This window comes from Nostoc sp., from assembly GCF_036917815.1.
Taxonomy (GTDB): Bacteria; Cyanobacteriota; Cyanobacteriia; order Cyanobacteriales; family Nostocaceae; genus Nostoc.
The window spans coordinates 1-57,671 of record NZ_JBALEK010000098.1; the positions used below are offsets into that span (position 1 = coordinate 1).

Below are 57,671 nucleotides of genomic sequence, written 5' to 3' on the forward strand. Positions count from 1 at the left end.
CAACTCACTAAATTTTCTGGTTGATACTCTTGACAAAATTCTGATCTGAACGAATGAAACAGCCCTGCTTTTTAAGGGGGGTTAGGGGGGATCAACAAGTGTCCAAAATCACAAGAAATTACTTTTCAAACAACCTCTGAGGCTGCGCCAAATTTTCTTTCTTTGTGTCCAACTCTTACGAGACGCTGCGCGAATGCGCCCTTCTCCCTTGGCGCTAGCCTCTCCCAATGTGAGAAGGGGAGACGCTAACGCGAATGCGGTTCGTTCCTCATCTAGTTTGGCGCATCCTCATACAGAATTAGTAATTAGTCTCACTCAATAGCTCAATTATCAGAAAAAATACAAACCTTATGCAAGCACAGCGATTCGCCATCATCAATGGTGATGACTTTGGTTTCTCTCAAGGAGTTAATCAAGCAATTATCAAAGCACACAAAGAAGGAGTGCTAACTAGCACCAGCCTGATGGTGAGCGCTGATGCTGCAAAAGAGGCTGTCACCTTGGCAAATTCCCACCCCAACCTGGCTGTTGGACTACATCTCGTGTTGATATGTGGACGTTCCTTGCTACCGCCAGAGCAAATTCCCCATTTAGTTGACAAAGAAGGTAACTTTTCCAACAGTCCATTTTTGGCTGGGTTGCGCTATCAATTTGTCAAAGAAACCCATCAAGAACTGCGGCAAGAAATTCGCGCCCAGTTAGAAAAATACCGTTCGACTGGTTTACCTCTCTCTCATGTAGATGGACATTTGCATTTGCATATCCATCCAGTGGTGTTGCGTATTTTAGTTGAACTGGCACCAGAATTTGATATTAAAGTAATTCGGCTGCCAAGTGAAGAATTGGGGTTAACCCTGAGAGTTAATCGCAGTAATTTACTGACAAAGCTAGTTTGGTGGGGAGTATTTGGCAGACTACGCCGCTATGGTGAGAAGATGCTAAAGTCTGAAGGTATTAGCTTTACTCAAAGAGTTTACGGTTTATTGCAAACTGGTGGCATTACTGAGGAATACTTACTTGGGTTGATACCCCAAATCCAGGCAGACTTGGTAGAGATTTACTCTCATCCAGCGTTCGCTATTCATGGCGATTCTTTGAATGAAGATGTCGAGGCAGGTGAAGCAGAACTTGCTGCCTTATTAAGCGATGAGGTGCGCGAAGCCCTCCTTAGTAACGGCTTTGAAATTACCAACCACCATTTCCTATCCCAACATACTAGTACAAGAAGGCAAAAGTAAAAAGGCAAAAGTAAAAAGAAAGAATGCTTATTTTGTAGGCTTTCTGGCTATTTAAAATGGTTGCTTTATTTCCGCCGTGTCGTACTAGTAGTCTGTCAAGCTAGTTTTGAGGGGTTCGTAGTTGCGCTTTAGCGCTAAAGCGCAACTACGAACTAAATTAATACCCCTCAATTTAAACTTGACGGACTACTAGTACAACAAGGCAAAAGTAAAAAGGCAAAAGTAAAAAGAAAGAATGCTTATTTTGTAGGCTTTCTGGCTATTTAAAATGGTTGCTTTATTTCCGCCGTGTCGTACTAGCTAAAGAAGAATTCAAAAGTCATAACTTTGTCATCACAATTTCATCTGACGTACATAAAAAAAACCTAAACTCCTCGGCAACGAATCTAGAAAATGCTAATATTATTTGCCGGCTAATCAATATCCATGTTTGTATCTACTTTCTTAACAAATCTTCACCTGATTATCATTGATTTATTACTATTTTTGTGCATATCATCTGTATGGTTTTATTGTTATGCAATTTATGCAGCAATAACTTTTTTTGCTGAACCTCAGCCAATTGATCTAGAGTTTCATCCACCTGTTAGTATTCTCAAACCGATTTGTGGGCTTGATAGCGATGCTTATGAAAATCTCGCGTCATTTTGTCAGCAGAACTATCGAAAATATCAAATCATCTTTGCGGTACGAAACTCTAAAGATCCTTGCATAGAGGTTGTAGAGAAAATCATCCATAATTTTTCAGACTTGGATATTGTGTTGATCGTAAGCGATCGCATCATCGGTACTAATCTGAAAGTTAGCAACTTGGCCAATGCCGCAATCAAAGCTAAATATGACATTCTCCTCCTTGCTGATAGTGATATCCGAGTTGGAACAGACTATTTGCAAAGAGTTATCCAACCCTTGCAAGACAAAAGCGTGGGTGTAGTTACCTGTATGTATCGCTCCTTAACTCAAGGATGGATATCGACATTAGAGGCTATTGGCACTACTACCGAGTTTCATGCTGGGGTTTTAGTCAGCAACATCCAGGAAAATGGGATAAAATACGCCTTTGGTTCCACCATTGTCATCCCGAAAAAAGTCCTAGAAGCGATCGGTGGGTTTGAAGCGATCGCTGATTACTTAGCAGATGATTTCCAACTTGGCTATTTACCTGTCCAAGCAGGTTACAAAGTTGTGCTTTCCGACTATGTAGTTGAACACGTACAAACAAGCAACAACTTATTTGATACCATCAAGCGCCAGATTCGTTGGGCGCGTTGTAAACGAGTTTCTCGTCCTTGGGGTTATCTAGGACTAATTTTTACCTATGGTATCGTCACCAGCTTGCTGCTGCTGATTGCCACCGATGGTTCAATACTGGCATGGTTAGGACTATGTATCTGTTGGGTAACAAGATTGGTGATGGCTTGGATTGTTGGTAATATCAGTCTGAAAGATCCAATTGTCAAAAAGTTTCTGTGGCTCGTTCCTGGGTGGGACTTGTTAAGCTTTGCTATTTGGTGTTTTGGCTTTATTGGCAACACTATAGAGTGGCGGGGACAACAAATGAAGCTAACTAAAGATGGAAAGTTACTAGTACAAGAAGATAAAAGTTATCAATTATCAATTAAGGTTTTGACTAGGACATTGTGGCAGAAGTTTACCTATCTTTAAGTAAGTCCACACGATAAAACCAAGGTATGTTGAGTTTTGTAAAAACCCTGGAACGATTCATTTATAGGCTCTTTACTGATTTTATATTTCTAGGACTTACGCATTGACAGAGAGAGCCAACTGTGAATGACCTCTCGTTCCTGGGCTGCTGCCTTGTAATGCTCTTGTGGTGGGCTGCTGCCTCCCGTCAAACAAGTAGGCAGCAGCCCAGAAACAAGGCAGGGCAAGACTTTTAGTTTAAAAAGCTGAATATGCATATCATGGTCAAACTGAGTGTAGCCGTTGGCGCAGCCTCTCGTAGAGAAGTATTACTAATTACGAATTATTTTATCAAGACATCAAAGCATCGAATCTCCCCAATACTGCCATATCTTCTGCATCTAACTCCGTCGGAATGCCACTGCGAATCAATTCTGAAAAGTCTTCATTGGGAACCATAACAGTCAACGTGTACAAGCGATTAGAACCAGTGTTTTTAATCAAATGAGTCCCAGTGGGAGGCACTAATAAACTATCTCCCGTTTTGATCGTGACACTCTTGCCGTCACATATAGCGATCGCTTCCCCTTTGAGGACGAAAAACATCTCCACCGCCCACTGATGGCGATTTGGCGGTGTTTGTCCACCAACATCAAAAATTTCTATGCAGCAAGTCAAGGAAGTATTAGCATTTATCGAATCGAAGATAATTGCTAATCGATTAGAATCATTAGGACTGATGCGATATACCTGGTAATCTTTGGGAGATTTGATCACCGGAATTACACAACGAGTAGCGTACATTTATTTATCCCCTCTGAAGTTATCGATGGGTATGAAAATTTCTAAAATCCAAGTTATGAATATTGAGTTGTTAGTTGTATCTCTAAATCAAAATCAGAGAATAACTAATTACTAAATATTTCTAACTCCTGTAGAGACGCGATTAATCGCGTCTCTACTCCTAACTCTTTTTCAGCGCTGTTAAAATTCCTTGGGAGTCAGTAACAAAACCAAAGCATTGTTTGACGTTGTACAATGTCGCCAGCCAACAATATTCCGGAGAAGTGGTAGCGGTACAGTCTTTAACTAACACACAATCATATCCTAAGAAGTTGGCATCACATAACGTACTTAGGACACATTGATCGGCATTAACACCAGCAAAAAATAATGTTGTCCTTCCCAGATTCCGCAAGATGCTATCTAAAGGCGTATCCCAAAACCCACTCATGCGGTATTTGTCCACACGAATATCTTCGGGAAGCTGTTCTAGTTCGTCTACTACTGCTGCGGCCCAACTACCTGCCATCAGTACTCTAGCACCATTACTTGGCAGTGGATCGCCCAATCCCACACCCTCCCCTGTGGGATTATAGACGTGACGCAAACTAGCACTAATATTGAGCAAGTCGGGACGATTTCCCCAATTTATCCAAATTACCGGAACACCAGCCTCACGCAGTTCTGGAAGTAAGTTGTTCAAAGGTTCAATAGGCTGACGCGCCGGAGTTACGTCTACGCCGATATGCGCTAACCAGCCATCAGGGTGACAGAAGTCGTTTTGCATATCAATGACGACGATAGCAGTTTTTGCCAAGTCTAGGCGCAGGGTTTTAGTTTCTGTTGATAAAATAACGGGTTGTGGGATCTTTTGAAGACGAGTGATGTCTGCGATCGCATCATTCACTGTCCATGTATTTGGTGATACTCCCAATGTCCGAAAAGGCAGATTCATAAAATTGCAATACCCAACGCCATTTTCTATTTTGTAACTTGAAATTCAGTTAAAAATACAATTACTTAATCAAGGTTAAATATGGTAAATTTCACCATTCAGAATGTTTTGATTGCCGTCAGTGATGATTATGCAACGGTAGATGTACAGATTGTAGATGGTGCTATCGCAGCGATTGCCCCTAATCTACAGGTAATCGGTACTCCCATAGATGGCAAAAACAAGCTACTGCTACCTGGTTTTTTCAACGCCCACACCCACTCATCGGAGATGTGGCAGCGAGGAATCATGTCAGCTTTTCCTTTAGAATTATGGTTGGCGGAACTGTATGATTTTGCGCCTCTCGATCCCCAACAGGTTTATCTTAGCGCCTTGGGTACTGCGGTGGAAACCTTACTTTCCGGCGGTACGAGTGTAGTAGATCACCTGGTGTTAATTCCCGGACTTGAGTTAGAAACCATCGCTATTGCAACTCGCGCCTACAGAGAAGTGGGAATTCGCGCCTTTATCGCCCCTCTAATTCAAGATGAATCCCTCACCGCAGGTATGCCATCTGGGGAATCAACCCAGAATCATCAACCTTATTTTCGCACAAGAGCGGCAACATTGGAAATCATCGAAGAGGCGGTGAGACAATTTCATCGTCCAGATGAGGGTGTGAGTATTTTAGTTGCACCAACAGGGATACAATTATGTACTGATGCTTTATTTGAGGGATGTATCGAGTTAAGCGATCGCTATGATCTTTGTCGTCACTCCCATTTGCTAGAAACCAGGGCACAGGAAAAACTCGCCCAAGAAAAGTACGGTTGTACTGCTGTGGAACATTTGAAAAGAATCGGATTTTTGAGCGATCGCACAACTCTAGCTCATTGCGTCTGGTTAAATGATACTGATATCGCCATCCTCGCCGAAACTCAATCTACAGTTGTTCATAATCCCTTAAGTAATTTACGTTTAGGTAGTGGCATTGCTCCGATTTTAAAATATCGCCAAGGGGGAGTCAATGTAACTTTTGGTTGTGATGGCGCCTCTAGTAATGACTCCCAAGATTTGTTAGAAGCGATCAAAATTGGTTCTATATTGCACAACGTTACAGACTTCGATTATCAGCATTGGATTACACCCCGACAAGCAGTAGAAATGGCATCTTTGGGAGGTGCAAAAGGATTTAATTGTGCAGATAAACTTGGTTCTTTAACCGTGGGCAAACAAGCCGATTTGGTACTTTATGACCTCACCAATTTATCATTACTACCGCGTACAGATCCCATTGGTTTGTTAGTATTAGGTCGTCCTAGTAATGTTGTTGATAGTGCTTGGGTGAATGGCAAGCAAATTGTTGCTGATGGGAAAGTGACAACAATTAATGTTGATGAATTGCGGCAAGAATTATTTAATCGGAGTCAGTGGGAGACAAAGCGTAAGTCGGAAACCGTCGCCCAAATTGAAGCACATTATCGCACAGTCATGGGGTTGGGAAACGAATAATTACCCTGAAAGTGGTTGACTGTGATTTTAAGTACTTGGAGATCCCCCTAAATCCCCCGATAAATTGGGGGACTTTGAATCTGGTTCCCCCCTTTTTAAGGCAGGGCTGATTCATTCCCTAAAAGACCTTAATTTACAAGCGTATCAGTCAAAAAAATCAGGTTTTTAAACACTCTAATTGGGTCAAAAACCAGGCGATCGCACTTAAATTTACCGATTGAAACAGTAATTTTTCGATTACCAACTCACTAAATTTTCTGGTTGATACTCTTGACAAAATTCTGATCTGAACGAATGAAACAGCCCTGCTTTTTAAGGGGGGTTAGGGGGGATCTAAAGCTGTAGGGAAACTTTAAAAGACTTGTGTGTACACCGTAGCCTTTATAAGGGGAGGGTTAGGGTGGGGTAAAACCCAATACGGTTGGGTTAAGGCTAGTACTATGAGTCAAAGTCATTTTTTTAACGTAGATGCTTCTCTACGAGACGCTACGCGAACGGCTTCCCGCAGGGTACCGCAGAGGCAATAGAGTTGCCAGTGCGCCCTTGCGGTTAAGAGACTTGTACCCCTCCGGGGATCTTGCTACGCATAGCGTCTCCCCCTGGGAGAAGCAACTGGCGCGACACGGAGAGAGAAGAAGGAGGAGGAAAAAATTGCTTAACTGAACTGTATTGGGGTAAAACCTTAGTTACAGCGAATTGCAATCAAGCGTGCCACAGATAAAAGTACTAAAACCAATGCTGGTCTTTGTTTTCGGATTCACTTTTGTGGCGGGTTTGATTGAAAACTGCTGTAATATCAGTATTCTCAGTTGAGCTTGGGCTTTTTGAAGAAAAAGCGGTAAAACTTAGGCTGACCAAGCTTTTTACGGAATGCTTCCATGTAAATGTAAAATACTGGAGTCAGATATAGAGTCAATACCTGAGAAAACAGCAATCCCCCAACGATCGCAATTCCCAAAGGACGACGCGCTTCTGAACCAACTCCCGTCCCCAAAGCAATGGGAAGTGTCCCAATTAAAGCTGCCATCGTCGTCATCATAATCGGGCGGAAGCGAGTCAAGCAAGCGGCATAGATGGCATCATAGGAATTTTTACCTTCCTTTCGCTGGGCTTCAATAGCAAAGTCCACCAGCATAATGCCGTTTTTCTTGACGATACCCACTAGCAGAATGATGCCAATAAAAGAGTAAAGATTTAAATCAACCTGGAAAATCAGCAGCGTCAATAATGCGCCAAAACCCGCCGAAGGTAGACCAGAAAGAATGGTGATTGGGTGAATAAAATCCTCATAAAGGATACCGAGAATCAGATAGATGACTACAATAGACACCAACAACAGCGCCCCTAAATCGTTGAAGGACTGTTGGAAAGTTTGGGCTGAACCCTGAAAGCTGGGGGTAATTGTTGATGGTAACAACTCACTGGCTGCTTGCTTGATAGCATCAGTAGCTTGACTGAGAGAGGTTCCTGCGAGGGTGTCAAAAGAGATAGTCGATGAGGGGAGTTGACCAACGTGAGCAACGGTGAGGGGACCGACATTCTGGGTGATATTAGCGATCGCACTCAGAGGTACTTGTTTTCCAGCACTCGATTGCACATATAGTAATGATAGGGCACTGGGATCTCGCTGAAACTCCGGTTTCACTTCTAAGATTACATAAAATTGGTCATTTGGGGTATAGATAGTAGAAACCTGGCTGGAACCATAGGCAGCACTGAGGGTTTGTTCAACTTGTTGGGCAGTAATCCCAAGAGTGGCAGCTTTGTTATGGTCAATTTGGACTTGAATTTGGGGAGTGCTGAGTTGTAAATCGCTGTCAACGTCCCGGAGTCCTGGTAGGGTTTTGACTTTATCTAGAAGTTTAGGAACGTATTGGCGCAAGTCTTGTAAATTCAAGCTCTGCAACGTGAACTGATAAGTAGAATTAGTTTGTTGACCACCGATGGGAATAGCTGGCGGAGAGCGGAGGAATGTCTTAATCCCAATTGTACGTCTCAATTTGGGGGTTAGCTCTTGAATGATTTCGTCAGCACTGAGTTGACGTTGATCACGTGGCTTGAGCCGAATGGTAATTCGCCCACCGTTGACTGAACCGTTCGGGCCGCTTGCACCCACAATGGAGTCAACTGCTTCAATATTGGGGTCTTTGCGAATAATCTCAACAACCTTTTGCTGGTGACGCAGCATATCATCAAAAGAAATATCTTGCGCGGCTTTCGTGTTCCCCATCAATTGTCCGGTGTCTTCCGTGGGGATAAATCCTTTGGGAACGATGACAAACAAATAGGCGGTCATTATTAGCAGAATACCAGAACCAATGAGTGTCATCAAGCGGTATTTTAAGATGGGCTTGAGCGTCCAATCATATCCCCGCAGTAGTAAATCAAATCCCCCTTCTAAAAATTGATAGAGCCGATTTGGTCTTTGCTGATGGGGTGAACTTAAGAAACGACTGCACAACATGGGAGTGAGACTGAGGGAAACAAAACCCGAAACCAAAATTGCCACAGCGATGGTAACAGCAAATTCATGAAATAATTTACCGATTATGCCACTCATAAACATGATGGGGATGAACACCGCCACCAGGGAGAGGGTCATTGACAAAATGGTGAAACTGATTTCCTTTGATCCCTTCAATGCTGCCTCTAGGGGAGAATCGCCCATTTCCCGATAACGGACGACATTTTCCAACACCACGATCGCATCATCCACGACAAAACCCACGGAAAGGGTCAACGCCATAAGTGAGATGTTGTCTAGGGAGAAGCCCGATAGATACATCACCGCAAAAGTACCAATGATGGCTACAGGTAGCGCCAAACTGGGAATCAGCGTCGCCGTGATGTCACGCAAGAATAGGAAAATCACCAAAACAACTAGACAAATCGAGAGAACTAAGGTAAACTTTACATCGTTGACAGAGGCTCGGATGGTTTGGGAGCGATCGTACATAATCCCCATCTCAATGGATTTGGGAACTTGTTCGCGGAGCGTAGGTAAAAGTTTCTGAATAGCATCAACAATATTTACAGTGTTGGCACCCGGCTGTGGCTGCACGGCCAGAACAACGGAATGGCGGTCTGTCACCTGGTCATCGTTATACAAATTCGAGACTTTGTTATTTTGTTCACTGTCAATTACCTGCCCCAAATCTTGAAGGCGCACGGGCGCACCATTAGCGTAAGTTACAATAAGTTGGCGATAGCCGGCAGCATCGGTAAGTTGACCATTCGCCTGAATCGTATAATTTTTGAAAGTATCAGAGAGACTGCCCGTTGCTAAATCAACATTTCCCTGTTGAATAGCAGTTTTTACCTGATTTAGACCAATTCCCCTTGATGCCAACTCTCGCGGGTCAAGCTGGACGCGGACTGCATATTGCTGTTGGCCATAGACCTGTACCTGAGCAACACCATCAATCATCGAGATCGGCTGACCAACTGTTACCTCTGCGTATTCGTCTACTGTCGAGATTGGCTGTGTCTCAGAATACATGTAGAGGTAGAGAACCGGTGAGACAGATGGGTTGACTTTGCGATAGGTGGGCGGGTGAGGCATTCCGGCGGGCAGTTGTCCGGCGGCGGCTGAGATGGCTGCCTGGACATCTTTGGCGGCATCTTCCACTCTCCGGCTAAAGTCAAATTGTAAGGAGATGCTGGTGCTGCCTGTGGAACTGGTGGAATTAAATGAATTGAGTCCGGCAATTTCGGTAAACTGTCTTTCTAGGGGTGCGGCGACGGAAGATGCCATTGTTTCCGGGGTGGCACCAGGGAGACTAGCGGAGACAGATATAAAAGGATATTCAACGTTGGGTAGGGCACTGATGGGTAATAGGAGATAGCTCATCAGACCGAAGATGAGGATACCCATCATTACCAAGGTGGTCATGACTGGACGACGGATGAAGAGTTCTGAAAGGTTCATGGGTTTTGTTATTGAGTTAAGGCTTAACTCTTTGTCAAAGTCAATTTTTTTTAAACGAACCACAGAGGCGCAGAGGGCACTGAGAGAAGAAAGAAATGCTTAACTGAATGTTGGGTTTTAACACAGGAGAGAGGAAAAAAACTGCTTTAATATCTGGTTTCAACACATTTTGTCAAAAACCCTCTTGATTCTCCTCTCTGTGTCCTCCGCGTCTCTGCGGTTCGTTTAAATATCACGATCGCCCGCCTGAAAATGAAAATACCCGCCGGAACTTAACTTGACTGAGCTTTTTCCGCCACGATTCCATATATATATAGAACACGGGTGTTAAATAGAGGGTCAATATCTGAGAAAACACTAGCCCACCCACAACTGCAATACCTAGAGGACGGCGGGATTCGGAACCAGCCCCAAACCCGATCGCAATAGGTAAGGTTCCCATTAATGCTGCCATTGTCGTCATCATAATTGGGCGGAAGCGCACCAAACAGGCTTGATAAATCGCCTCAGACGGTTTTTTCCCTTCTTCTCGCTGGGCTTCAATTGCAAAATCCACCATCATAATCCCGTTTTTCTTGACGATGCCCACCAAGAGAATTATGCCGATAAAGGAGTAAACATTCAGTTCGACATGGAATATTATCAGCGTTAACAATGCCCCAAAACCTGCTGAGGGCAAACCGGAAAGAATCGTAATTGGGTGAATGAAATCCTCATAGAGAACACCCAAAATCAGATAAATTACGAGGATAGCGATCGCTAACAATAAACCCAAACTCGGCAGTGAACTTTGAAATACCTGACTTGCACCCTGAAAGCTGGTGCTTATACTGGCAGGAATCACCTGATTAATCACTTTCTCAATCTCTTCGTTGGCATTTCCCAAGGCCACACCGGGAGCGAGGTTAAAGGAAATGGTGGCGGCGTTCATCCGACCGTTATGATTAACCATTAACGGGCTGACTCCCTGAGATAGTTTGGCGAATGTCTTCAGAGGTACTGCAACTCCTGTGCTGGAGTTAATGTATAATGCCAACAAAGCATTGATATCTTGCTGAAACTGGGGTGCTAATTCCAAAATCACCTGATACTCATTGGTGGCTGCATAGATGGTTGATACTTGGTAAGAACCGTAGGCACTTCTCAGGGTATTTTCGATTTGTTGGGCGGTTATACCATAAGTTGACGCTTTATCGCGGTCAATGTCAATTTTAATTTGGGAAGCAAACTGTAAATCGCTGTTCACATCCTGGAGTTCCGTCATCTCCTTCATCTTGATCACAAGTTGGGGAACATACTCCTGTAAGGGTTTGACATCAGAACTCTGGAGTGCAACTTGATAAAGGCCTGTACTTTGTTGGGCGCCAATGGGAATCGCTGGGGGATTTTGTAAGAATACTTGGATACCTGGAACAGTGGCAAGTTTGGTTCGCAAATTTTGCACGATTTCGTCAGCCCCAAGTTGGCGTTGCGATCGCGGTTTTAACCGAATAAACAAACTACCCGAATTGGCTGCAACTGCTGCCCCACCGCCACTAGCACTGGCTCCCGCCCCAATATTAGAGTTGACTGCATCTACATTTGGATCTTGGCGGATCAGGTTAGCAACTGTCTGCTGATGCTTGACAAGATTATCAAAGGATGCATCCTGGGCTGCTTGGGTAACGCCTGTAATTTGTCCGGTATCTTGGCTAGGAATAAAGCCTTTGGGAACTACCATCAACAGCCCAACTGTCACCGCAAATAGAAAGACTGATAATATCATCGTGGTACGATGATATTTTAAAACTTTTTTGAGACTCCAATCGTACAAACCGAGGAAGCGATCGAAGACATATTCGGAAGCTTGATATAACCGACTTTGACGGGTATGATCCACAGGACGCAGAAAACGGCTGCACAACATGGGAGTCAGAGTCAAAGACACAAAACCAGAGACGAGAATTGCCACTGCGATCGTCACAGCAAATTCATGAAATAATCGTCCCAGCACTTCACTCATGAACAACATGGGGATGAAGACTGCAACTAAGGAAAGGGTCATCGATAGAATTGTAAAACCAATTTCTCTCGACCCATTCAACGCCGCTTCTACTGGACGTTCCCCCATTTCGATATGACGGACGATATTTTCTAGCATAACGATCGCATCATCCACTACGAAGCCCACCGAAAGGGTCAACGCCATCAGCGATAGGTTATCTAGTGAGTATTGCAGCAAATACATCACCGCAAAGGTGCCAATCAGCGAAACAGGTAACGCCAAACTGGGAATCACCGTGGCTGAGAGGTTCCGCAAAAAGATGAAAATTACGAAGATAACTAGAGCGATCGTCAAAATCAAGGTAAATCTGACATCATCTACTGAATCTCTAATTGACTGAGACGCATCATAAAGAATCCCAATTTCCACGGATGCCGGAATCTGGTCTCGCAATTTCGGGAGCAATTTCGTAATCGTGTCAACAACTTGTACCGTATTGGTTCCGGGTTGTCTTTGAATGGTGAGAATAATGGCGCGGGTATTGTTGTACCAACTTGCTACCTTGTCATTTTCTACACTGTCAATAACCCGACCGAGTTGATAAAGATAGATGGGCGCACCATCTTTATAAGACACAATCAGCTGACGATAAGCAGCCGCATCTTGGAGTTGCCCGTTAGTTTGGACTGTAAAATTCTTGTGATTTCCCGAAAGACTACCAGTAGGTAAATCGACGTTACCCTCTTGAATCGCCGTCGCCACCTGATCTAGCCCAATTTGCCGCGTTGCCAATTCCTGCGGATCAAGTTGAATTCGAGCCGCATACTTTTGGGAACCGTAGACAGCTACCTGTGCTACCCCATTGATTGTAGATAGCTTTTGTGCCAGATAAGTCTCGGCATAATTGTCTACTTGGGAAAGCGGCAGAGTGGGAGAGTCTAAGTAAAGGTAGAGAATGGGTTGATCGGCGGGGTTAACCTTACTGTAGGTAGGAGGATTTGGTAAATCCGTCGCAATTTGCCCCGATGCTCCTGAGATCGCGGCTTGTACATCCTGTGCCGCGTCATCAATGTTCCGACTCAGGTTAAATTGCAGGGTAATTTGAGTCTGACCCAAGGTGCTAGTTGAGTTGAGCGAATCGAGTCCAGCAATACTAGAAAATTGCTTCTCTAGGGGACGAGCAACCGATGCTGCCATTGTTTCGGGGCTAGCTCCCGGTCGGGAAGCGCTTACCTGAATTGTCGGATAATCTACACTTGGTAAATCGCTGATTGGCAGCAAACGATAACTCATGAAACCGAAAATCAAAATCGCCGCCATCACCAGAGTCGTCATGATCGGGCGGCGGATAAATGGTTCTGAGAGGTTCATGAATCACCTCCACTAGATTTGGGGGATTCTCCCCCTGCCCCCTTTCCTCTTTTTGACTTCGAGGAATTTCCATCGGCATTTGAGTTATTGCCGGCTGTTTTGACGCGGATTTTGCTACCCGAAACGAGATTCGCTTGCCCATCGGTGACAATTTTATCACCGGGTTGTGGTCCTTTCTCAATCACATCTAGCCCATCAATGGTGCTGCTAACTGTAACTGGAACATTTTCCACCGTCATGTCTGGCTTGACTACAAAAACAAACTGTCCATCGGGTCCATTCTGCACGGCTTGGGAGGGAACAACTGTTGCATTCGGTTCTTCAGTCAGCGTTAGGGTTGCGTTGACAAATTGACCAGGAAACAAGTTTTCTTGAGCGTTGTCAAATTGGCCAATCAATTGAATTGTTCCCGTGGTGTTATCGACCGTATTATTGACAGATGTCAAAACACCTGGTGTCGAATGACCTTGACTATTGGGGAATGTCACATCTACCTTCAACTTGCCATTTCGCATATACTTTTGTACCTGGGGTAGATTTGTTTCAGGAATGGAAAAAGCAACTTCAATTGGGCGAATTTGGGTGATGGTAACAAGTGGAGTCGTGCTGCTAGTGCTACCGGCTGTACTGTTGGTTTGCAGTGCATTCCCCTGAGTCAGCGAAGCACTGCTGTTAGCTTGCACCACATTCCCCTGAGTCACCGAAACATTGCCAGCGCGACCATCAATTGGCGCATAAATTTTGGCGTAAGATAATTGCACCTTGGCGTTGTCTAATGCTCCTTGGTCGGAACGAACAACAGCTTGAGCATTAGCGATCGCTGCTTCATCGCCCTTGACAACTGCACCAGCATTAGTCAGTGCCACTTGATCGCTTTTCAAAACAGCCTGAACATTAGCGATCGCTTCTCGATCTGCTTGTAGGGTTGCTTGAGCGGTGCGGATGTTTTCAACGTATTGCTGTACTGTATCCAAGCTGATCGCGCCCTTCTTGTACAATGCACCATAGCGATCGCTCTGTCCCTGAGCAAAATTTACTTGTGCTTCATCCTTAATCACAGTCGCCTGGGCTTGTCGCACAGAGGCTTGGTCTTTGATTAAGGTGGCCCTAGCTTGGTCTACCTGACCCAAATCTCTAGCTAATGCAGATCTAGCTTGTTCTACCGAGGCTTGGTCTTTGGCGACAGTGCCTTCAGCTTGCTGGATTGCAGCAGTTTGCGATCGGTCATCTATAGTAAACAAAAGTTGTCCCTTTTTCACATCTTGACCTTTCTTGAAATAAACTCCAATAATCCGTCCAGTGGCTTCGGGCGTAATCGATACCGTAGATCCTGATTGCACATTACCGATGGCCTGCAATTGTACCGGAACCGTTTTTTGTGTCACCATTGCCACGGATACAGGTGTCACTTGCTGCTTATTACGATCGGCTTTTCCCGTTTTCTCTGTCTTAGCTGCACCCGCATGGATACCCAAAAAAACCAACCCACCCAGCACCATCACGCCCAAAATTACCCAAATAATCTTTTTTGGCGATCGCTTTTTTGGCGATCGTGGTAGCTCCGATTCTATAATATTCTCAGTCAAACTCTCGTTACTCTCGTTAGGAATTTCATGGTTCATCAGAACCTCCAGTGGATTTTAGTGTAAGTAATTAGGCGTAAATAAATTAAAGTTTGTAGTCAGGACTTTAATCCTGACAATCCTTATTATGAATGACCTCTCGTTCCTGGGCTGCTGCCTGGTAATGCTCTTGTGGTGGGCTGCTGCCTCCCGTCAAACAAGCAGGCACCAGCCTACCTTGATCGCATTCCCAGGCAGAGCCGGGGAACGAGATACCTACTTATTATAAACAGCCAAATTCTTTTCCCATTTCAACTCGTGTTTATCCAAATTTGATTTGAAGCAGTACAAAAATATTACACCTCAAACTTTGACAAAACAATGATCTTTAGACAAAAAATCCCATAAATTAAAGAGGAGATCAGAGTATAATTACAACAACAACTACCAGAAGTAATCCGATATGAATAATTAGTTTTTTCTGGTTTGCTCGATGCGCCTTGTAATTTAAATCAAACCCATAATATTGCTCAATATCACTTAGGGAATCATAGTCTAAAGGTTTCATCATTTTAAATCCTTTGATATTGACTGGGATTTTTGCTGATTTATGACTTACTTAGCTGCCGATGTAGAATTTTTAGAGCTTGTTTTTCTATTTGCCGGACTCGTTCACGACTAATACCCATACGCTGACCAATCTGTTCTAAAGAAAGTTCATTCCCGTCTGTCAAACCAAAGTGCAAATTTAATATTTCTTGTTGTTGGCGAGACAGATTTGACAATAAAATTTCCACATCTTCATTGAGAGATTCGTCGGTGTTATAGGCATTACCAGAACTGCAATCTTCGATTAAATCTTGTAATTGTATATCTTTGTCCGCTCCAATCCGAATATCTAGAGAGATAGTTTGACGAGCCAAAAGTAGAAATTCTCGAATCTGACTAGGCTTTAAAGAAAGTGCATCAGCAATTTCGTTACTGGTGGGAATGCGACCCAGTTTTTGAGACAATTCTCGCTGAACACGCTTAATTTTGTTTAACTTCTCATTGATGTGAATGGGTAATCTAATCGCGCGTCCTTGCTGGGCGATCGCCCTAGTAATTGCTTGACGAATCCACCAGTAAGCGTAAGTTGAAAATCTGTATCCTAAAGCCGGATTGAATTTTTCAACCCCTCTCTCCAAACCCAAGTTACCTTCTTGAATTAAGTCCATAAGCTCTAAGTTCCGTCTCTGATATTGCTTGGCGATTGACACCACCAGCCGGAGATTAGATGCCATCATTTTCTGCTTGGCTTTTTTCCCTTGATTTAGCTGCTCAAGTAGTTCCTGTTCACTTAACTGCATCTGGTTAGCCCATTCTGACACTGTGGGTGTACGATTTAATTCAACAGCCAGTTTTTCTGATTCAGCAAGTATTGTCATCATCTGCTGAATTTGTTGGGCAAAAAGAATTTCTTCCTCCTGGGTTAACAGAGGTATCCGGCCAATTTCTTGAAGATAAGCACGGACTGTATCAGTTGGAGATTGAGATGCTTTGCTTGTGTTACTAGCTTTGGTATCTGGGAATGTTAAGTTACTCATACTGACTTAGCCTCCGCCTATTAATTAGGGTATTTTGTATTCAAGAAGAACCGCAGATAGTGACTAGATGAACCATAAAAGTTTTTATAAAAAAACCAGGTATCAAGCACTAATTCTAAAAGAGCAATCAACACCCAAATTGCTAGAGAAACAATTACAGGTAGGCTGAGATCGGGAAATTCCCTTTGCAAATCGATAATGCCAAATAACAGTAAAAACAGGAGTGAAACTCCCAGAAGAAAGGACAACTTGACGATGGCAAGAATGAAACGGCTAATCTCCAAGATGCGATTGTAAAGCCGGGAAAATCTCTCCAATATTTCTTCCATGTTATTGATCACAAGTGCAATTTGCTGTCGGTGCAGATGGGTAGCTAAGGAGGGCTGTTGCTGTATTTGCATCCATTCATGTTCATTCTTGAAATTATCTAAAAGCTTGTCCAAATGTAGCCCCTGGGAGCTAGTTGTCCAGATGGGGAAATCCTTTAAATGCAAGGGGACTAAATAGTTAATCAGCGCTATCAGAGTTTCATTAAAATCACTGAGTTCGGGGGGAAGAGACTGAGTTAGACGAATGAGTTGGTCAATCTGAATCTGAAGTGTATGGTAGTCCTCATGCCGCCTTTGAGCGATCAACTGACTAGTAAAGGTGAGGAAAACAATTAACACCCCCAATAAAGCAGCTAGAGACTGGGATACAGCAGAAAAGAATTCAATGGCCACCTGTTTAGGTACTGTCAGCCAGGGGGCATTTTCCCGCATTGAAAAAACCAGGGTGACAACAAATACAATCCCGATGATCGCTAGCTGATGGCGGGTAATAGTAATGATGATTATCCGCACCAAAGGAGTGTTACTGAGTTGAACCAGGATTTGCAAACCTGGGACTGGTTCACAATTTTGAAGTCGTTGGGCTTTGCGGGTTGACATGATTCCAAGTGACGATGGTAGATATTGTCAAAAGTATCCCTATACTTATTTGCCACCCTGCAAACTCAGATGATTGTCCCCAGACTGAATCAATTTGCTCAAGTCAGCAACGGCGCTAGCATACTGAGGATCAGCTAATGTCGCCACAGTTCGGTTTTGCAATAATGCTTTCTGTTGTGCCTCGCTTAACTCCACGGTAATATCTGGGGCAATGCCGACATGATTGATATCTCGACCTTTGGGTGTGTAGTATTTTGCGATCGTTAGTTTCAGCGCCGAACCATCATCGAGTGGCTCTACAGCTTGAACTAAACCCTTACCGAAGGTGCGAGTCCCGACTAATGTGGCGCGACGATCATCTTGCAGCGCTCCCGAAAGAATTTCGCTGGCGCTGGCAGATCCCTTATCGACTAGTATCACTAAGGGTTTGTTGGTGAGAGGATGTCCCGACGCATTGTAGTTTTCCTTAACTTTGTCTCGATTTACCAAAGACACGATCGCACCTTGCTTCAACCACATACTGGCAATTTGCAAACTCGCATCTAGCAGTCCACCTGGATCGGAACGCAGATCCAGAACGTAGCCTTGTACTTGCTGTTTTTCTAATGCTTGAATTGCCTGACGCATCTCTGCGGGGGCTGTTTCAGTAAACTCTGGCAAACGAATGTAACCAATCTTCCCTGCTTCCGTTGTTTGCGTGTTATAAGTTACAGGATGGATAGCAATATTGGCGCGGGTCAGGTTGAAATTTTGGGATTGCTTACCCCGTTGAATCGTCAGTACTACCTTGGTTCCCACCGGGCCAAGAATCCGCTTCACGGCATCCTCAATTTTCATTCCCCGAGTTATTTTACCGTTAATTTGGACAATTACATCGTCCGGCAAAATACCTGCTTTAAAAGCGGGTGTTCCTTCAATGGGGGCGATAACGGTTAAAGCTTTAGTTTTTTCATTTTCTGCTAGTTCCAGCCCTACACCACTGAGGTTGCCAGAAAGATCGCTATTGAGGGCTTGGTATTCCTGGGGGTCGAAAAACTCAGTGTAGCGATCGCCTAATTTCCCCACCATTTCTTGAATCGCCCCATAAGCCTCTTTCTTGGAACTATAGGAACGGCTAAGATATTGCTGTCGAATCGCTTTCCAATCTTGATGGTTAAAGCTGACATCAACATAATTTTTATCTAAAATTTGCCACACCTCATCCACCAGCTTTTGGGGGCTAGGTTGGGTTATACCTAGAGCTTTGGAAGCGTAGATACCAGTTACTGCAAGGATTGCTGCCATAGCAGCGATTTCTATCTTGACGATGAATTTTTGCTTGAACATACTTTAACCATTAAAGAAAAATACAGAATCCAGAATCCACAATGCAATCAGTGGGGGAATAAATACCCGCAGTCAGATATAATTTATGGCTTTATTCTGACGAATGACTCGTGGATTCTGTTTTGATAAAACTACTAGTACCGCTTCTCTACAAGACGCTACGCAAAGTTTTAATTCGTAATTCTTAATTACCATTGCGTCAGGGTTTTAGACATTTTAAATGGGTGGCTTATTTACGCTGAACTGGACTAGGAATTATCTGGAGATTGCCCTTTACGGTGGGGATAGGCAGTCTTAAAAATCTCCTGAATTTTAGTCTTTTGTTCAGGAGTCAGATTCAGGCTCAACACTGCTTTACGCATTTTTTCACCTTGTTGCAATTTCGCTGACAATTCTTTTACCTGATCTGGGGTCAAAACTGCCTCAATTTGCTTGCGAACTGCTTCGCGTTTTTGAGCGCGTTCCGGCGTATTCGATGGAGAAGGATTTGTCGTAGAAGTGTCAGATACCTTTGTCCCAGAGTCGCCTCCTTGAGACACATCTGGAGACTTAGAACTGCTGCAACCTGTCATTCCTACGATGAAGATAGTTGCAAATAGAAGCGTTGGTAAAATTATCTGTTTTTTAATCATTTACTTCTCTTGTTTTTGTTGTTCCGACTATCAAGACTTACACAAACAATAGCCTAAATTCTGATTTTCAGTAGGGGAAATTCATGAATTAACCCTACTATCCAGTTACATCAGCTAATCTTAGAAGTTGGAATAGGTTTGTGCATGAGCTAGAATTCCTAACCTGGCTAGTAAAAAAGTACTAAAGTTATTGTGACTTTTTTCCTAACTTAGAAATCGTTAATCAGTCGGAAAGACTCTATCAATAGTAGAGACAGATTCGCTATATAGGAAGAAGAGTTTCAGGGAGCATCTCAATGAGTGCAAATATACCTGCCGATTAGAAATCGCGGCTATACAAACTTTCCTCCGCGCAGACGGACTCAAGGAATTGGCAACCGACCTTCGTGGGTTTTGTCTGTATAGCCAAGCCACTCTGACTTTTCACGGGATCTGGAAAACCTCTCTCCTGCAAGGCTACGGTGTACACACAAGTTGAATTACCCCCCTTAATCCCCCCGATATATTGGCTACGGTGTACACACAAGTCGAAAAAAGCTCGATTTCTCATTCCCATTGTTCTCTCGTTCTCTCGTTACCATGAAGAGCATGGGAATGGCTGATTGGGGGCTACCGCTTCCAGTCAAGACATTGAGCCAGAGACTCAATGAATGCATTCCCAGGCGGCAGCCCAGGAAGGAGTAAAGCCTTATCAAGTTAGGTTTTTAGGACTTGTGCGTACACCGTAGCTTAGAAAGGGGGAAAAAAGAAATCTAGTTCCCTCCCCAATATATCGGGGAGGGTTAGGGTGGGGTGTTCGCATAGCTTCTCCCCCTGGGAGAAGCAACTGGCGCGCGAATTTTATTCGCCCAGTTCTGCGACTTCTTCAAAAAGCCGAGAATTTCAAACCCCCACTAGCACTTTATATTTTCAAAAGGACTGATGTGTTGTTTAACTATTTCCCTCTAAAATTGTGAAAATACCTATGGTTCTGTTAGAAAGGCCATTGAGTTGGAACAGTTCTATGGTTCGCTTGACCTACCCATCCTTTCGTCTGTTGCTTTACCTAGAGTGGCTGTTATTAGCCACGGCAATGTTCATGGAAGTTCTGCTGCCCTTTGAGCTGTCCTGGTCGTTGCTGCTACGAGTTGTCGTGATTGCAACCTTCAGCTTGATGGGCTTGAGACTACCAATGGTTAAGCTGGAAACCAAATTATTTTATACAGCCCTGGAATTCATTTTAATTTTGCTGCCAGCGACTCAACATGGCTTATCTAGTCGCTCGGTTTTTCTGCTGTGCCTAGTACTGGTGATGCGGAGTTGTCTGGTCTTTAAGCAATCGGGACAGTTGGTTGTCTTGGGTTTATCTCTGCTTACTTATGGAACACTGCTTTTGTCAAGACCCATTGTACCTGAGAATTTTATGCCAGATAAGCTGATCGCCATGTCCTGGGATTGGCGATTAAGTAATATATTATTGTTTAGCTTAACGTTAGTATTCGCTTTATTATTAATTAACGCTTTGCTTGCAGAGCGGCAAAGTCGAGAGCAGTTAGAAATTGCCCATCAGCAATTAGAGATGATCAATCAACAACTGTGTCAGTACGCGCTACGGATTGAAGATCAGGCAACTTTGCAGGAACGCAACCGAATTGCCCGCGAAATTCATGACGGGTTGGGACACACTCTCGCCGCCCAAACTATTCAGATTAATAATACTCTGTTGTTCTGGCAATCAAATAATGACAAAGCATTGACATTTCTCAAACAGGCAAAAGAACAGGGGGCTGAGGCGCTGCTGGAAATTCGGCGATCGCTTTCTGTTTTGCGTTCAAATCCTTTGCAAGGGCAATCTCTCAAATCAGCCATTGAAAAACTGTTGACAGATTTTCAGCAAACCACAGGTATTGAACCGTCCTGTAAAATTGATGTCCCGTACACTTTACCAACAGAAGTAAACACTGCCCTGTACCGCATTGTGCAAGAATCGCTGACAAATATTTGCAAACACGCCCAAGCGACGAGTGTCACTGTTGAAATAGTGGCTCACTCTGGGATGATTCATCTGTCAGTGGAAGATAATGGAAAAGGGTTTAACCCCACTCAAAATACAACTGGGTTTGGGTTACAAGGGATGCGAGAACGGTCGGTTGCACTAGGCGCCCAGTTGAATCTTCATAGTCAACTAGGAACAGGTTGCTGTATTTCTGTTTCTTTGCCACTCTCAAAGCTGTTGGTGTTTTAGCTTATGATTCAGATTTTATTAGTTGACGATCAGCATCTCATTCGCCAGGGACTTAAGAGTATGCTGGAGTCGAATGCAGAGATGCAGGTAATCGGTGAGGCGGAGAATGGGCAACGGGCACTCGAACAAATTGCCGCACTACAACCCGATATTGTGCTAATGGATATTCGGATGCCCGTAATGGATGGAGTGGCCACAACAAAAGCGATCGCTCAACAATATCCTGACATTAAGGTTCTCGTCCTCACCACCTTCGATGATGATGAGTATGTTTTCCAGGCGATGCGGCTGGGTGCAAAGGGCTATTTGCTCAAGGATACCGAACCAGATGAACTAATGTTGGCAATTCGATCTGTCTACAAGGGACAAACCCTACTCGGCCCAGGATTGTTTGAGAAAGCACTCACGCCTATTGCCGCACCTGTCGCGTCTGTGCAAACTCCTCCAGAATTGGCGCAACTCACACCCAGAGAATTAGATGTATTACGGTTAATTGCTTGTGGAGCCAATAACCGTGAAATTGCTGAATCGCTGTTTCTTTCAGAAAATACTGTTAAAAATTATGTGACAAATATTCTGAGTCGCTTGAGTTTACGCGATCGCACTCAAGCCGCTTTATTTGCCCATTCGTTGTTTGGTGGACTTAAATAATTGAAGGAGGCAGAAGGAGTTTTTCAGTTGGGGATTCGACCCTACTGATTTAGCAGCCCTGAACGAGAGTTCAATGGGGGTCTTAAACCCAAGGTCAGCAATGCTTCGCGACTGTTACAGAGTGCAGTTTTTCTCCAACATCCTCGATAAACTAGGTGACATACTCCACACACTCCTAAGAGTGAGTGTGGGCTTCTCAATGACTCTTCTATGAAGACATTAATTGAGCTTTAAGGGCGTGTGTCCCACGCGCCTTTATATTTATACTTGCATTTAGATCACGACATAAACTGACTTTACAGTTAGGACAGTCATGAGTTCTTTGAGATAAAGTCTTTTTAACTCTAGTTCCACAGTTAGAACATTCAATACTTGTGCCATTTGGATTTATTGCAACTACTTTCAAACCAGCGTTTTCGGCTTTGACTGTAAGTATTGAAATAAATTGACTCCAAGCAGCGTCACTAACACTTTTAGCTAGTCTAGACTTAGCAAGACCTTTAATATTTAATTTTTCAACAGCTATAACATCATAATTTTTTAGTAAATTATTAGCCGTTTTAAAGTGAAAATCTTTTCTGGTATCGGCAACTTTTTTATGTTGTTTTCCTAATTTAACAATTGCCTTTTTACGACGATTAGATCCTTTTTTACGTCTAGAAACTTTACGCTGTGCTGATTTTAATCTGCGTTCAGATTTTCGTAAAAACTTAGGTGCTTTCACTTTAGATCCGTCTGAAGCAACATAAAAATCAATTAAACCAACATCAATACCAACAATATTATTAGCATTAAAGTCAGGCTTAATTGTTGGGACTGTTTGATCATCAAGACTTAGAGTGACATAGTAGCCATCAGCTTTTTTGGTGACAGAAACAGTTTTAATCTTAAATCCGTCTGGTATTTGTCGATGAACAATTACTTTTACACTACCAATTTTTGAAAGGGTAATTCTGTTGTTAATGAAATGAGCTTGATTAAATTGTGAGTAAGTAAAAGTTTTGTACTGACCTTTACCCTTAAAACGTGGTTTACCAGATTTTTTACCGTTAACATCTCCTTTGATCCAACGATCAAAAGTAATTTCAACTTTTTTAGGTATTTCTTGTAAGACTTGAGAGTGGATATCTTTATACCAGGGTCTATCCTTTTTAAGTTGGACTAAAGAAGCCTTTTGGCTGTAATAATTCGGTTGATTTTTTAATTCTGGTAGGTGAGAAACGATTAAAGAGCATCGGTCTATTGAACACCTGTTCATTTCATACCAATCAAATCTTTGAGCAAGCTGATAATTATATTGATATCTAAGCATTTCAAGCGTATTATCAATCTTTTCAGCCTGTTCTTTATTTGGTTTAATTTTGTACTGGTAAGATGTTTTCACATTTTTATTGCTTTTTCGACCTGTAAATAGTATAACATGAATGTATAGTCAATGTGTAGATAATTATGAAAAACAAAGCATTAAATTTAAGGATATCTGAAAGGCGTTTAAATAAGTTACGCTTATACTCGGTTCAAAAAGATATGACAATGACAAGGATTTTAGAAGATTTTATAGACTCTTTAAAACTTGAAAATGGTGATTCATCATCGACACCTTAACTAATTTAAACCTGTGGTTTAAATTAGTTAAGGTATCAATTCTTCATCACCCAAAAATTCATCCCACACTCCCCTTCGGGTGAGATGTGGGGCTTCTTTTCGTTTGAGCTAAAACCTTTTTACCTCCTGCCTGATCTCGACGACAAATTGCATTCATGCGCTGACGGATATATTGGCGGATTTCGTGTGAGTATACCTATATTCATAGGCAGATAGGAATATGCTTTACCGCTCTCATCTCAGCAATTAGATAGTTGAAAAGAGATTTGCCTAAATGTTTTAATGTCATTACAGTTGTTTTCAGGTAAATAGACCACGCTGTAGAGGCAATTCATGAATTGCCCTAACGACAGATATGGTTTAAATACATCTACATGAAAGAATTTGCAATTAAATCTCAGCCTATTCTCAGTAGGCCGACGCGGCAACTTTTGTAAGTTAATAATTTTTAGCTAAGTGGCAATTTCAAATCATGGAAAATACATTAGTTGATAAAACCTTCCGTGACGGCAATGGCAAAATTGTTTTAGCTCAGATGCCAAACCTACCACTTATTGTTTGGATAGTAGCTAGTTTACTATCTCTAATTTTTACAAGTGGTAAAACCAATACGGTTTTAGACTTACTGGCAAATGGCTCCTTGTTTACTTGGGCTTGGCTAGAATTATTTCAAGGTGTTAATTATTTTCGGAGAGCGCTAGGTCTTGCCGTATTGATTGGTATTATCGCCTCAAAAATTATGTAATTATAACAATAAATATGTTCCCGAACACATCATTACTTATGCGAAGTTAAAAATATGACTAAAGTCATACTGTAATTATGACTTTTTTACACTGTGTCTTTTGATCTAGTATTTTAAACTGAGAGTAATACAGCAAATCAATTAAGTAGGGGCAATACATGAATTGCTCCTCCAGTAAATAAGGGTTTCGGCTATTGTTTGCCTAAGTCCTTAATATATGTCCACAAATTGTTGAGAGATGCTGTAGAAAACTTAAGCAAATTAATTAATGGAGATTTGAACATGAAACGTATCATCTTAGGTGCATTACTTGCTCTCCCATTTGCAATTTCTTCCTTACCATCACAGGCATCAGCAGCAGAGATAATTGTCAAACCGAGCGGACATACATTTGTTGCTGCCCGATATCAACGGAGGTTAATTCCTGCACATTGGCAAACAGTACGGCGTGGTCACAGGTTGGTTAAAGTTCGTGTTCCGGCTCGTTATGTAAATGTAAGAGTTTAATATCTCGAATAGAGACTAACAACTCTAATAGAGTTGTTAGTCTCTACTAGGGAAAACTTTGCTTAATGACAAGACTTATAAAGTGAATAAAAGCATCTTGATTGAGTCAATTTAATTAACATGAACATATATAAAAATTCTCGAATTCTTAAAAAACTTCTTATATTTCTACTTACAGCTACTTTAGCGACAGCCTGTAATTCTATCAAGGCTGAAGAAACAAGTATAACTAAAGAAAAAATCGTCAGTGGTGATAATTATGGAGAGCTACAGAATCAAGGAAAGTTACGTACTTACTATTTTTACACTCCAAAATCTTATAATCCAGACCGCCCGATGCCCTTAGTTTTAGTGTTTCATGGAGATGATGGTAGTGGTCGGTCTATAAGTAATGTAACTCGGTTCAATGAATTAGCAGATAAAAAAGGATTTATTGTTGTTTATCCAGATGGAATTAACCAAAAATGGAGCCTTAGAGGTAACGCTCAAGGAAGGGTAGATGATGTTTTGTTTGTCAGTGCTTTGCTAGATCATCTGAAGCAGCAAATGAATATTGATGGTCATAAAGTTTATGCCACCGGCTTTTCTAGAGGTGGAATACTTACCCAAGCACTGGCTTGTAAGTTACCTGATAAAATTGCTGGTTTTGCATCAGTAGCAGGTTCGCTCCCAGTTAGACTCAAACCTAATTGCCAACCTCCAACTCCCGTATCGATGTTAATGATTAACGGTACAAACGATCGCGATGTACTTTATGAAGGTGATGACCACACTCAACGAGGAGCGCTGGTTTCGATCTCAGATATGGTAGACTTTTGGCGATCGCACGATCAATGTACCTCATCAAGTGGATCTTTGCAGTTTTCTGAAGATAAAGTGAAAACCTCTCTCTACAAAGGTTGTATGGGTAATTCAGAAGTCTGGGAGCTAGCGGTAGTAAACGGTGGACATTTCTGGCCTGGTGGTTTTTCAACTGACAAGAGCCTAAATAAATTCAATGCTAAACTGGGGCTGAACGCCAGTGAAACAATTTGGAACTTTTTTCAACGTCACAGTCAGTAGTCCGAAAAGTTTTGCAAACAGCTAACGGGGAAGCAAGCTACAAGAACAAACGATTAGAGATATCAGTGAAAAAGAATGTAGAGACGTAGCAGTGCTACATCTCTACACGGATTCTGAATAAAGTTGGTTTACTATGTTTAAGGCTAGAATTTATTTGAAATCTCCTGAAGAAGCGGAGTAAACCATTTTATTTAAGAGCTTCTAAAGTCCGGCGTCCAATTATTCCGTCTGCTCTCAATCCTTTAGATTTCTGAAATTTGATTACTGCTGCACGAGTCCTGTTATCAAACACACCATTCACATTTGCTGTATAGAATCCTTGCTGCTTTAAAGAATTCTGAGCAGTTTTCACTGTCTCTCCCCTGCTACCTACTGTAAGTACATTACGAGTACTACGCCTTGCCATAGTATTGCCGTTATGCTTGGCATTCGGCTTGTGCATAGCACCAGGCTTTTTCATCATGCTGCTTTGGGGAGTACTTTGGGCGATCTGGGTAGCAGTAGCCGGATTTTGGCTTTTATTATTAGTCAAAGAATAAGCAGGCAGAGCCGCAGCTAGAGTCAAAGCAGGGAGCAAAGCAAGTACTTTCCAATTCATCTTTTTGTTCCTTCCAACTATATGAAATTTTGCAATTTGGATTTGAAGAGTCATCTTTATAAGGGCTTGTACCTTATAGTGATTATCGTCAGTAGACTCTGGTGTGTGGGTTTAGTATAAGACTATTTTCTAACCCAGAACTATAGCATCACACATCGTATTGACAAAGCTATTGCAAAATCATGACAAAAGCATGACTAAATTGATTAAGATTTATGTTGCATCAGGTCGCGCTCTTGATTTATGAAAATTCCCTAATATCATTCTGGATAGCAACTTTTCCAGTCACTCGGCATTGGGCGACCTTTTCCAGGCAAAATTAGGTGGTATTCCAATACGGTTCGGTTAAGGCAAGAGACGCGATTAGCGACGTGTCATCAAAAAACCTGATCCGAACCGTATTGGGTGGTATTCCTGTAATTTTGACTTCGGCTCCTGGTAAATATGATGGGCTAGACCTACGCAGTTTGTCACTGTTAATCCAATAGCTCGAATTCTTTGCACCTGTACATTGTTACCGAGCTATCCGCGCCGAGAAACTCCACCCCAGGTGTCTGTAGAGGGATAGCCGCCCCGCCGCTTTAGTCATTAGTCAAAAGTCATTGGTCATTGGTACTAATGACTAAAAACTCCATCCCGCAAGTGGGGTGGAGTTTTTTATCAATCAAAGCTCTTTTTTATCCTCCGAACCCAACATTTTCAATAACTTTCTCGCAACTAAAATGCCTACAACTCCCGCGCCAACCACCTCCACTGCTTGGACAACTTTTTTGCCCACATCTTTAGGGTCAAGGTGGTGATGAAAAATCTCTTCATCCAGCCATTCAGTAGCAGCTTTAAAATCATGAATTGGAGTTGGTAATAGCGTTAAATAAGTGGCTTGACGGATTAAATGTCCGGCTTGGCCTGCAACTTCAAAAACATCCAAAAGGTTAGCAGCAGCATCATTTAACCCCAATTTTAAGAGAGTTCCGCGTATATTTACCTTTACTGGTTTGAGGTCTTCGCCCAACGCTAATGCTTTCAAATTTTGGGCAATATTAGCACCTTGCTGATAAGCAACTTGGGCTGTTGACGATAGTGGTTTATCCTGAACTGCTGCACAATCCCCGCCTGCAAAGACTTCTGGAAAGTCGAGTAGTTGCATTGTGGGAGTAACTAAAAGGCGATCGCTATGATCTCGATGTTCTGGGGAAATTGGTAAATCTTTAATCAGTGGATTAATAGAAGTACCAGCTGTCCAGATTGTGGTATGGGTTAGCAATGTCTCAATTTGCTCATTACGCTTATATTCAATGGCGTTGGCGTGAATAGTAGTGGCTTCTGCACCCGTAATAATTTCAATTGGTCTAGTGCGTTTTTGTAATTCTTTCTCAGCAATTTCGCGCAGAGGAGCGTTAACATCACCGTTGAGGATTTCTTTACCGTGATTGAGCAACACCACACGGATTTCATCAGAATTTCCTCCCAAAGCAGTATACCAATGTGGGAGTAAATCAGCTAAGGTACCTGCCATTTCTACACCACTTGCACCGCCACCAACTATGACTACTGTTAGCAGTTGACGACGTTGTTCTGGATCTTGAGTTTGTACCGCTTGTTGCAAGCAGTCGCGCAAATGACGATCAATAGCGATCGCATCTTCTTGTGTCCAAAAAGGTAAAGCGTATTCTTTAGCACCTTCAACATGACGATAACCAGTAATGCTACCCAAGGCTAAGACTAAGTTACTGTAGTTGTAAGAGTTTCCCGAAGCTAATTTGACTTGTTGTTGATGCAAGTCTATTGATTGCACTGCATCTTGAACAAAGATCACACCACTACCTTTAAGCAATTCGGAAAAACGCGGTACTACTTGAAAAGCATCCATCTCGCCACTGAAATATTCGTAGAGTAAGGGCTTAAAGCAAAAGCGCTCATTTTGATCGATCAAAATTACCGAGCGAGGATAATTTTCATGAGCTAAGTTTAAGGCTGTGAATAAGCCTGTGAACCCACCACCGACAATGACAGTTTGATAAACTGGGCTGTTCATAAAATATTCTCCAAAGTCTCAGGAATTTTCTCGGATGTTACGCACTTAGATTCAGAGTTTTTGTCTCATATAGAGGCGCAAAGAAAGAGTCTAAAAATAGAAAAGACAAATGACCAATAACAAATTCGCTATATGAATAAAAACAAACCAATTAAAAAGATACTGAGGATAATAGCAAACCCAATAGCATATTCTACTCTGCGACTAAAAAATCCTACAGCAGCAATTAGAGCGATCGCTAGCCCAATAATGCCAATATATTGCTCTTTTTGTAACCCACGGGCAATGAGTGGGTCTTTACCTGGTGCTGGTGTTTCTTGAATTGCTTTTGGGGCGAGTTCTGATGCTGGTAGTTCTTGGATGAATAAATTCATAAAGTTACTCCTGAAAATACTTGGGCTTTCTGAATAGTTTATGCTTTCCACAGGTAGAGAAGTGAGAAAAGGAAGACCCAAACTACATCAACAAAGTGCCAAAATAGAGTGGTGGCGCTTGTACCGAAGTGAGTCTTATTATAATTGCCTGGAATGAATGACCGAATCAGCATAATTATCTGAAGCACAACACCAGCTAGAACGTGTAAACCGTGGAAACCTGTCAATAAGTAGAATGTAGAACCAACTAATCCGGTAGTGAGCTTGAAATCAAGATTTTTCCACTCAATTAATAGACCAATTAAGAAGTAAGTTCCCATTGCGATCGTTGTCAGCCATAGCCAGCGAAATTTCTTCAGTTTATTACGCTTGAGAGCATTTTCTGCTATTTGAATAACAAAGCTGCTAGAAAGTAATACTACCGTATTAATCATCACGGCTTTAGACAATTCTGGGCCAGAAATACCGGGCGGTAGCCAGTTAGTAGTATTCAGTCGCAGAGCAACATAAGTAAAGATGAAACTCAAAAAAATGATGCTTTCTGACAGCAGGAACACGGTAAACCCGAACATTCCTTTGCCATGATGATCTTCATGACTCCCGCCACCACTTGGCAAGAAGCGCTGTAACCAATTCGGTAAGCGTCGCCGCCACTGATCAAAACGGATCGGACTTTCATCTACATGGATGCTGCGATGTTGCATGATTTTGGCGATTGGGATTGAATAATTTATAACTATGACCTCTCTCCAAACCTCTCTCCTTTTAGGAGAGAGGCTTTGAAATCTTACTCCCCTTCCCTTGTAGGGAAGGGGCTGGGGGTTAGGTCTGTATTGAACTCAACTGAGAACGGCTATATATATCTGATTCCCAGTCGCCATTCCCCAATCCCTATTCCCTAGTCAGACTCACCATTATCAGAATTTTCCACGAATGAGTATTTGGGATCGCCGTAGTCGTAAGGAGGTCTGTTGACAACAGGAATCTCTTCAAAGTTATCTCGTGGTGGTGGTGAAGAAGTTGTCCATTCCAATCCTGTAGCGTGCCAGGGATTATCAACTGCCTTCGCTCCATATAGCCAGGAACCGACAATGTTAGCAATAAATGGCAGCGTAGATGCTCCCAGTAAGAATGACCCAAGGCTAGCGATGACGTTCCAACCCTGATACTGGGGATCGTAGGAGGAAACTCGCCGCAGCATCCCTTGCAAACCTAATGGGTGCATGGAAAAGAAGGTGATATTGGCAGGAATAAAGGTCAACCAGAAATGCAGCTTACCCCAACCTTCAGCGTACATTCTTCCAGTTATTTTGGGAAACCAAAAGTAAATGGCTGCAAAAATTGCCATCGTGATGGTATTAAAAACGATGTAGTGGAAGTGACCCACGACAAAGTAAGTATTATTGACGTGGATATCAAATGGGGTGGCGGCAAGCATTACACCTGTGACACCACCAAAAATAAACATCGCTGCACCTCCCATTGCAAATAGCATTGGTGTCTCTAGGTGCAATTTGCTCCTCCAGATTGTGGCAGTCCAAGCAAATGCCTTAACACCAGTGGGTATGGCTACTAACATTGAAGTAGCCATGAAGGTCATCCGCATCCAGCCGGGGGTTGCACTGGTGAACATGTGATGTACCCAAACAAAGATGCTAATCACAGCAATACCTAAAGTGGCGATCGCCACTGACCGATAACCAAATAGAGGATTGCGAGAAAAGGCTGGCAGAACTTCCGCAATAATACCGAAGGCTGGTAGTGCCATGATATAAACTGCTGGGTGTGAATAAAACCAGAATAAATGCTGGTAAATGATGGGGTCGCCACTTCCTTCAGGTTTAAAAAATTGTGTCCCGAAGGAGAGGTCAAGTAACAGTAGTATCAATGCCGCCGTCAAGGAAGGCAAATTAATTAACTGCAACATTTGGGCACTAAAAACCGACCACACAAAGACCGGCATTCGGAAAAATGTCATCCCTGGTGCCCGCATCCAAAAGATGGTAGTTACAAAGTTGACAGCCCCCATAATTGAAGAGATGCCGATTAGCACTAGGCTAACTATCCAAATAAATTGACCGTTAATCAAGTGACCGGCCAGAACTTGCAGACTAACTGGTGGATAAGACCACCAACCAGCTTGTGCAGTGCCGTTAGGTAGCAAGAAGCTAGACAGTAGGAGAAGACCGGCTGGTGGTAGAATCCAAAAAGAGATGGCGTTGAGCAGGGGAAAAGCCATATCCCGCGCTCCAATCATCAGTGGCACTAGGTAGTTAGAAAGACCTGCATTGAAGGGAATAATCCACAGGAAAATCATGATTGTCCCGTGCATGGTGAATAAACCATTGTAGAGGGGGCGGTCAACTAAATTTGATTCTGGGGTGAGTAATTCCGCCCGGATAATCATCGCCAACAGCCCGCCGAGAAGAAAGAAAATGAAGGTCATCACCATGTACTGAACACCGATCACTTTATGATCAGTGCTGAAGCTGAAATATTCCCGCCAGTTATTCTCAGGTTCTCTATTATTGGCTATAGCTTCACTCAAATCATGTGTCATTATTTATCTTCCTTTCATTGGCTACGGCAGGTTGTGCAGGTGTGACGGTGTACCAACCGCTTTTAAATAATGTCTTTGGTGGTTGGATATTTTCGGCAACTGCCTGATTTGGAGCGAAAGTGCGATCGCTAGACACTGTTTGCGCGAGCCACTGACTATACTTATCAAGGGATTCAACATACACATCTGCTTCCATCAAGGCAAAGTAAGCACCACTGAATTGAGAATCTTTCAGTCGATATTTACCTTGACGAATGGGTGTGATCACAATTTCAATGTTCCGCCCTGGAATAATATCTTGCTTTAAGCGAAACTCAGGAACGTAGAAGCCGTGGATTACTTTCTCTGCTTGCATCTTTAAGCGAGTGCTGCGATTGAGCGGCAAGTGTAATTCCTTGCTGGTAACATTATTGGGATAGCGAAAAGACCAATCCCATTGCCTAACGAAAACATCAATTGTTTCAGATGCAGGTTTGGGGATGTCGCTGACGTTGGCAGCGTAGGCGGGTGCAGATTCTAGGGGTGTGTGCAAATGCACAATTTGATTTAAACCCAAAATATTTAACTGCTGATAAATATTGAAGCTTTGAAAGGCAATCCATATTACTAACAAAGTCGGGGTAGCTGTCCACAATATTTCTAGCCTCCCATCACCTCTAGAGGGGTGTCCCTCGGTGTAGTCTTCGGGGGGGGCGCGATGGAAGGCGATCGCATACACCATCACACCAACCAGCCCAAGTAAAATGAATACTCCAATTGAGACTAAAAAGCTAAATAAATCATCTACCCGTTGGGATTCTGCTGTCGCCTGGGGAGGCATCCAAGAAAACGCTTGCTGTCCAATCCACCGACTGACAATCATCAGCACTGCTACATAAATCGCTATTAGTACATATTCAAAAATGCTAAACATAATAATCTTATATAAGAGTGCTTTCCGCTTGATTATTTGAGTAGTAAATTTGGGTTTTTACCTCCTTGGAGTAACTTTGCAGCAGTAACGTGAATTCCAAACTGTTCTCCCAATTGCGCTCCCAAAGTTCCGTGAATGTATAATATTGCCACGATCGCCACGCCTGCTAATAAGTAACTCCACTGCACTTGTCTAGAAGCATCCTTGCGCCAGCGATAGCGTTGCAAACCTCTCCATACAGTCATGGCGGCGATCGCACCCAAGAGCAAAACGCCACCCAAACCATGCAAAAGCATCGTCCAACCGGTAGTTAAGCCCCAAACGCTCTTTTGATCAACTGGTGGAGTTGCTAGCAGTAGCTCAAAAAAACCAGCTGCAACGGTGAAAAAGCTGATAAAAGCGGCTCCGATGAGATTATACCAGCCGACATCAAAGAAACCAGAACGGAGGGCAGGCAGACCTAAAAATCTGAAGATTGGTTTTTCTAAAGTAAAAAACACTCCGGCAATATCAAAAATAATGGCAATAATGAACAAACCCAATGTTAGATGCACCAATTGCGGATGTATGGGAATCTCATAAGGTAATCCGTTAGCATTCAGCTTTAATCTCAACTGTTCAATGAGTTGCCAGTTCATGGTGAAATTCCCTGCTTCATCCCTTGGACAACTGGCTCAATGTGTAACCCGTACACCCAAACTAGCTTACTGCCTAGATAGACTTGCAAGCACACTAAGCAGACTAAAAAGGTTGCAGCACCCAGATAAACAGGTGGTACTTTCCGTGGGGTGCGATCGCGAATTACAAAACGCCAACCTGTAATGGCAACGACAATCGCCGCCAACGACCAACCCATCACCGTATGAAAATTTAGTGTTGGTTGGACTGCTGGGTAAATGTTCGCCAAACCTGCTTCCAACTGACCAAAAATCACTGCGAAAAAGATGGCTGCTGAGGCAACAAACATATTCCAGAAACTTACCTCAAACAAACGCACGTTGCGAGTAAAATAGCCCAGCACATCGCATACAAAGGAAAAAATCACCATTGCGATTACGAAGTGGACAATGACGGGATGTAGAGGATCGGGGTATGGTAAATCTTCCTTATTTAGAGATAGGGCATAAAAAACTTTTTCCATACTTACTGTTTTTTAGTACTTATTTTTATCAAGTTTTAAAACTCACTAAATTAACCCTAGCTTTAGTTTATATCATATCTAAACTGGTTTTTATAAAAACTAAAAAATCGTTATTTTTGATGACATTGGTTATTTGACAAGGGAGCATCTCACTTTCGGAAAAAATATCTAGCCCTGGCGAATAGGATGATGCCTCCAGCACGCCAAGGACAAATGCGGCTATAGGAGACTTTACCCACCGAACTGGGTTGACAATTTCTTGAGTCCGCGCAGGCGGAGGAGAGTTTGTGTAGCCGCGATTTCTCATCGCCAGGTATATTTGCACTCATTGAGATGCTCCCATTTGACAATAGCCTGAACCTGATTTTGAGGTAGGGGCAATTCATGAATTGCCCATACCTCAAGATACCTTAATATGGTTCTCTCATTTTGATTGTTTCACTAAAAGTTTTACCTTAATTAATCACCGATGTTGCTCTGAATATACCATAAATTTTTCTTGACATTGATCCGATCTTTCCTACCAATAAAGACATCTTATTGTCACAGGAATGACAAATAATTGAAATATCACAAAGTAATATACGATTTATCTTTCTCTAGATAGATTAGAAAAATACTAGGAATTTCTTAAGATAATCAAAAGTTTTGCTTTTTTAATCGATTTTGATCGTCTAAATTTCCCAGGTGATACTACGCCCAAAAAGCAAAAATATCATGCAAGTCTTGAGTTACTCACAACAAATACAAGTTTTAAAACTATCCAAAGGATTATGAGCTATTCCCCTTACCTGCTTAAAGGTCAAAAAGCACTTGTAACGGGTGCTAGTTCCTGACTTTTCACGTTATGTGGAAAAGTCCACCAAAAACCTAACCCCCTAACCCCCTTCCCTAGGAGGGAAGAGGGAAAATTCAAAGTCTCTCTCCTTAAAGGAAGAGAGAAATAGAAGTGAGGTTTTCCAGATGCCGTGAAAAGTCAGGTGCTAGTTCTGGCGTTGGTGAAGCGATCGCTCGCTATTTAGCTTTGTCAGGTGCAGCAGTAGCTATTAACTATCATTCGGAAGCTGAATCAGCTCAAAAAGTTGTCGATGATATCAAAACAGCTAATGGTGAAGGTTTTGCTATTCAAGCTGATGTCAGCAAAGAAGACGAAATAAAGCCAATGTTCAGCCAGACTATCCAGCAAAACGAGTGGGTGATGTGGAAGATGTCGCCAAAGCAGCAGTTTGGCTGGCTTCTGATGACTCTGATTATGTCTATGGTACAACTCTGTTTGTAGACGGTGGTATGACTTTGTATCCAGGTTTTACAGAGAATGGTTAATTGAGCGGATACAAAAAAGGATACAGAGCAACTATATTTATTTTTGAATTTGGAATTTGGAGTGAAGCGAGGCGACAATGCCGACAAAAATTACTATCGATCCTGGTTTAATAACGATCAACGATGGTTCATCTTTTCTAGTAACAGCTAGTGATGGTTCCATAGATGAAGATTTACCTCAAGGTTTTTTTGTTTGGGACACACGCCTAATTTCTTACTACGAAATTTCTCTCAATCGCTACCGACTTTCGCTGCTAGCCTCTAGCAATATCACCCATCATAATGCGCTTTACCAATTCACCAATCCGCAACTTCCTACTATCAACGGTTCCTTACCTCCTGGTAGTTTGCTTGTAACTGTTCGGCGCGACATTGTGGAAGGGATGCATGAAGATATTGATATAACTAACTATCACAGTGAAGCTGTTGAGTTTCAATTAATGCTAGCTGTGCGCTCTGATTTTGCGGACATTTTTGATGTCAAATCACAGCAAATATTAACGCGGGGTGACATAGAAACCAAATGGGAAAATGGTGTACTCAGGACTGAGTATCAGAACGGCTCTTTCTTGCGAGGTATTGTGATTGAGCCAGTTTGTGGTACTTCTGAGCCACGCTATGCCAATGGTCGTTTAATGTTTGATGTGACGATACCTCCTGGCAAGACATGGCACACTTGTATCAACTTTACAGCCTTAGCCGATGGAAAAATCTTTGAACCTCAAAATACCTGCTCTGTGCCTCACAATACAAAAGCCGGAAAGGTTAGGGATGAGTTTCTGACTAATGCCACAAAGTTGCGATCGTCGAATGCTGAGATTCAGGAATTTTATCAGCAAGCGATCGCGGATATGGGAGCGCTACGAATTGAGGTGGATGATAATGGACATCAATTTTGGATGCCTGCTGCTGGTATTCCCTGGTTTGTTGCCGTTTTTGGCCGTGACTCAATAATTGCTAGCTTACAAGCGATCGCAGTTTATCATGAATTTGCCCGTGGCACCTTACTGAAACTGGCTCAACTCCAAGCAACTGAGTTGGATGATTGGCACGATGCTCAACCGGGTAAGATGCTGCACGAACTGCGGCGTGATGAGTTAACTACATTAAACCTACTTCCATATCATCCCTACTACGGAACAGTAGATACTACCATCCTGTGGATTGTTACTTTAGCTGAAGCCTATAACTGGAACGCCGATGTCAGTATGCTTGATGAGTGTCGAGCGCCACTGGAAAATGCCCTAAATTGGATTGACAAATACGGCGACTTTGACGGCGATGGCTTTGTTGAGTATTTAACTCATTCCTCAAAAGGATTACGCAATCAAGGTTGGAAAGATTCGGGTGACGCAATAGTTTACCCAAATGGTGAGTTAGTTGAGCCGCCAATTGCTTTGTGTGAAGTCCAAGGCTATGTTTATGATGCGTGGCTAAGGGCAGCTTTAATTTATGAAGTCTGGGGAGAAAAAGAACAGGCGCAAAAGCTGCGTCAAAAAGCCGAAGAACTCTATCAACGATTTAACGATCGCTTTTGGATGGAATCTGAAGGTTTTTACTGTTTAGGATTAGACGACAAAAAGCAGCAAATTCAATCAATTTCCTCAAATCCTGGTCATCTACTCTGGTCTGCGATCGTCCCACCGGAACGAGCAAAAAAACTTGTTAACCGACTTTTCCAACCAGATATGTGGTGTGGTTGGGGTGTGCGGACACTTTCATCGGAAAATCTGGCATATAACCCGATTAGTTATCAACGGGGTAGTGTTTGGCCTCATGATAACTCGATCATCGCGGCGGGATTAAAAAACTATGGCTATCACCAAGAAGCTAACCGCATTGCTGAGGGGATTTTTGCTGCGGCTAGTTATTTTCAAGCTGGGCGAATGCCAGAATTGTTTGCCGGAATTGAACGCCAAGATGATAACTTTCCCGTCCCCTATCCAGATGCTAATATACCCCAGGCTTGGGCTGCTGGTTCAATTTTCTTACTCATTCGTACCATTTTAGGACTCAAAGCCGATGCTTCCAAACAACAGTTAAAAGTACAGCCGAATCTACCAGATTGCTTACCCGATTTAGAACTCACAAATTTGTCAGTGGGAGACGCTAGAGTGGGATTGCGCTTTTGGCGTGATGGCGAACAAACCCAATGGGAAGTTACCCATGTCGATGGTGAATTAGAAGTTTCTACATAATTATTATTTGCTCTTATGGGATCTGATTCATCTAATAAAACTATATATGCAGCGATGGGTGCTAACTTAGCGATCGCTATTACGAAATTTATCGCCGCCTCCATTACTGGCAGTTCCGCCATGATGTCTGAAGGGATTCATTCGGTGGTAGATACTGGCGATCAACTAGTACTTTTGCTGGGAATTCGCCGGAGCAAAAAACCCGCAGATGATAGCCATCCCTTTGGTTATGGTCAAGAACTTTATTTCTGGACTTTCATCGTTGCCATCCTGATCTTTGCCATTGGCGGCGGGATGTCAATTTATGAAGGAATCACTCATTTAATTAATCCTAGTCCTTTAGAAAACCCAATGTGGAATTATATTGTGTTATCTATGGCAATATTATTGGAGGGTTTTTCTTGGACTGTAGCTTTAAGAGAGTTTTTGCCGACCAAGGGTAAACAAAATTTCTGGCAAGCAATCAAAAGCAGTAAAGACCCCACAGTATTGACAATATTATTTGAGGATACTGCGGCAATTTTAGGTTTATTCGTTGCCTTAATAGGAATCTTTTTAGGACATTTATTTAATAATGTTTATTTTGATGGCATCGCCTCGATTATTATTGGTATTATCTTGGCTGTAGTAGCAGTAGTATTAGCGAGAGAGAGTAAAGGATTATTAGTTGGTGAAAGTGCCGATCCTCAAACTATAGCTAATATCCGTTCTTTGTCGAAAACCGAACCAGGAGTGAAAGAAGTTATCCGGGTACTAACAATGCAGCTTGCTCCACAGGAAGTATTACTCAATTTGGAAATTCAATTTTCTCAAAATCTCACAGGTGAGGAGATAGCATTAACTGTAGAAAGTTTAGAAGTAAAAATTAGCCAAAAACATCCTGAAATAAAACAAATTTTTATTGAAGCCAAATCATTAACTGCCGCTCGGAGATTTTCTCAAGCTTCTCAATAATTTTTTAATCACATAAATATGAACTACAGCATTTTCAAACAGTACTTAAGTAAAGGGTGGTGCGTTACGTCAGCCGTAACACACCCTACAAATACTTAGATTTTTTCACTGCTGGGCAAACCCTTCAACCCTTCTTTGGGCGATTCGTATTTCCCGCTCCTTGTTTGTGGTAGGCATCAAATAACTCATTCCAAATAAAAGGCACAATTAAATATTATCCCGCAGCCAATTTCTAAAAGCTTGAATTGCTTGGCTGCTACCAACAACTTGACTTTGCTGGACGTATTGATTTACTAGCTCAATTATCGGAATATCTGGAAAAGTCGGACTAAAATTTGACTCTACATATTTTCCATCTTGCAAGATGTTAATTTGTAAGCCTTGTTTTCCATATCGCCAAAGTTCTGGTACTCCCAAAACTTGGTAATTATCCAATTGCGTGCGAGAAGTTAAATCAATTTCTATAGCTAAATCTGGGGATGGGTCTACACTTAAATTTATGCGATTTTTACCAATAACTGCCGCTTGATTTTGAATGTAAAAACAAGTATCCGGTTCTACTCCCTGACTCATTTTTTCGTTTTTTAGGGTGGTTGAACCTAAAGCATCATAATTGATACTTAGTTCATTCAGTAAAATTTTGACTATATCGCCAATAATTTCTTTGGCTTTTTCATGTTCGGGTAAGGGAACCATAATTTCTAAAAAACCATGACTATAGGAAATTCTGGCAGCGCGATGTTCTCCTAATTCCGCCAAAATATTTTCAAATTGCTGCCAGCTAACGTCCTCAAGTAACAGTTGCTGTCCCGGTTGAATCCTCAATTGTCTTAACTCTAAAAGCATAAAGATTCATCCAACTCTTTGACTACAATATATCGACCCCGCAAGACACTAATTGCCGTATTCATCTCAAACATCGGCACAAAACGGGCAATTTCCCCAGTAGTTGTTTGTCGCCAGCATTCACTCGGCATCGGGTTGAGCCAAGTCAAATAACGCACCGACTGCTGTAACTGCTCAATCCATACCTTAGTATTATCAACCCGTTCTTGTTGACATCCTCCCCGCCGTGAACGATCGGGGATTCCAATCTAATCAAACAGACTTAACTGTATGAATTCCTGGTGGGTTGACGCTTCACAGGATGCTGCTACCTTTGCGCGAAAGTGTCCACGGGGATACTCCCCGGTGGCGCATTTCGCGATAGTCTGACGCTTTCCTCCACGTCCGTTTTGAGTTTCCGAATGTCCTCCGGCAACTTTAATATTAACTGCGGCGTTCACGTCCCTATCGTGAGTGGATTCGCAATTCAAGCAAATCCATTGACGAATTGAAAGGTCGAGCTTACCACCCCTAAATCCGCAGGATGAACAAGTTTGACTCGTTGGCTTACTATGAATAAAGAATATAGACGTGGCAAACACAGTGTTACATCGCTTAAGTCTCATTTGGTCTTCGTTACCAAGTATCGTAAAAAGATATTTGATGCCCAACGACTAGAAGTGCTGATTCAATCATTCTTTGAAGTCGCGAAAAAGATGGATTTTAGTATTCTTGAAGTTAATGGGGAAGGCGACCATGTTCATTTACTGGTTGAGTATTCTGTGTCTCAACTAGTGAACCACCTCAAGGGCGTATCTTCGAGGATCTACCGTAAACACTTTACAGACTCACCCCACGCCGAACATCTTTGGAGTCCTTCTTACTTTGCGTGTTCTGTGGGAGGAGCGCCGATTGAAGTGTTGAAGGAGTATATTAAGAATCAAAGCCGCCCGTAGCGCAGCTATTGGGCGGGGCTTGTATCCCATTCTTTTGGTCAACAATCTCAGGTGCTGCCCCCGCATAGACCTAACCCCCAGAAGGGGAGCAAGATTCAAAGCCTCTCTCCTTTTAGGAGAGAGGTCAAAGTGTATTGCATCGATTCGAGAACCGCTATAGAATGTCCGACACGCCAAGGGCGAACCTACAACACAAAACTTAGTCCACCTCTGTCGACTAAGAAAAAATAATAGTTTTTAACCTGCGGAGGCAGGTTTTGTCTGTGTAGCCGCGACTTCTAGTCGCCAGGGCTAGTAACTAACCGATCAAGCGTAAAACCATCAGAGAGCGATCTGTAACTGGTACACTTTGAGAACCCGAAACTAATTTTCCGCGATCTAAAAAGCGAGGTTCATTAGTGTCAATTACTATCTCCCATACCTTTTCTTTAAATTCATTGGGTAAAGCAAACTCAATTAACTCGTAGTGAGCGTTAAAAAATACCAGAAAACTTTCATCAATAATCCGCTCACCACGAGTCCCTGGAGTAGCAATTCCCTGACCATTCAAAAAAATCTCCATTACTTTGGCATAACTAACTAGCCACTGCTTCTCAGTCATTTCACTACCATCAGCATTAAACCAAGCAATATCATTAATACCTAAACCGTGGATGGGGCGACCTTGAAACCACTTGCGCCGTCGAAATACTGGATGCTGATGACGAAAATCAATTAGTTCACGTGTGAAATATAATAGATCCGAGTTCGCTTTTTGCAAATCCCAATGCCGCCAGGAAATCTCATTATCTTGGCAGTAAACATTATTATTTCCCTTTTGACTACAGCCAATTTCATCTCCCTCTAATAGCATGGGGACACCTTGAGATAGCATTAGGGTTGCTAAAAAGTTTCGTCGTTGTCGTTCGCGCAAACGTATTACTTCTGTATCGTCAGTTTCGCCTTCTACACCACAATTCCAGGATCTATTATGGCTTTCACCATCTCTATTTTCTTCCCCATTTGCCTGGTTATGCTTTTCGTTGTAGCTGACCAAATCATTTAATGTGAAACCATCATGAGCAGTCACGAAATTAATACTTGCATTTGGGTTGCGCCCGTTTGTTTGATATAAGTCAGGGCTACCAGTAAAACAGTAAGCAAATTGTCCTAAACTATCATCTACGCCACGCCAAAAATCTCTCACTGTATCCCGATATCTACCATTCCACTCAGACCAACGCAATGGAAAGTTCCCGACTTGATAACCTCCTTCTCCTAAATCCCAAGGTTCAGCAATGAGCTTCACATCTGCCAAAATTGGGTCTTGATGAATAATATCAAAGAAAGCTGATAGGTTATCTACCTCATATAATTCCCGTGCCAGCGCTGAAGCCAAATCAAATCGGAAGCCATCTACGTGCATTTCTGTTACCCAATAGCGCAGGCTATCCATAATTAACTTCAGAACTTGAGCATGACGCACATTCAGAGAGTTACCGCAGCCTGTAAAATCCATGTAGTAGCGAGGATTATCTTTTACCAAACGGTAATATACAGAGTTATCAATACCTCGCAAAGATAGCGTTGGCCCAAAATGATTTCCTTCGCCAGTGTGGTTGTAGACCACATCTAAAATCACTTCAATTCCAGCAAAATGTAGTGCCTTGACCATTTGCTTGAATTCAGTAACTTGTTGACCCACAGTTCCACTAGAACTATAACTAGAATAGGGGGCAAAATAGTTGATGGAATCGTAGCCCCAGTAATTCTTTAATCCTTTATCTTCTAAATGTCCAGGATGAGAGAGAAAGTGATGTACTGGCATTAACTCAACTGCTGTGATTCCTAATTGCTGTAAGTGTTGAATTGCAGCTGGATGAGCCAAACCAGCATAAGTTCCACGCAACTCTTCTGGAATACCTGGATGTAGTTTAGTAAAACCTTTGACGTGAGTTTCATAAATAACAGTTGTATGCCAAGGTGTACCAAGGAGTTGATCGTCTTCCCAATTAAAGGATTGATCAACCACAACACATTTAGGCATTATTTTGGCATCATCTAATTCAGAAAAAACTAAGTCTTTTTCCTGAGCATCTAGAGAGTAGCCAAACACAGATGGATCATTACTAAACTCACCGTCAATTGCCTTAGCATAGGGGTCAATTAATAGTTTGTTTGGATTAAATCGATGACCTACCTCTGGTGCCCACATCCCATGCACTCTAAATCCATACTTTTGACCTGGGCCAACTCCTGGTAAGTAACCATGCCAAACAAAATTGTTTTTCTCTGTCAAAGGTAAGCGAGTTTCTTGGTCATCGTTATCAAATAAACAAAGCTCTACCCCTGTTGCATTTTCCGAAAATAAAGCAAAGTTTGTCCCTTTACCATCCCAAGTTGCACCTAAAGGATATACATTCCCTGGCCATAAAGATACATACATAATGTTCTGAATAATTTATAGTAATCCGGTTTTATTTCTGAAAAAATTAAGTATTTGTCGGGTGCGTTATGACTTGAGTCTAACGCACCAAACCCTCGAAAATGGTGCCGTACTCTCGGCGATAACACACCCTACGTGTTGTTCAAAAATCAAATAGTAATCCTATAGTTTGTTTTTTTGAATAATTAGTTGAAATTTCAAGTTCCTAATAATTCAGTTAATAACACTAATATTTGAATATAGCTGAAAAATAATATTATTTGCTCTATCAGTAGTAGTATAAATCTCTATTCCTTAAGTCGGAAAAGTTGAGGCAGAGGGCAAGAGCCTGGAGAAAACTATCAAGTTAGGTTTTTAGGACTTGTGTGTACACCCTAGCCCTGCTTGCTCTTAGGGGTTCTTTGAGTTTAATAACTAATCAAGCGGTCATGATATGACTTTTGTGTACACCCTAGCCTCAAAGAAAAGAGGAATGGAGTTAAGAAGTAAAAAGTAAAAAGTAAAAAGATAATCCCCATAAATAAATTGAGGGGATTTAATAAGGACACCTTATTTCTCTCTCCGAGACGCAATCATGCGAACGCGCTGCGCCACGACGCTCGATGACTCGCTTGCCGCCGGCGCTATCGTTATAAATGTTTTTATTTCATTCCATAAATAAATTTAGTTGCTCTCAAACCATTTTTCTTTTTCTTGATGAGTGCCTTTTTACTTTTTACTTTTTACTTTTGCCTTGTTCGGTGAGGTTGCATCCAAAGGAGAATCGTTGTAGCGAATTGACCAACAGTATCATCTGAACTATGGAAATATGACAGCGTGTCTTTTGACACGATTTTACTATTACAGCAACAATGCTACTTAGTGGCTGTTTTTACTGAGTGTGAAATAGAACGTGAAAAAGTATTTTTTGTTGCTACCAGTTGCTTTACCAAGTTTACTGATAGCGTTTCCTGCCTTTGCTGACGATATTGAAATTAAGCGGAAAAACACGAATATATTATCAGATATTCCAAATTTGAGTGAAATTGAGCTACCCGCCAGTAATGCCGAATTATTAACTCAACAATCTGCACCGAGTGAAATTGATCCAGAAACAGAGCAACGTCCGAGCGATGATGTAGACATTTCTATAGAAGCGATCGCAGAACCATACAACCTACCTCAATCTACTCCAACTTACGTAATTGATCGAGAAGAAATTCAAAAGCAGGGTGCTACAAGTTTAGCCGATATTTTGAAAAGAATGCCTGGTTTTGCAATCAATGACGCAGGTCATGGTGCAGATATTCACACAGGTACATACTATCGGGGAGCCTCAATTAATCAGTCTGTATTTTTGATTAATGGCAGACCAATTAATAATAATGTTAACACTTATCATGGTGGAACCGATTTAAATAGTATTCCCGTAGAGGCGATTGAGCGAGTGGAATTATATAGCGGTACAGCTTCCGCTTTGTATGGTTCCTCAGCCTTTGGGGGAGTTGTGAATATCATCACCAAGGAAGGTTATGGTAAACCTAAATTGAGTGGTAGCGCAGAATTTGGCTCATTGAGTTTAAATAATCAACAAGTGACTTATGGTGGCTCATCTGCTAATATCAAGTACAACTTGAGCTTTGAAAGACTTTTTACAGATAACCGTTACCGTGTCCCGGTAGGTGCAGCCAATCGTGATAGTCAGGGGTTTTTATCGAATGCAGACACAGCTACAAGTACTTACTTTGCTAGCATTGGACTAGATTTAGATAAAAAAAACTCTTTAAATTTAGATGTTAGTAAACTCAGCAGTCGTCGCGGCTTAATTTATTTCGGTTTCCCTCTCCAAAGAGATAGATTAGACCATGATGGTTTAAATGTTGGCTTATCTTGGAAAACTCGGCTAGGTAATGGTGAAAGCTCTAATCTGACAACCTCGATTGGTTATAACCAAGATTATTTTAGCACCTATGGCCCGACAGGAGCATTTTACCGTACTGGAGCTTTGGATACACAACAACTTACAGCCAGAGTAGAGCATGAGTGGAAAGTTACTGCCAATAATAAATTGCGCTGGGGATTAGATTTGAAAAATACCGACTTAATCGGTGATGTTTTGAGTACAAATCCTAGTAGTATTGCCAAAAACGAAACTGAAGATCGGAGTTTGTTGAATACTGCTTTATTTGCTGTCAATACTTGGAATATTGGCGAGAACTTTCTGATAGATTTAGGGCTAAGGCAAAGCTTTGATACCCAGTTTGGAAATTATTTAAACCCTAGTGTTGGATTACGTTATGCCCTCACACCAATAGTAGCAGTGCGTGGAAGTTGGGCAGGGGGACAACGCAATCCTGGGTTAGATCAGTTGTATGTTTATGATACAGTTCATGGTTGGGAACCTAATTCTAATTTAAGACCAGAAATTGGCTCAACTTGGACTGCGGGAGTAGATGTCAATTTTTCTCAAAATCTAATTGGACAGTTTACTTACTTTGGTAGTAGTATAGGCGATCGCTTGGGAGTCATCGCCGGAAAATGGGAAAACATTGGACTAGTAGATACCAATGGTTTGGAGGCTGCATTACAATTCCAAATTGCGGCTAGCTGGTCAACTTTTCTCAACTATACTTATACAGATTCTCAAATAAAAACAGGCTCAGAGAATGGTTTACAGTTAGGCTTGATTCCCTACTCTGTACTTCAAAGTGGCGTGGGTTATCAAAATTCCGGTTGGCAGGCTAACTTGTATGTTACCTACAATAGTGGCGCTCGTAGATCCGTTTTTGCCAACTCTAATGACAAGGCTACAGATTTTGCACCGTCTTTCGTGAATTTAGATTTGAGTGGGCGTATACCTCTAACTAGCAATTTAGGACTGATAGTTTACTTAGAAAATTTACTCGGTGAGCAATATGAGCGAGTTAATCGCATATATAGCCCTGGATTTACTTTTCGTGTGGGTTTAAACGCCAACTTTTAGGTCTTAGACCTCTTGCAAAAGCTGACTTTTCACGGTATCTGGAAAACCTCTCTTCTATTTCTCTCTGCTTCTAGGCTACGGTGTACACACAAGTCGAATTACCCTCCTTATAAAGGTGGGAAACAGGAAATCTAATTCCCTCCCCTTTATAAGGGGAGGCTTAGGGTGGGGTAAAACCTTGGTTAATCAGCTATCTCAGACTTGTGTGTACACTGTATCCTTTTCGGAGAGAGACTTTGAATTTTCCCCTTGCCCGCGTCGGGAAGGGGGTTAGGGGGTTAGGTTTTTTACCAGAAGTGCTAATCAATCGGGTCTTAAATCATTAGATAATTCTACAATTCCCCTAGAGCCATCAATCCGTACACGTTGACCATCTTGCAAGATCCATGTAGCACCATGAACATCCATAACTGCGGGAATCCCATACTCACGAGCCACGATCGCACCGTGAGAAAGTCTTCCACCAGCTTCGGCAATTAATCCCCCAGCCCTTAGTAACAAGGGTGCCCAGCCGGAATCTGTGTAAGGCACTACTAGAATCGTATCTCGGTCAATGTCTGGCACATCTTGTAAATTTCGCAACACCTTCACTCTCCCTTCGGCTTGCCCGTGACTGGCTCCAATACCTTGTAAAATTTGGTCAGAGTAAAGTTCCGAGGGGGCTAAGGGGTGAGGTGGTGTATTGCCGTAGACTAAAAGAGGGACTTGAATAATCTCGCTATCTTGCCCAAATTGCGATCGCCTCAATTCCACTAACTCATCCAATTCCTCAATTAACTTGGAATCTTCACCTACAACTAAACGCCGCACTTGATCAAAGTTTAGAAAAAAGATATCGTCTATTTTCTTGAGTAAACCAGACTTTAACCAAATCTTCTCTAAGGCGACAAAACTCCAACGTAATTCAGCCAAAAGCCGGGAATAAACTTCGGTAACTCTTCCTTTAATATCCACACGCCGTTGCACAAAAGAGCGCTGGCGTTTCCTAGCAAAGATACTATTAATCGCGTCTTTCGCGCCTGATTGTGGTTCGTTACCCTGCATTAACTGCACAAACATCTGCTTGATCATTTGGGGATTTTCCCGCCAAGTGGGAACGGAGATATCAGTTCCCACTTCACTTAAATAGCCGTAATCCTGAAGCAATTCGTTAAATGCTTGGAGGATCTTTTCTCCCTCTGGGGTTTGCTTTAATTGCTCAAATACTTGCTGTGGATCAAACTCAAGCAATATTTGCTTGGCATCTGTGGCGATCGCACTGAGCGATCGCAATGCTGCAATCTCTGGAGTTACACTATTATCAATTTGCCCATCCTTCACCCGGAAAATCGCCTGTCTCAGAGCAGCACTCAAGGGTGCTAAAATGCTATAATAGGTTCCCTGACGCAGTAACTCTAAGGTAAAATCAATTCTTGCTAACAGCCTTGGCGGTTCTAAGTTATCTACATCTTCCTCTGCCAACTGCGACAACCCAGGAATGAAGCGTTTATGATAATCCTGCTTGAAGTCTTTTTCTAAACTTAATTCCCGCTTCAGCAACTTTCCTAGTCCTGGCAAATTTTCCCAGATTGACTTCCAAGACGGCTTACTTAATTTAGCTCCTCTGGTTAAAAATTCCAGACTTTCTGGCGGTAGTCCCATGCGGAGAAAAATATCTCCTAAGAGGGATGCATTAAAGTAGGCTCTCGAATACTGCAAACTTGCTGTTTCACTGAAGTCTAACCCCAAAGCGCGTTCGGCTAAAACTAAAGTAAAAAATTCTCCCCAAACTCCACAAGTTAAGGGACGATTAATTGACCATGTTAAGGGATGAATTACTCCCGGAATCACTTCGGCGGCGATTTTGCGTGTCCAGATGGGCAGTAGTGTGGTGATTGGTCGAGATTGTAACACCCAAAGGGTTTGACCGTCGTAACTCCACTCGATATCTTGAGGAGTGCCATGATAACGTTTTTCCAGTCGGTAGGCTAAGTATGCAACTTGTTTAATTAATGCTTGTGGGACTCGTCCTTGACCCTCTAATTGTATAGAGTAAGAATTTTCGGCTTCAACGACAAAAGCGCGATATTGTTCTGGTGTGACTTTTCCCGAAACGACTTGCGTCGGGCTGCCTGGAAGGGCTTCAATGATGATCGCATCACCTTGTTGGGTAATGGGATCGCGGCTGAAAGCAACGCCAGAATATACACTCTGGACTTGTTGTTGAATCAACACAGCCATTGCTGTATCATTTAAGCCGCGATCGCGCCGATATTGGACAGCAGAAGGATGATTGTAGGAAGCTTGAACTTGAGCGATCGCTGATTGTAATGCTTCTGGGCTAGTAACATTTAAAATTGTTTCATACTGCCCAGCCGCAGAAGCGTGTTCTGAATCTTCTCCGATAGCAGAGGAACGTACTACCAAAGGGGATAATTCTGATGGCTGGAGAAATTCTGTCAAGAGTTGAGGATCATCGATTGGGGCGAGTACCCACCCCTTCGGGACTGGATAACCCCAACGCTTAATTTGAGATAACGTCGCGGCCTTTTCTCCGACAATGGCAGCATCTAATTCTTCATCTAAAGAAACCATTGTGCGTTGGCGTAGCCCGTCGTAGACATCGCCGCGTAAAAATTCCAACATCGCTTGCGATTCTGTTTGTGCCTCTTGGGTTGGGAGGTTCATATCATCAGGAATTTTGGTGTAAATCCAGCCCATTAAACCAGCTAAGGCCACAGCAGCAAGTATTCTGGGAATATCGCTAATATGCAGAAGTGCCACAAACAAAGGAAAAAGCAGCAAAACCCCAAATTTGACTACCTTTCTTGATTGCAGAATTGTCAAACTAATACCTGCAAAGAAAGATACAAACATTGCTACCAGTGGATCGTGTACGATAAATCCCCAGACAACATTTGTCGTACCTGCTCCTCTCCCTATCCAATATCTACCAATTACTAGAGCAATCAGGGCAATCAATTCCCAAGAAGAGCCATCTGGGAAGAAAAAGCGGGTGAGTGAGACTGCCGCAATCCCTTTAAAAGCTTCTGACAAGACTGCCAGAATTCCGACAAATTTACCGCCATGATAGAAGGCAGCCGATACACTAATGTTTCCTGTACCAAGTTGCGATAACTGCTTCCCCTTGAGGGCGTAAGTTATCCATGAAATTAAGGGTAATCCGCCCAAGAGGGGGCAGACAATTAAAATAACTAAAACACCCCAAGGTTCAAACATTGTGGATTTTGGATTTTAGATTTAAATTTTCCATCTAAAACCTCAAATCTCAAATCTAAATTTTTTCTGAAATTTTTGATGGTTATTAGGGCGCTTTTAACAGAAAGAATTCAGAAGTCAGGAGTCAGGATTCAGAATCGATTGAATCCCCAAAGGAAAACCATTCTGGATTCTGGATTCTGGATTCTGGATTCAATTACTAGTTGCTGAAGGGACACTTGGCTAGGACGGAAACCGTTTAAGACAAGTGTCCTTCTAGGCTACTAATGGTTTTAGTTTAGCGCATAGGCAGCTTGCAGCGCCCAGATGATGAGAGCAGCGATCGATCCCAAAAGCAACACGGTAGAGATAGTGACTACTTTGGGGGAATCTGCACCCTCAAATTTCATAATTCCTCGGTTTAAGTCGGACACAGCTTTGTAATCCTCTCTTGTTGGAGCATGAAACATTTGTCCGTTTTGATTGTAGTCCTTCTATTTGCAGATGATGCTAAATTCACTTGAGGAATTTAGGAGTGGGGATGAGGGGGATGAGGAGAATAACCCATGCCCAATGCCCAATGCCCAATCCCCCAGTATCATTAAAAAGCAACTCAGTATAAGAGGGTGTGAGTAGGTGAAAATAGCACTGATTGTGATTTCGGCTGTGGTTGTGGGATTGTTTGTGGTAGTAGAGATTGGACTGCGATCGCTCTTTGGTTTTGGTAATCCTCTGATTTATATTGGCGATGAACAGATTGGTTATTTATTGGCTCCTAACCAGCGTACTCGCCGTTTTGGTAATCGCATTGAAATTAATGAATATTCTATGCGAGGTAGTCCGATAAAAAAGATACCTGCACCTTCTGGGCTGCGAGTTTTACTTTTAGGTGATTCTATCGCTAATGGTGGTTGGTGGACAGATCAGACTAATACAATATCTAGTTTGATGATGCGTTCTCTGGCATCATCCACTAGAAGTAATTATCGGGAAGTAGAAGTGCTAAATGCTTCAGCTAACTCTTGGGGTCCAAGGAACGAATTAGCTTATTTAGAGAAGTTTAGCAATTTCAACGCCCAAGTGGTAGTGTTATTAATTAATACCGATGATTTATTTGCTACTGCTCCTACCTCTTTACCAGTAGGACGCGATCGCAACTATCGAGATAGTAAACCTCCCCTAGCATTAGTGGAAGTGTGGCAGCGTTATATCGCCAAGCAAAAGCCAATTCCGGAAATGAAAGCACTAGAAAATGAACCAGGCGATCGCGTCGGGATTAATCTGGAAGCGATCGGTAAAATTCGAGCCATAACTCATCAAAGCAACAGCCAATTCCTGCTAGTTATGACTCCCTTGCTGCGAGAAATTGGTGAACCAGGCCCCCGCGATTACGAAATTAAAGCCCGTCAGCGCTTGAGCGACTTTACTAAAACACAGCAAATTAAGTATATAGACTTTTTACCGAGCTTCAATTCAAATACCAACCCCCAAGGTTTATATCACGACCACATTCACCTCAACTTGCAAGGCAATAAATTTGTCAGTGAAGTTATAGAGCGATCGCTTTTGGAAATACTAGAGGAAGTGCCACTTCGTCAGTAAATCGCAACATCCTCTTAAAGCCGAATAGCAGTGACATACTCCACACACTCCTAAGAGTGAGTGTGGGCTTCTCAATGACTCTTCTATGAAGACATTAATTGAGCTTTAAGGGCGTGTGTCCCACGCGCCTTTATATTTATACTTGCATTTAGATCACGACATAAACTGACTTTACAGTTAGGACAGTCATGAGTTCTTTGAGATAAAGTCTTTTTAACTCTAGTTCCACAGTTAGAACATTCAATACTTGTGCCATTTGGATTTATTGCAACTACTTTCAAACCAGCGTTTTCGGCTTTGACTGTAAGTATTGAAATAAATTGACTCCAAGCAGCGTCACTAACACTTTTAGCTAGTCTTTCTTTTCGTTTGAGCTAAAATAAGTCCAAAGTCTTGTCTTACCTCCTTCCCAGCCTAGAGGCTGGGAAGGAATTCCGAGAGGGCTGCTGCCTCTTGTCAAGCCAACTGAAAATTCACTTTTAATCTAAAATCTAAAATCCAAAATTGCTATGAGAGCCAGAATTGAAAATAAAGTGCTTTTTATTCACCACGAAGATTTGCCAGAGTTTAAAAAGCCTGGTTCCGTGGTGAGAAACTCTTATTTCTGGGCGCTACGTTCAATTGCTGGTCAAGCTTCGCGTTATCGTGATTGGGAATACGAAACCGAGGTTTGGCTAGCGCTTTCACGAATGCTTTTGTCATTTGCTGAATCTGGGTATTTAGGTCATAGAGAAACCTTGCTAGAGTTTCCTTTATCTCAAGGAGAAATTCCTAATATGCTCCGAGATGTGTCTACTTGGGAGTAGGGATGTATATACTTTTTTATTACTCTGAAAAAAATCAAATATTTGTAGGTTGGGTTGAACAAAGTGAAACCCAACAAAATCACACGCTGTATACAGCACTTTGCAAGTAAATGAAGTACACCCTTCTCTTGACAAGTGGCTACGGTGAATTACCCCCCTTAATCCCCCCGTTTATTGGGGGAAACACCAAATCTAGTTCTCTCACGCCACATGCTTCAAGTCGGGCGTTGCCCGCCCAACCCAGTGGCTCCCCAATATATCGGGGAGGGTTAGGGTGGGGTATTTTTGTACCTCACCAACTCGCAATCTGCTGTAAATACTTTACAATACTGTAATTAATATCACATTGCTAAAATAATGCTTATACTAATCGGGCACTCAAATGACTTTTAATTCGTCACGATTAGCCATCATAGACAAACCCTTAACATTAGTGTGAAGCAAGGCTAGTTGTGAGAAAACAATTAAAATGCAGCAGTTGGTGTAGGAAAAAACGTGAAAATAGCAATTATTGCAAAAACATTAATTACATCTATCGGTTTGTTAGCTTTATTTGCTCCAAATCAAGCATCGGCTCAACTTATACCGCAACCTTGGGTTTCAGTTGGTGGAAAAGATGGTGATTTAACTTATGCTGTAGGAGCTAGGGCTTTGAACTTTGGGGTTGAGGTAGGAACTGGCCCTGATGGTGCTACAGGAGTAGATGTTTTGAAATTTATCAGTTTGCCTGTTATTTCACCTTATGTAGGAGTTGGACTTTATTCAGAAGATAAAGGTGTTGCAGTTTCAGGTGGTGTTCAGGTAAGTGCTACTGATAACGTTTTTGTTGGCGCTGGTTACAATTCTATTCGTGGCTTTAATGGGCAACTGGGAATAAGATTTTAACAATTATCAGCACGTCCAATTTCTCCTTTTAGGTATTTTTCGGAGAATTACGGGAATATTTACCCGATTTTTTTATGCTCTTTTTTAGCAAAGTTATTGACAATAATCATCGTTTGACGGCATATCAACCAGTGAATTAAGTCGGTCTGCGTAAATAAGTAGTCAGACATAATTAATTATACAATGTAATTGCGAAGGTCGCAAAGCGGAATGAAGCAATTCGCTTTTTGCTTAAATCTTTTCCCTCACCCCCAGCCCCTCTCCCATCTTTGGGCTACGGTGTACACACATCTTTGTGCTAAGTGCAAAATGTGGCTTGATCCCCCTAAATCCCCCTTAAAAAAGGGGGACTTTGATTCCGGTTCCCCCCTTTTTTAAGGGGGGTTAGGGGGGATCAAAAGGTTGTGAGGCTAGGTTATAAGACTTGTGTGTACACCGTAGCCCATCTTTGGGAGAGGGGAGACATAATTCTAGTTCCCCTTCTCCCATCTTTAGGAGAAGGGGTTAGGGGATGAGGGCTATCAAGGTCTTTTGCACATTTGGGATGCTCCCCCCCAAACAAAAAACGTTCCTCTGGGCGTATTGTTTGTGCATAGACAAACAATCCTTTTTGCCATCCTTCTGCTGCAAATATTTTCTGTTTGTGTTAATCCTTGATTTGTGAGATACTATCGCAGTATTTAAAAAAGCTGTTTTATTAAGTAGACATAGGAGTGAAAATGACCTAGGGAGAATTCATGAATTGTCCCTACCAAGGATTTCGAGCAACGCAGAATTAATTTTCACTCCTATGTCTAGTGCAAACCCTTGTAAAATAAGATTTATACATAGAATATACAAATTTGCAATCATACTGATTGTGTCATTTGACAGCCTTTTTGAATACTGCTCCCCACTCCCCATACCCTGTCCTAATCATGGACGCTTTTGTTCCTATCCCACCTGAATGGACGAATGAAGCAACACACGCTTACGAGTTTTGCTGTCCTAACTGCCGCTCAAGTAGTCTAGAAGCTGAAAAAGTTTGGCTAAATAGGCGATCGCCTGTACTTACAGAAGACCGTCGTCGCAAATGGCAAGAGTTCTACTATTGTCATTGTGGTTATGTGTGGTGGGCTTGGAGTAGCGATCGCCCGCCAAAAGATATATCGAATCAGTCAGATTATAATCCTACATAGCTAATTTTCTTCCTAAACAAAAGCCCACCTCAAGGTGGGCTTTTGTTTATCTAATTCTGAGCTTTAGATTTCATCACCAATTTTTAGAAGGTGAAGGTAGTACGTAGAGTACCTACATATTCAGTGTCGTTATTATTGTTGTTCTCTGGATTGAAAATTACCAACAAACCAGGAGTGACTTGAATATTATCGGAAACCTTGTACTTGTAAAGACCCTCTAAGTGATAAGAGGTACCAGAGTCAAAAGGACTATTTGTTGTTACGCTGCCACCAGTAACTTTGGGTGCTTGACCAAAGATAATACCTAAAACGTTGCCTTGTTTGCCAAAGTCTCTCAAAGCAAGTGTTGCACCGTAGTACCAAATCTCTGCATTTTGACTAAGGCCAGTAAGAGTAGATGCAGTTGTGTAACCTCCCCAACCACTAAGAGCCAACTTCGGGCTAAATTGGAAGGTAGCTTCTACACCGTAATTGCTGGATTCAGCGCGAATACCAGCCCCAGCCCCAAAGGGGCTGTTAGCAAAAGTGCTACCTGTACCTTGGAAGAAGCTGTTAGTACTATTGCCAGCTAGGTAGGTGTGGGCGTAGGTCAGACCAATATTGAAGGCTTTGTTGGGTTTTAAAGATAACTGTCCGAAGATAGTGCTATCACCATCGAATAGCCCGTTATTAGCGGCGGGATTATTAGCACCAAAGGCATTAATAGTAGTAATACCGTTAGCAGTTTGATTACTACTCTGTGCTAAATAAGCACCACTCAAGCTAATAGGACCTTTAGGATTAAAAGTCACAGTCAAACCAGCACCATTTTGACCTTGACGGTAGATGGGGCTGAAACGTCCATACCGAGAGATAGCACCAGTACCACTGCTCCTAAAGTCAGGGTTGAAAACGTCAACGTTTTCGTATAGCTCACTATTGCTAACATCAACTTTGACGCGTACTGCATCCTTAAGGTTGAAAGCATAGTTGATTTTATCTATGCTAACGCTGTTGTCGGAAGGATTTATGTCATAGCCCAAGCGGGTCATGTTAGTACCAGTCACACCACTATTATTGATGGTATTCCCAGCTTGCAGACGGATTTGCAACTGGTCTGTACCAGTGAAACTGCTGTATAAGTTTAAACGCACTCGGTCAGAGAAAACAGTGTTAGAATTCAAGGGAGTATTTGAATTACCAGATCTAGCAGCTGTGTTACCACCAAAAGCGTCAGACACGCTGAAAATCGCTTCCCCAACCAACTTGGTGGTAGTCGAGAACTGATTAGCTTCCAACTCAGAGGTGCGGGCTTCTAATCCATCGACACGACCGCGCAGAGTCGCTAGTTCAGCAGAATATTCTTCTTGTAAGCGCTGTAAAGTAGCTAAATCTTGTTTGCTCACCAAATCGGCAGTAGCTGTAGCAATCAGTTCGTTAACCCGGTCTAAACAGGCATTCAAACCTGCGGCAAATTCATAACGGGTTAAAGCACGGTTCCCACGATAGGTACTGTTGGGATAACCTGCAATACAGCCGTAGCGCTCAACTAGTGATTGTAAAGCTTGGAATGCCCAATCTGTAGGCTGCACATCCGAAAACTGAGAAACTGATGTTACCTGGCCGATGTTGTTAGAATCTTGAGATTCAGATGACTGGGCAACATTTGTTACCGGATCGTTGACTTCAGCAGCTAAGGCGCTATTCGCAGCGAAAAATGCAGAAGCTACAATAACCGGACTAACCTTAAAAAGATTCCAGAATCGTTTTGTCATGTTTTTACTCTCACTCACACCTACTAATCCAATGACGGTAAAATGCTTAATACACCTTACTTTCAGGAATTCTACACACAATCACAGTCATGATTATACCTTTATGCTGTGATAAATACAAGTCATTTAATATAGTGATTAACTATAATTTTTAATTAATTTATTTGGCGATCGCAAAATAATGCGGCGTTTGTGACGTAGAAGTGTTCCTTCTTCCTCCAACTGTTGTAAGAGCCGGGTAACTGTTACTCGCGTAGTATTTAAGACTTCAGCAATATCTTGATGAGTAACATTTAAATCAATTAGCTTGCCCTTATCTACGTCACGACCAAATTTTTCACTCAACCACACTAAAAACTGCCATAAACGTAGCGAAATTGGTTTTCGATGCACAATACTAAGTAGATCCTCTGCCTGTTGGATGTGAGACAACAAAGCATTAATATCTTGATGCCACAAATTAGGTGGTACAATACTTAGTTCCACGCCAGTAAGACATTCAATCTGGTAGGGCTTGACCTTAGACAAAGGATAGCCAATCAGATCCCCCAGTCCCCAATAACCGAGAGTGATGAATGTTCCATCTTCACTCCAGGTTAAAGTACGAACTGCACCGTGTTCAATGCGCCAAAGTACGTCATTGTGAGGTGGAATTACTTCCCGACGAGTAAATATCTGCTGGGGTAATTGTCCGATGAAAGCAGAGCTATTTGACACGGCAGAAGAGTTTGAAGTAGGACTTGTGGAATACATCATTAACTGTAATTACATAATTATCAGGGAATCTCGCTATTCACAACAATTAAGAAACTCTAATAATTTGTATTAAAATTTACCTGTATATCTGAAAGTCTATTCTTCTCAATCAGAGCTAGTACTTTGTCAATTTAGTTTTCAGGGTTTGTAGTAAACACTAAAGTGCTTAGAAGATAAGGACTAAAGTCATTACTACGAAATTAAACCTGACAGACTACTATGGACTAACTCAAAATCTTCTGAGGGCAACAACTTCTTGTTTAAGATATCTATCAGTGAGATAGACCCAGAGTTTTTTGAGTTGTTTACCCGTTACTTTAATCGTGCAAGTTTAAGAAGAGGTAAGCTTTTAGTAAAATATTGAGTTAACTTATTTTTAATTATTTTAGTATCGTCTGACTATCAAGTAAGTATATATAGGAATCCGGTTTGATTTCTGAAAAAAATTGAGTATTTGTAGGGTGCGTTATGACTTTAGTCTAAGAGGATGTTTGAAAAGTCCTTAGCTGTGATTTTAGGCACTGATTGATCCCCCCTAACCCGCCTTAAAAAGGGGGGAACCAGAATCAAAGTCCCCCCAATTTATCGGGGGATTTAGGGGGATCTCCAAGGGTTAGGCGTATACAAAAAACTTTTCAAACAACCTCTAACGCACCAAACCCTTGAAAATGGTGCCGTACTCTCGGCGATAACACACCCTACGTGTTGTTCAAAAATCAAATAGTAATCCTATAGGCGCAAATAATTAGAAGATAGTAGGGTGGAATGGCGCTTACTTAAGCTGGATTTAGCTCCCCGACTTCTTGAAGAAGTCGGGGAGCTGGGTAGCACGTCAATTAAGAGCGTTGACCGGTGACAATGTATGCTACCCTTTGACCGATATTAGTGGCATGATCTGCCATGCGTTCTAGACAACGAATTGCCAGCGCCAGTAATATAATTGGCTCCACCACACCAGGTACATCCCGTTGTTGGGCTAAAGTCTCATAAACGCGATCGTAGGCATCGTCTACAGTATCATCTAGGTGCTTTAAACGACGACCACCTGCTTCATCAAAATCTCCCAAGGCCTTCAAGCTAGTTGCTAGCATCGCCTGCGCGTGAAGGGACATGGCTTCAATGTCGGGCATTGACGTATGAGGTGGATAAGGAAAAATTTTAATCGCAATCTCAGCTAAATCCTCAGCATAATCGCCAATGCGTTCTAAGTCTCGCACCAACTGCATAAAGGCACTCAAGCAGCGCAAATCTTGAGCTGTAGGCGCTTGCAGCGTCATAATCGCCGTACAGTCTGATTCAATTTGTCTATAAAAGCGATCAATCTTTTTATCTAATCGAGGGAGTTCCTCGGCTGCTATTAAGTTACGGGCAAATAACGCTTGGTGGCTGAGGCGAAATGATTGTTCTACCAAAGCACCCATGCGTAATACATCACGTTCTAAGCGCCTAATGGCACGTGCGAGTTGTGGTCTTTGAGGATTGGGAGTATAATCGACGGCTTTCACACTTATTGTCTCAAAGGTGAAGATATTACTAACTATAGTCTTGGCTTAGGGAGTTTGCCATAACTTCAGGAAATTGGAGTTGCATCCACGCACCACCAGTTTCTGGATGGTTCATCGCTTTGATTGAACCACCGTGAGCGATCAAAATTTGCTCAACGATCGCTAATCCTAAACCATTACCAACGATCGCTCCTATAGAGTTACTATCTTGGGGGGAATGGGTTCGCGCTTTATCTCCTCGATAAAATCGCTCAAAAACATGGGGTAAATCTACCTCAGAAAAGCCGACTCCAGAATCAATCAGATTTATTTCTAGAATTTGGGAAGCCGCATCGCCCCCATTATTGTCCGTTGAGCGGATTTTTGCTTGGACGTGAATGCTTGTAGAAGGAGGACTGTATTTAATACTGTTGTCTAACAAGTTGAGAAAAACTTGGAAAATCCTGGCTCTATCTGCCTTAATCCAAAGATTTTCTGGGCCAGAATAAGAAAAAGATAGA

Annotated in this window: 48 protein-coding genes and 1 pseudogene (1 of these 49 running past the window's edge); 19 read left to right on the top strand and 30 right to left on the bottom strand. The window is 42.3% G+C overall.

The features are described from left to right. Positions 1 to 350: 350 nt before the first annotated feature. Together hpnK and hpnI are read left to right on the top strand one after the other, a co-directional pair. On the top strand, positions 351 to 1,238 hold the full coding sequence (hpnK, locus tag V7K97_RS29140) for a hopanoid biosynthesis-associated protein HpnK (RefSeq protein WP_334804440.1): 888 nt from the start codon (positions 351 to 353) through the stop codon (positions 1,236 to 1,238). 426 nt (positions 1,239 to 1,664) lie between these two features. Further along, positions 1,665 to 2,903, top strand: coding sequence for a bacteriohopanetetrol glucosamine biosynthesis glycosyltransferase HpnI (gene hpnI / locus V7K97_RS29145; RefSeq protein WP_334804441.1), 1,239 nt, complete (start codon positions 1,665 to 1,667; stop codon positions 2,901 to 2,903). 330 nt (positions 2,904 to 3,233) lie between these two features. On the opposite strand, the gene V7K97_RS29150 is transcribed toward hpnI, so the two are convergent. Then, on the bottom strand, positions 3,234 to 3,686 hold the full coding sequence (locus V7K97_RS29150; protein WP_334804442.1) for a cupin domain-containing protein: 453 nt from the start codon (positions 3,684 to 3,686) through the stop codon (positions 3,234 to 3,236). Between the two features lie 160 nt (positions 3,687 to 3,846). Beyond that, positions 3,847 to 4,620 carry a cysteine hydrolase family protein gene (locus V7K97_RS29155; protein ID WP_334804443.1) on the bottom strand — a complete coding sequence of 258 codons (774 nt, stop codon included), beginning with the start codon at positions 4,618 to 4,620 and terminating at the stop codon, positions 3,847 to 3,849. Between the two features lie 81 nt (positions 4,621 to 4,701). Between V7K97_RS29155 and V7K97_RS29160 the strand changes: the two genes are divergently transcribed. After that, entirely contained in the window at positions 4,702 to 6,111 is a 1,410-nt protein-coding gene (locus tag V7K97_RS29160) for an amidohydrolase (protein ID WP_334804444.1), read from the top strand. 805 nt (positions 6,112 to 6,916) lie between these two features. Here V7K97_RS29160 and V7K97_RS29165 read toward each other — a convergent pair. From V7K97_RS29165 to V7K97_RS29200, 8 genes are all read right to left on the bottom strand, one after another. Then, positions 6,917 to 10,039, bottom strand: a complete 3,123-nt coding sequence (locus V7K97_RS29165) for an efflux RND transporter permease subunit (RefSeq protein ID WP_334804445.1) — start codon at positions 10,037 to 10,039, stop codon at positions 6,917 to 6,919. A gap of 232 nt (positions 10,040 to 10,271) precedes the next feature. Then, on the bottom strand, positions 10,272 to 13,394 hold the full coding sequence (locus V7K97_RS29170) for an efflux RND transporter permease subunit (RefSeq protein WP_334804447.1): 3,123 nt from the start codon (positions 13,392 to 13,394) through the stop codon (positions 10,272 to 10,274). Then, on the bottom strand, positions 13,391 to 15,016 hold the full coding sequence (locus V7K97_RS29175; protein ID WP_334804449.1) for an efflux RND transporter periplasmic adaptor subunit: 1,626 nt from the start codon (positions 15,014 to 15,016) through the stop codon (positions 13,391 to 13,393). The genes V7K97_RS29170 and V7K97_RS29175 overlap by 4 nt, the downstream gene beginning before the upstream one ends. Positions 15,017 to 15,377: 361 nt before the next feature. Beyond that, positions 15,378 to 15,527 carry a hypothetical protein gene (locus V7K97_RS29180; RefSeq protein WP_334804450.1) on the bottom strand — a complete coding sequence of 50 codons (150 nt, stop codon included), beginning with the start codon at positions 15,525 to 15,527 and terminating at the stop codon, positions 15,378 to 15,380. Between the two features lie 37 nt (positions 15,528 to 15,564). Beyond that, positions 15,565 to 16,542 carry an RNA polymerase sigma factor, RpoD/SigA family gene (locus V7K97_RS29185; RefSeq protein WP_334804451.1) on the bottom strand — a complete coding sequence of 326 codons (978 nt, stop codon included), beginning with the start codon at positions 16,540 to 16,542 and terminating at the stop codon, positions 15,565 to 15,567. Positions 16,543 to 16,562: 20 nt separating this feature from the next. Continuing rightward, entirely contained in the window at positions 16,563 to 17,471 is a 909-nt protein-coding gene (locus tag V7K97_RS29190; protein WP_334804452.1) for a hypothetical protein, read from the bottom strand. A 45-nt stretch (positions 17,472 to 17,516) separates the two neighbouring features. Next, positions 17,517 to 18,797, bottom strand: coding sequence for a S41 family peptidase (locus V7K97_RS29195; RefSeq protein ID WP_334804453.1), 1,281 nt, complete (start codon positions 18,795 to 18,797; stop codon positions 17,517 to 17,519). A 248-nt stretch (positions 18,798 to 19,045) separates the two neighbouring features. Beyond that, the gene (locus V7K97_RS29200; protein ID WP_334804455.1) at positions 19,046 to 19,429 is read right to left on the bottom strand and encodes a hypothetical protein; all 384 of its coding nucleotides are present in this window, start codon (positions 19,427 to 19,429) and stop codon (positions 19,046 to 19,048) included. Between the two features lie 1,003 nt (positions 19,430 to 20,432). Between V7K97_RS29200 and V7K97_RS29205 the strand changes: the two genes are divergently transcribed. Together V7K97_RS29205 and V7K97_RS29210 are read left to right on the top strand one after the other, a co-directional pair. Next, complete coding sequence (locus V7K97_RS29205) at positions 20,433 to 21,653, top strand: sensor histidine kinase (RefSeq protein WP_334804457.1); 1,221 nt, start codon at positions 20,433 to 20,435, stop codon at positions 21,651 to 21,653. A gap of 3 nt (positions 21,654 to 21,656) precedes the next feature. Continuing rightward, positions 21,657 to 22,304: a response regulator transcription factor gene (locus V7K97_RS29210; protein WP_334804459.1), complete on the top strand. Its 648-nt coding sequence runs from the start codon at positions 21,657 to 21,659 to the stop codon at positions 22,302 to 22,304. A 208-nt stretch (positions 22,305 to 22,512) separates the two neighbouring features. On the opposite strand, the gene V7K97_RS29215 is transcribed toward V7K97_RS29210, so the two are convergent. Further along, positions 22,513 to 23,688, bottom strand: a complete 1,176-nt coding sequence (locus V7K97_RS29215; protein ID WP_334804461.1) for an RNA-guided endonuclease InsQ/TnpB family protein — start codon at positions 23,686 to 23,688, stop codon at positions 22,513 to 22,515. A 693-nt stretch (positions 23,689 to 24,381) separates the two neighbouring features. On the opposite strand from V7K97_RS29215, the gene V7K97_RS29220 reads away from it, so the two are divergent. The 3 genes from V7K97_RS29220 (at position 24,382) to V7K97_RS29230 (ending at position 26,223) form a co-directional block, all read left to right on the top strand. After that, positions 24,382 to 24,654, top strand: coding sequence for a hypothetical protein (locus V7K97_RS29220; protein WP_334804463.1), 273 nt, complete (start codon positions 24,382 to 24,384; stop codon positions 24,652 to 24,654). Positions 24,655 to 24,936: 282 nt separating this feature from the next. Beyond that, entirely contained in the window at positions 24,937 to 25,161 is a 225-nt protein-coding gene (locus V7K97_RS29225) for a hypothetical protein (protein WP_334804464.1), read from the top strand. A 120-nt stretch (positions 25,162 to 25,281) separates the two neighbouring features. Continuing rightward, a complete protein-coding gene (locus V7K97_RS29230) occupies positions 25,282 to 26,223 on the top strand; it encodes an extracellular catalytic domain type 1 short-chain-length polyhydroxyalkanoate depolymerase (protein ID WP_334804465.1) in 942 nt (313 codons plus the stop codon). A gap of 187 nt (positions 26,224 to 26,410) precedes the next feature. Here V7K97_RS29230 and V7K97_RS29235 read toward each other — a convergent pair whose 3' ends face one another. Next, positions 26,411 to 26,821: a peptidoglycan-binding domain-containing protein gene (locus V7K97_RS29235; protein WP_334804466.1), complete on the bottom strand. Its 411-nt coding sequence runs from the start codon at positions 26,819 to 26,821 to the stop codon at positions 26,411 to 26,413. 323 nt (positions 26,822 to 27,144) lie between these two features. On the opposite strand from V7K97_RS29235, the gene V7K97_RS29240 reads away from it, so the two are divergent. Continuing rightward, positions 27,145 to 27,309: a hypothetical protein gene (locus V7K97_RS29240; RefSeq protein WP_334804468.1), complete on the top strand. Its 165-nt coding sequence runs from the start codon at positions 27,145 to 27,147 to the stop codon at positions 27,307 to 27,309. Positions 27,310 to 27,485: 176 nt separating this feature from the next. Here V7K97_RS29240 and V7K97_RS29245 read toward each other — a convergent pair whose 3' ends face one another. The 7 genes from V7K97_RS29245 to V7K97_RS29275 form a co-directional block, all read right to left on the bottom strand. After that, on the bottom strand, positions 27,486 to 28,856 hold the full coding sequence (locus V7K97_RS29245) for an NAD(P)/FAD-dependent oxidoreductase (protein ID WP_334804470.1): 1,371 nt from the start codon (positions 28,854 to 28,856) through the stop codon (positions 27,486 to 27,488). Positions 28,857 to 28,984: 128 nt separating this feature from the next. Continuing rightward, the gene (locus V7K97_RS29250; RefSeq protein WP_334804472.1) at positions 28,985 to 29,230 is read right to left on the bottom strand and encodes a hypothetical protein; all 246 of its coding nucleotides are present in this window, start codon (positions 29,228 to 29,230) and stop codon (positions 28,985 to 28,987) included. Positions 29,231 to 29,268: 38 nt separating this feature from the next. Further along, positions 29,269 to 29,934 (bottom strand): cytochrome c oxidase subunit 3, encoded by a 666-nt coding sequence (locus V7K97_RS29255; protein ID WP_334804474.1) that lies wholly within the window; start codon positions 29,932 to 29,934, stop codon positions 29,269 to 29,271. A gap of 194 nt (positions 29,935 to 30,128) precedes the next feature. Beyond that, positions 30,129 to 31,790 carry a cytochrome c oxidase subunit I gene (gene ctaD, locus V7K97_RS29260; RefSeq protein ID WP_334804475.1) on the bottom strand — a complete coding sequence of 554 codons (1,662 nt, stop codon included), beginning with the start codon at positions 31,788 to 31,790 and terminating at the stop codon, positions 30,129 to 30,131. Further along, entirely contained in the window at positions 31,780 to 32,703 is a 924-nt protein-coding gene (locus V7K97_RS29265) for a cytochrome c oxidase subunit II (protein WP_334804476.1), read from the bottom strand. Before V7K97_RS29265 ends, ctaD begins: the two co-directional genes overlap by 11 nt. A gap of 32 nt (positions 32,704 to 32,735) precedes the next feature. Next, positions 32,736 to 33,341 (bottom strand): DUF2231 domain-containing protein, encoded by a 606-nt coding sequence (locus tag V7K97_RS29270; RefSeq protein ID WP_334804477.1) that lies wholly within the window; start codon positions 33,339 to 33,341, stop codon positions 32,736 to 32,738. Further along, positions 33,338 to 33,844 carry a DUF2231 domain-containing protein gene (locus V7K97_RS29275; protein ID WP_334804478.1) on the bottom strand — a complete coding sequence of 169 codons (507 nt, stop codon included), beginning with the start codon at positions 33,842 to 33,844 and terminating at the stop codon, positions 33,338 to 33,340. The genes V7K97_RS29270 and V7K97_RS29275 overlap by 4 nt, the downstream gene beginning before the upstream one ends. A 949-nt stretch (positions 33,845 to 34,793) precedes the next feature. Between V7K97_RS29275 and V7K97_RS29280 the strand changes: the two are divergent. The 4 genes and pseudogenes from V7K97_RS29280 to V7K97_RS29295 form a co-directional block, all read left to right on the top strand. Continuing rightward, positions 34,794 to 34,970, top strand: a pseudogene (locus V7K97_RS29280) (hypothetical protein); the annotation flags it as partial. A gap of 74 nt (positions 34,971 to 35,044) precedes the next feature. Beyond that, a complete protein-coding gene (locus V7K97_RS29285; protein WP_334804479.1) occupies positions 35,045 to 35,167 on the top strand; it encodes an SDR family oxidoreductase in 123 nt (40 codons plus the stop codon). 77 nt (positions 35,168 to 35,244) lie between these two features. Beyond that, positions 35,245 to 37,365, top strand: a complete 2,121-nt coding sequence (locus tag V7K97_RS29290; RefSeq protein WP_334804480.1) for an amylo-alpha-1,6-glucosidase — start codon at positions 35,245 to 35,247, stop codon at positions 37,363 to 37,365. A gap of 15 nt (positions 37,366 to 37,380) precedes the next feature. After that, the gene (locus tag V7K97_RS29295; protein WP_334804481.1) at positions 37,381 to 38,319 is read left to right on the top strand and encodes a cation diffusion facilitator family transporter; all 939 of its coding nucleotides are present in this window, start codon (positions 37,381 to 37,383) and stop codon (positions 38,317 to 38,319) included. A 207-nt stretch (positions 38,320 to 38,526) separates the two neighbouring features. Here V7K97_RS29295 and V7K97_RS29300 read toward each other — a convergent pair whose 3' ends face one another. From V7K97_RS29300 to V7K97_RS29310, 3 genes are all read right to left on the bottom strand, one after another. Then, positions 38,527 to 39,165, bottom strand: a complete 639-nt coding sequence (locus V7K97_RS29300) for a Uma2 family endonuclease (protein ID WP_334804482.1) — start codon at positions 39,163 to 39,165, stop codon at positions 38,527 to 38,529. Beyond that, positions 39,156 to 39,314, bottom strand: a complete 159-nt coding sequence (locus V7K97_RS29305) for a hypothetical protein (RefSeq protein WP_334804483.1) — start codon at positions 39,312 to 39,314, stop codon at positions 39,156 to 39,158. The genes V7K97_RS29300 and V7K97_RS29305 overlap by 10 nt, the downstream gene beginning before the upstream one ends. 99 nt (positions 39,315 to 39,413) lie before the next feature. Next, complete coding sequence (locus V7K97_RS29310; protein WP_334804484.1) at positions 39,414 to 39,770, bottom strand: zinc ribbon domain-containing protein; 357 nt, start codon at positions 39,768 to 39,770, stop codon at positions 39,414 to 39,416. Here V7K97_RS29310 and tnpA point away from each other — a divergent pair. Further along, entirely contained in the window at positions 39,717 to 40,100 is a 384-nt protein-coding gene (gene tnpA, locus V7K97_RS29315) for an IS200/IS605 family transposase (RefSeq protein ID WP_334804485.1), read from the top strand. The two genes, V7K97_RS29310 and tnpA, sit on opposite strands and share 54 nt — an antisense overlap. 298 nt (positions 40,101 to 40,398) lie before the next feature. Here tnpA and glgX read toward each other — a convergent pair whose 3' ends face one another. Further along, positions 40,399 to 42,525, bottom strand: a complete 2,127-nt coding sequence (gene glgX / locus V7K97_RS29320; RefSeq protein ID WP_334804486.1) for a glycogen debranching protein GlgX — start codon at positions 42,523 to 42,525, stop codon at positions 40,399 to 40,401. Positions 42,526 to 43,417: 892 nt separating this feature from the next. Between glgX and V7K97_RS29325 the strand changes: the two genes are divergently transcribed. Beyond that, positions 43,418 to 45,487 (top strand): TonB-dependent receptor plug domain-containing protein, encoded by a 2,070-nt coding sequence (locus tag V7K97_RS29325; protein ID WP_334804487.1) that lies wholly within the window; start codon positions 43,418 to 43,420, stop codon positions 45,485 to 45,487. 303 nt (positions 45,488 to 45,790) lie between these two features. Here V7K97_RS29325 and V7K97_RS29330 read toward each other — a convergent pair whose 3' ends face one another. After that, positions 45,791 to 48,706, bottom strand: coding sequence for a glycerol-3-phosphate acyltransferase (locus V7K97_RS29330; protein WP_334804488.1), 2,916 nt, complete (start codon positions 48,704 to 48,706; stop codon positions 45,791 to 45,793). A gap of 272 nt (positions 48,707 to 48,978) precedes the next feature. Then, a complete protein-coding gene (locus V7K97_RS29335) occupies positions 48,979 to 49,155 on the bottom strand; it encodes a hypothetical protein (protein WP_334804539.1) in 177 nt (58 codons plus the stop codon). A gap of 166 nt (positions 49,156 to 49,321) precedes the next feature. On the opposite strand from V7K97_RS29335, the gene V7K97_RS29340 reads away from it, so the two are divergent. Next, complete coding sequence (locus tag V7K97_RS29340) at positions 49,322 to 50,287, top strand: SGNH/GDSL hydrolase family protein (RefSeq protein WP_334804489.1); 966 nt, start codon at positions 49,322 to 49,324, stop codon at positions 50,285 to 50,287. A gap of 83 nt (positions 50,288 to 50,370) precedes the next feature. Here the strand turns inward: V7K97_RS29340 and V7K97_RS29345 are convergent, their stop codons facing one another. Further along, positions 50,371 to 50,568, bottom strand: a complete 198-nt coding sequence (locus tag V7K97_RS29345; RefSeq protein WP_334804490.1) for a transposase — start codon at positions 50,566 to 50,568, stop codon at positions 50,371 to 50,373. 228 nt (positions 50,569 to 50,796) lie between these two features. Between V7K97_RS29345 and V7K97_RS29350 the strand changes: the two genes are divergently transcribed. The 3 genes from V7K97_RS29350 (at position 50,797) to V7K97_RS29360 (ending at position 53,156) form a co-directional block, all read left to right on the top strand. Continuing rightward, a complete protein-coding gene (locus V7K97_RS29350) occupies positions 50,797 to 51,093 on the top strand; it encodes a hypothetical protein (RefSeq protein WP_334804491.1) in 297 nt (98 codons plus the stop codon). A gap of 495 nt (positions 51,094 to 51,588) precedes the next feature. After that, positions 51,589 to 51,978: a hypothetical protein gene (locus V7K97_RS29355; protein ID WP_334804492.1), complete on the top strand. Its 390-nt coding sequence runs from the start codon at positions 51,589 to 51,591 to the stop codon at positions 51,976 to 51,978. Between the two features lie 917 nt (positions 51,979 to 52,895). After that, entirely contained in the window at positions 52,896 to 53,156 is a 261-nt protein-coding gene (locus V7K97_RS29360) for a hypothetical protein (protein ID WP_334804494.1), read from the top strand. Between the two features lie 83 nt (positions 53,157 to 53,239). Here the strand turns inward: V7K97_RS29360 and V7K97_RS29365 are convergent, their stop codons facing one another. The 4 genes from V7K97_RS29365 to V7K97_RS29380 all read right to left on the bottom strand — a co-directional run. Next, positions 53,240 to 54,910, bottom strand: coding sequence for an iron uptake porin (locus tag V7K97_RS29365; RefSeq protein ID WP_334804495.1), 1,671 nt, complete (start codon positions 54,908 to 54,910; stop codon positions 53,240 to 53,242). A 138-nt stretch (positions 54,911 to 55,048) separates the two neighbouring features. After that, positions 55,049 to 55,666 (bottom strand): Crp/Fnr family transcriptional regulator, encoded by a 618-nt coding sequence (locus V7K97_RS29370; protein WP_334804496.1) that lies wholly within the window; start codon positions 55,664 to 55,666, stop codon positions 55,049 to 55,051. Positions 55,667 to 56,502: 836 nt separating this feature from the next. Beyond that, complete coding sequence (phoU, locus tag V7K97_RS29375) at positions 56,503 to 57,171, bottom strand: phosphate signaling complex protein PhoU (protein ID WP_334804497.1); 669 nt, start codon at positions 57,169 to 57,171, stop codon at positions 56,503 to 56,505. A gap of 28 nt (positions 57,172 to 57,199) precedes the next feature. Further along, a protein-coding gene (locus V7K97_RS29380) for a sensor histidine kinase (protein WP_334804498.1) crosses the window boundary here: on the bottom strand, positions 57,200 to 57,671 show its 3' end. It continues 854 nt past the right edge of the window; 472 of the gene's 1,326 nt are visible here — the last part of the coding sequence; its start codon lies off the right edge, out of view; its stop codon occupies positions 57,200 to 57,202.

What these genes read in the sequence shown, in the direction of transcription:
- hpnK (WP_334804440.1), top strand. Translation starts at nt 351, where the DNA reads ATGCAAGCACAGCGATTCGCCATCATCAATGGTGATGACTTTGGTTTC.
- hpnI (WP_334804441.1), top strand. Translation starts at nt 1,665, where the DNA reads ATGTTTGTATCTACTTTCTTAACAAATCTTCACCTGATTATCATTGAT.
- V7K97_RS29150 (WP_334804442.1), bottom strand. Translation starts at nt 3,686, where the DNA reads ATGTACGCTACTCGTTGTGTAATTCCGGTGATCAAATCTCCCAAAGAT.
- V7K97_RS29155 (WP_334804443.1), bottom strand. Translation starts at nt 4,620, where the DNA reads ATGAATCTGCCTTTTCGGACATTGGGAGTATCACCAAATACATGGACA.
- V7K97_RS29160 (WP_334804444.1), top strand. Translation starts at nt 4,702, where the DNA reads ATGGTAAATTTCACCATTCAGAATGTTTTGATTGCCGTCAGTGATGAT.
- V7K97_RS29165 (WP_334804445.1), bottom strand. Translation starts at nt 10,039, where the DNA reads ATGAACCTTTCAGAACTCTTCATCCGTCGTCCAGTCATGACCACCTTG.
- V7K97_RS29170 (WP_334804447.1), bottom strand. Translation starts at nt 13,394, where the DNA reads ATGAACCTCTCAGAACCATTTATCCGCCGCCCGATCATGACGACTCTG.
- V7K97_RS29175 (WP_334804449.1), bottom strand. Translation starts at nt 15,016, where the DNA reads ATGAACCATGAAATTCCTAACGAGAGTAACGAGAGTTTGACTGAGAAT.
- V7K97_RS29180 (WP_334804450.1), bottom strand. Translation starts at nt 15,527, where the DNA reads ATGATGAAACCTTTAGACTATGATTCCCTAAGTGATATTGAGCAATAT.
- V7K97_RS29185 (WP_334804451.1), bottom strand. Translation starts at nt 16,542, where the DNA reads ATGAGTAACTTAACATTCCCAGATACCAAAGCTAGTAACACAAGCAAA.
- V7K97_RS29190 (WP_334804452.1), bottom strand. Translation starts at nt 17,471, where the DNA reads ATGTCAACCCGCAAAGCCCAACGACTTCAAAATTGTGAACCAGTCCCA.
- V7K97_RS29195 (WP_334804453.1), bottom strand. Translation starts at nt 18,797, where the DNA reads ATGTTCAAGCAAAAATTCATCGTCAAGATAGAAATCGCTGCTATGGCA.
- V7K97_RS29200 (WP_334804455.1), bottom strand. Translation starts at nt 19,429, where the DNA reads ATGATTAAAAAACAGATAATTTTACCAACGCTTCTATTTGCAACTATC.
- V7K97_RS29205 (WP_334804457.1), top strand. Translation starts at nt 20,433, where the DNA reads ATGGTTCGCTTGACCTACCCATCCTTTCGTCTGTTGCTTTACCTAGAG.
- V7K97_RS29210 (WP_334804459.1), top strand. Translation starts at nt 21,657, where the DNA reads ATGATTCAGATTTTATTAGTTGACGATCAGCATCTCATTCGCCAGGGA.
- V7K97_RS29220 (WP_334804463.1), top strand. Translation starts at nt 24,382, where the DNA reads ATGGAAAATACATTAGTTGATAAAACCTTCCGTGACGGCAATGGCAAA.
- V7K97_RS29225 (WP_334804464.1), top strand. Translation starts at nt 24,937, where the DNA reads ATGAAACGTATCATCTTAGGTGCATTACTTGCTCTCCCATTTGCAATT.
- V7K97_RS29230 (WP_334804465.1), top strand. Translation starts at nt 25,282, where the DNA reads ATGAACATATATAAAAATTCTCGAATTCTTAAAAAACTTCTTATATTT.
- V7K97_RS29235 (WP_334804466.1), bottom strand. Translation starts at nt 26,821, where the DNA reads ATGAATTGGAAAGTACTTGCTTTGCTCCCTGCTTTGACTCTAGCTGCG.
- V7K97_RS29245 (WP_334804470.1), bottom strand. Translation starts at nt 28,856, where the DNA reads ATGAACAGCCCAGTTTATCAAACTGTCATTGTCGGTGGTGGGTTCACA.
- V7K97_RS29250 (WP_334804472.1), bottom strand. Translation starts at nt 29,230, where the DNA reads ATGAATTTATTCATCCAAGAACTACCAGCATCAGAACTCGCCCCAAAA.
- V7K97_RS29255 (WP_334804474.1), bottom strand. Translation starts at nt 29,934, where the DNA reads ATGCAACATCGCAGCATCCATGTAGATGAAAGTCCGATCCGTTTTGAT.
- ctaD (WP_334804475.1), bottom strand. Translation starts at nt 31,790, where the DNA reads ATGACACATGATTTGAGTGAAGCTATAGCCAATAATAGAGAACCTGAG.
- V7K97_RS29265 (WP_334804476.1), bottom strand. Translation starts at nt 32,703, where the DNA reads ATGTTTAGCATTTTTGAATATGTACTAATAGCGATTTATGTAGCAGTG.
- V7K97_RS29270 (WP_334804477.1), bottom strand. Translation starts at nt 33,341, where the DNA reads ATGAACTGGCAACTCATTGAACAGTTGAGATTAAAGCTGAATGCTAAC.
- V7K97_RS29275 (WP_334804478.1), bottom strand. Translation starts at nt 33,844, where the DNA reads ATGGAAAAAGTTTTTTATGCCCTATCTCTAAATAAGGAAGATTTACCA.
- V7K97_RS29290 (WP_334804480.1), top strand. Translation starts at nt 35,245, where the DNA reads ATGCCGACAAAAATTACTATCGATCCTGGTTTAATAACGATCAACGAT.
- V7K97_RS29295 (WP_334804481.1), top strand. Translation starts at nt 37,381, where the DNA reads ATGGGATCTGATTCATCTAATAAAACTATATATGCAGCGATGGGTGCT.
- V7K97_RS29300 (WP_334804482.1), bottom strand. Translation starts at nt 39,165, where the DNA reads ATGCTTTTAGAGTTAAGACAATTGAGGATTCAACCGGGACAGCAACTG.
- tnpA (WP_334804485.1), top strand. Translation starts at nt 39,717, where the DNA reads ATGAATAAAGAATATAGACGTGGCAAACACAGTGTTACATCGCTTAAG.
- V7K97_RS29310 (WP_334804484.1), bottom strand. Translation starts at nt 39,770, where the DNA reads ATGAGACTTAAGCGATGTAACACTGTGTTTGCCACGTCTATATTCTTT.
- glgX (WP_334804486.1), bottom strand. Translation starts at nt 42,525, where the DNA reads ATGTATGTATCTTTATGGCCAGGGAATGTATATCCTTTAGGTGCAACT.
- V7K97_RS29330 (WP_334804488.1), bottom strand. Translation starts at nt 48,706, where the DNA reads ATGTTTGAACCTTGGGGTGTTTTAGTTATTTTAATTGTCTGCCCCCTC.
- V7K97_RS29335 (WP_334804539.1), bottom strand. Translation starts at nt 49,155, where the DNA reads ATGTTTCATGCTCCAACAAGAGAGGATTACAAAGCTGTGTCCGACTTA.
- V7K97_RS29350 (WP_334804491.1), top strand. Translation starts at nt 50,797, where the DNA reads ATGAGAGCCAGAATTGAAAATAAAGTGCTTTTTATTCACCACGAAGAT.
- V7K97_RS29360 (WP_334804494.1), top strand. Translation starts at nt 52,896, where the DNA reads ATGGACGCTTTTGTTCCTATCCCACCTGAATGGACGAATGAAGCAACA.
- V7K97_RS29365 (WP_334804495.1), bottom strand. Translation starts at nt 54,910, where the DNA reads ATGACAAAACGATTCTGGAATCTTTTTAAGGTTAGTCCGGTTATTGTA.
- V7K97_RS29370 (WP_334804496.1), bottom strand. Translation starts at nt 55,666, where the DNA reads ATGATGTATTCCACAAGTCCTACTTCAAACTCTTCTGCCGTGTCAAAT.